The sequence below is a fragment of the Acinetobacter sp. F16 genome (assembly GCF_052712855.1).
This window is the reverse complement of sequence record NZ_JBRATK010000019.1, coordinates 1-48448: the sequence shown is the minus strand read 5'-3', so window position 1 is coordinate 48448 and position 48448 is coordinate 1. Positions and strand designations below refer to the sequence as shown.

Genomic DNA, 48448 nt, shown 5'->3' with positions numbered 1-48448 from the left:
ATTCAGCATTGTACGAGGCATAGCGAGAGTAAAATTGGGTTTGGCGATTTAATTTTACTACCTCGCTATTTTTTTAAGCAACAAATGTCAACAGACCCTAATCCAACTTACTGCTTTTTAAAGATAAGTGCTGTTTTTTAATTGGCTTTGATTCGGTTGAGATCTATCTCCCATTACAGACCTTAGCAAATAAAGAATAAATTACGTGACATCCATGTCACAACATATCTATCCGATTAAAATATTTAATGTTTATAAATACCAGGCTTCAACTTAAACCTTCTGAATAAATAACTCACGATCAAAACGATACTGTGGGAAGAACACGCCGTCTTTAGCACGTTCACCTGCACCAATCACCATGACTGGATACTGTTCGTCATTTAATTTCAGAATTTCACGAACCATCGGCTCATCAAAACCTTCCATCATGCAGCTATCAAAACCATAAGCTCTTAAAGCTAAAACCAGATTTTCACAAGCCAAAGCTGTGGTTTTGCTTGCCCAAAGTCTTGCATCTGCTGGGTTAAAAGCAGTCACTGGCAATTGCTTATCCAGCGTACGTGCAATTTTAAAAGCAACTTTCTTAAAGTTACCCAGCGCATTGAAATAACCCGTTTTATAATTATATGGAATAAACTTGTAATACCTCTGCACGGCAGCAGGCGCTTCAGTAAATGGAAACTCAGAAATATTCATCTTCGCCATTTCATCAATACGGTCGGTACGTGCTACACAAACAATTAATTCCGAAGCTGTTTTTGCTGCCAATTGACTTAAACAAGCTTTTATCAATTGCTTTTTCTTAGTCGGGTTCTGCACCACATAAAAGGTCCAAGGCTGTAAATTGGATGAGTTTGGTGCAAGCAAGGCAAGGTCTAAACAATCATCCAGCACTTCAGCAGGAATAGGTTTTTTAGTAAATTTACGTACCGAACGACGGCTTTGCACGACTTTTTTAAAGTTTTCGACATCAATATCTGTCGGGGCTGGCTCAAAATAACGTTTCTTTTCAGTTTTGGTTTCGTTTGAATCGGTCATCGCTATTCACTCAAATTTTAAAGCTTGAAATTTAGATCTATTAAAAAGTATAAAGCCACAGAATAGTGTCATCATTCAGTGGCTTTTTATTTAACAATAAAAACAATTAATTAAATTGGGCAAAATCTGGTTTACGCTTTTGCATGAATGCAGCCACCGCCTCAGCCATTTCTGGCGAAGACACACGCTTCATAAAGATTTCAGCTTCATCATCTACACAGTCCAGAATTTCCTGCAAGTTATGTTTCATTAAAGCTTTGGTTTGCTTAATTGAAGCCAATGGAAGCGCTGCCAAAGTCTGTGCCTGTTTAAGTGCAGTCGCATAAACATCTTCTTCAATGCTATTGACCAAACCTGCACTCAAGGCTTTTTCACTGTTAAATTTCTGTGCAGTAAACAACAGCTCAGCCGCTTTATGATAACCCGCTTGTTGAATAAGAAGCTTGCTCGAAGCACCTTCCGGAGAAAGACCAAGGCTTACAAACGGAATCTGGAACAGGGCTGTGTGATCACTATAGACAAGGTCAGCATGAAGTAAAAGCGTCACCCCAATACCAATGGCCACACCACGAACCGCTGCAATTAAAGGCTTGGAAAATTTTGCCGCAGATTTTAAAACCACAAATGGAGGAGCATCCCCAGCTTTGCCTGCAAGTGGTGTTTGAATAAACTTCATGAAGTCCTGCATATCGTTACCGGCGCTGAAGTCAGCATCAGCACCACGTAAAATCACTACACGAACATCTTTATTTTGATCAGCTTCATCCAAAGCTTTGGCAATCCAGAGGTATAATTCGCCATATAATGCATTTTTTGCTTTTGGTCGGTTAATGGCTAAGGTCAGTACGCCATTTTCTAAATTCGCATCCAAATGTTCATGAGGTTGTTGAATACAGCTCAGTGTCATCGTACTATCCTTGCTTTAAAATTTAATTTAGTTTTATGGCGTTTATTATGTCGCATATTTATTGGGGCGGCACAACTCACGAGTCATAAAAAATATGATCTGTTATGAACTATACATTTGATTATCTGGTTTTCATTGGTCGCTTTCAGCCTTTTCATCTGGCACATATGCAAACGGTTAAAATCGCTTTAGAGCAAAGCCAGAATGTGATTTTGGCACTCGGTTCTGCGCAGAATGAACGCAATATTAAAAATCCGTTTAGTGCTTCTGAACGTGAACAGATGATTTTGTCCAACTTTTCAGCCGCAGACCAAAAGCGGATCAAGTTTGTTCATGTGATTGATGTCTATGACGATGAAAAATGGCAAAAACTGGTGCAATCCCTGGTGTCAGAAGTGGTAGAGCCAGAAACTAAAGTCGGCTTAATTGGTCATTTTAAGGATGAATCTTCATACTATCTGCAGCTTTTTCCAGAATGGGAGATGGTAGAACTTGCCAGCTTGGTTGGAGCAATTTCAGCGACGCCGCTGCGTGAAGCGTATTATCGTGGCGAAATTATCGAATCTGCTTTTCCACTGGGCACCAGTGAGTTTTTACACAAATTTCGGAATACCTCCACTTATCAACAATTGCAGCACAAATACCTGACACAAGATAAAACCAATCTTGAAAAATCTTAGTAAGCTTTTAAGTCGGAGCAAGAAATTGAAACGACCTAGGAGTGGACAAGATGAATATCACCACCACCATGAAAAGTGTTTTCATTGCGGGAGTAATGAGCCTAAGTATTGCGGTTCAAGCACATGCCCAGGAGTGGACACTGACCCCCCAGACTCATGTTGGTTTTGATATCAGGTCGATGGGTTTTTCTATAGTGAAAGGTACATTTAATCAAGTTCAATCCCGTATGAGCTTTGATCCACAAGTACCACAAAACGCCTCAGCAGAGTTTGTACTGGATATAAATAGCCTAAGCTTAAACAAGCCTTCACTCAGAAACATGATTTTGGATGAAGATTTATTTTATGCAGAGAAATATCCAACTGCGACTTTTAATAGTCATGAATTTATAGCTTTAGGCGATAATCACTATAGTATAAAAGGGGATTTGACCTTGCGCGGTGTAACCCAGCCCGTAACCCTAAATACGGTCTTAAAACCTAATACGACCAATCCACAATTTTTGGATGTTGAATCTAAAGCAGTGGTGAATCGCAGTGATTTTGGGATGAAAAAAGCATTCGGTGGTATAGGTGAACAAGTGAATATTGAGGTGAATGGACAATGGAAAAAACGATAGTTCACATCTTTAAAAAATGACTTAAAGTATTTTTTAGATTTCCGAATTTTTATAGTCTTATAGCATCGTTTTAATTTTTTTAGTGTTATACGCTACTATATTTTTAAGCAATTGATGAGTTTTAAAGGTATCATTGAACTTAAAATAATTAGTTATTTTTTAAAGTTAAAATTTTTAAAAATCAAAATCATATTAACTAAAAATACGATATCGAGCCAATTGTTACACAGAACTTAGGTCGAGTATTTTGTCCATTAGTCATTAATGGTTTTACAAAAACTTCAATAAACTGGTATAAAAATAACTAAAATGAAAATTCGAAAACTTAAGACAAATTTAATCTAAGATTGGACCGTGTGTCTAAATCCGATCAACAGGCAATCAAGAAAAGGTGGATTTAAATTTGAAAACAACAATAAAAAATGGACTTATTATCGTAGCAATGGGTTTGGCGGTAAGCAGCTCGTCCTTTGCCCAATCATGGATTTTAACGCCCCAAAGTAATGTTGGTTTTGAGATCAGGTCGATGGGACTTACGGTGGTCAAAGCCAAATTTAATCAAGTTCAGTCCAGCATGGAATTTGATATTAAAGCACCGCAAAATGCATCGACCCATCTGGTTATGGATGTAGACAGTTTGAGCTTCAATAAACCCTTGCTGAAAAGCATGATTTTGGGTGAAGACTTATTTTATGCAGCAAAATACAAGACTGTAAGATTCAAAAGTACCCAATTTAAAGACTTGGGAAATGGTAAATTTAATGTTTTGGGGCATTTAACCTTGCGTGGTGTGACCAAGCCCGTGACTTTTGTGACGACGTTTAAACCTAATTTGACTAATGTTAATTTACTCGATGTCCAGGCTTCTGCGGTGATTAACCGCAGTGATTTTGGTATGAGAAAAGGGATTGGAGGCGTGGGGGAGAAAGTAAATCTTGAGCTTTCTGGCCAATGTGCAGCTAACTAAGAATATAATGACCAGTGTTTAACAGATTTTTTTATCCATCCTATTGATGGCGATAGAGTACTGCACGCTTATTTTAGTCTAGATTTAAAAGTCCTCAGGGCAGAATAAATACAAGAATTTTGATTGCATAAAAGACTTTAAAAAAGAGGCAAAATAAAAGCCCAAAATTTTTCGGGCTCTTATAAATAAATCCAGTAACAGAGCTATCCAGTAACAGGGCTATTAAGCTGCCTGGAAAGCTTTTAAGTCTTCTAATACTTGTTCTGCATGACCTGCAGCTTTGACCTTACGGTATTCTTTGATTAACTGGCCATTATGGAAAATAAAGGTTGAGCGTTCAATGCCCATCACTTGTTTGCCATACATATTTTTTTCTTTAATTACATCAAAGAGATTGCACAATATTTCTTCTTTATCACTGATGAGATTAATGGTCAGATTCTGCTTTTCGGTGAAGTTTTGGTGTGCTTTAACCGAGTCGCGTGAAATACCCAGAATTGTGGTATTTAAAGCATCAAATTGATCTTTCAAATAAGAAAAGCCAATCGCTTGGGTAGTACAACCGGGGGTTGAATCCTTTGGATAAAAATACACAATCAGCCATTCTGATGGGAGTGTAGACAAGTTAACTTCACCCGTCGTGGTCATAAAGGTCTGGTTTGGCAATTGAATACTTTCAGTCATGCTTTAATCCTTGATTAAATTGAATCGCGATCTCATTTGAGTGCTAAAAAGGCATAATTTTCATGATATAGAATATCACCGTTAGGTACAGTAATTGGTGATTTAAATAACAACATATCTTCCATAAAATACTGAATTTTTTGATTCTTAAAAGCAGATAACGGTTTTTTGAAAGGAGTTTAAGAAACTACAGATTTTAAAGATGGGGTAGGGTTTTCATGGATGGTGTATACATGATCCAGATATAAAAAAGCCTGCATATCTGCAGGCTTTTATTCAATCTAAGTCAGCTTATTTTTTAGCTTGAGCAGATTTCATTGCTTCTTCAGTTAAGCTTTTAAGCTTGCCTGTAAGTTGTGGACCAAAACAAGCTTGAAGATCTTTATTTTGTTTTTGAACAAAAGCTAGAGTTGCAGGGCTTTTCTTTTGGTTGATGGTACTTTGGATTTCCCATTTTTGAGCATTGGTTAATTTACCGTCAGCTTCAACTGCACAAGTACAATATTTACTTACCTCTGCAGATGATAATTTTTTGCTTTTACCTGTTTCATTTTTACAAACATTAATTAAAGCAGATTTTACATTAGTGCTTTTATAAGCTTCTTGGAGCTTGTTTGTTTCTGCAGCATTTGAAGCAGTTGTCATCAATGCTACAGCTGAAACTAATGTAGAAAGAATAATGTTTGATTTCAAATTTTTCATGTACTGTTACCCTGTTATGACGGTATATAACGTGTTGGATCTGCAATACCCGCGTCAGCAAAACCCTGTTTACGTAAACGGCAGCTATCGCATTTGCCACAAGCACGTCCTTGGTCGTCTGCTTGGTAGCAAGACACCGTTTGACTGTAGTCTACGCCATGTTCTATACCTAAGCGAATGATATTTGCTTTGGATAAATGTAACAAAGGTGTTTCAAATTTAAGAGATTTACCTTCCACGCCGACCTTGGTTGCAAGGCGAGCCATGCGTTCAAAAGCATCAATAAATTCAGGTCGACAGTCAGGATATCCTGAATAATCAACGGCATTAATTCCAATGACAATCGCTTCGGCACCAAAAACTTCCGCTGCAGCGAGCGCATAAGACAGAAATATTGTGTTACGTGCTGGAACATAAGTTACAGGAATACCTTCTTGTTCATGTTCTGGTACATCAATGCTGTGGTCGGTTAACGCAGAGCCGCCAAGGTTACCTAAATCAATATTAATGACACGATGTTCTACACCGGCACGTTGCGTGAGTGCACGAGCCGCATCCAGTTCGGTGGTCGAACGTTGACCATACATAAAACTTAAAGCAATACATTCATAACGTGCTTGCGCCCAAGCCAAACAAGTTGTTGAGTCTAAGCCGCCAGATAACAAAACTATGGCACGAGGGCGCATATTCAAATCTCCAAACAAATATAAGTATTCAATAACAGAAATAAATTAACGACCAGTTTCATCGTTCCAGAGCAATTTATGCAATTGTAACTGGAAACGAACAGGGAGATGGTCTTCTAAAATCCATTGCGCTAAATCACGCGCAAGTTGAGGCAAACGAACCACACCTTTTTCGACTGCAAAAGCCGGAGAGAACCAGACGGTGCTGACTTTTTTATTTAATTCGTATTGTTCAACCTGTTGTTTTGACCATTCATAATCTTCACGGTTACAAATCACAAACTTGATTTGATCATGCAAAGTTAAATGGTCAAGATTACTAAGCAAGTTTCGTGCAACTTCACCAGAAGTTGGGGTTTTTAAATCGAGTACTTTCGAAACACGAGGGTCTACTTTAGACACATCTAAAGCACCACTGGTCTCTAGCGATACTTCACAGCCAAGATCGGCTAAACGTTGCATCAAAGGCAGGGCATTGGGTTGAGCAAGCGGCTCACCACCCGTCACGCAAATATAGGGTGTTTTAAAATCGAGTGTTGTTTTAATAATGTCGTCTAGTGATTGACGTTCACCACCTTCAAAGGAATAGGTGGTATCACAATAAGTACAACGTAAAGGACAACCGGTTAAACGAATAAAAACCGTGGGTAAACCTGCAGCATTGGCTTCACCTTGTAATGAATAGAAAATCTCCGTGATGCGTAAACCCGCAGACGGATCAGAAACAGGAATAGCGGAAGATCGAAGAGTATTCATAACAAAAAATTACCACACCAAAAAACATGAGAGTACAAAAACAAAAATCTCTACGATCATGTCTGACCGTAGAGACGAGGAACAGTTAAAGTTCCGTAACAGACTTAAGACATATTAGTCTTCGCGTAATAAATCGTTCAAGCTGGTTTTAGCACGAGTTTTCGCATCAACTTTTTTCACGATGATTGCCGCATAAAGATTACAAGTACCATCTTTAGATGGAAGGCTACCAGACACAACAACTGAACCAGCAGGTACACGGCCGTAATGGATTTCGCCAGTTGCACGATCAAAGATCTTGGTTGATTGACCAATGAATACGCCCATTGAAATCACAGAACCTTCTTCAACGATCACGCCTTCAACGATTTCAGAACGTGCACCGATAAAGCAGTTGTCTTCAATAATCGTTGGGTTCGCTTGTAATGGTTCAAGAACACCACCAATACCTACACCACCAGACAAGTGTACGTTTTTACCAATTTGCGCACATGAACCCACAGTTGCCCATGTGTCAACCATTGTACCTTCGTCAACATATGCACCAATGTTCACATAAGACGGCATCAATACAACATTTTTCGCCTGGAAAGAACCTTTACGAGCTACAGCAGGGGGTACGACACGTACGCCAGCAGCTTTAAACTGTTCTTCAGTCCAACCCTTGAATTTAGTATCTACTTTGTCATAGAAACGAAGGTCACATGACTCAATAGGCTTGTTGTCATTTAATTTAAAAGATAACAAAACTGCTTTTTTAAGCCATTGGTGAACAATCCATTCACCATCAATTTTTTCAGCTACACGAAGTGAGCCGTTATCTAAGCCAGCAATAGCTTCTTCTACAGCACTGCGAACTTCAGCAGGGCAATCAGCCGCTGTGAAATTTGCACGGTCTTCAAAAGCCTGTTCAATGATTGTTGAAAGCTGAGACATGATCTTCCATTTCCAAAAAAAATTTTCCAAGATTTTACACTATATTGAGACAAAAATAGATGAAAAAGTGGCTTTAGATCGGAATTAATTATTAAAGATCTGGGAATGGCGCTGCTAAACAAAATGTGAGCAATATATTCGAGATTTTTGTCAAGCATCAGTGCGTTAACACAACGCAAACAATACAGTGAATAAGGCAATATCTTATTAAGTTAGATGTATCTATTTAAGTAAATATTATAAAAATTTCTATAAAAATAATTACTATTTATCAACGATAAAGATTATTTGTATCAAAATTTAACAAAAACCACGCAAATTTCGAATAAAACCTGCACTCTTTATATTTTATAGTTTAAACACGAAAAAAACATTAATGATGAAATAACCCCTTTTGAGGAGAGACACGATGAAAACTTTAAGTACGATTTTAGCAGCAGCTGTACTGACTGCTATTGCCGGAACAGCGATGGCTGACGACGCAGTAGTACAAGATGGTTATGCATTTGATCGCAATCAACTTATTCCGACAGGTGTTCGTGCTGAAGTAGGTACAACGGGTTATGGTGGTGCGTTACTTTGGACTGCAAACCCATATGTAGGTTTAGCTCTTGGTTATAATGGGGGTGACATTTCTTGGTCGGATGATTTATCTGTAGACGGCGTAAAATATGACGTTGATATGGATAACAAACTTGCATACTTAAATGCAGAAATTCGTCCTTGGGGTGCTAGTGAAAATCGTTGGGCTCAAGCTTTCTATATGGCTGCGGGTGTAGGTTATCTTGATAACGAATACGAGCTAACCTCTAGAACTGGTTCAGGTACGATTGAAATCGATGACAATCCAACAAGTTTTACCTCAGTAAATGGTAAAGTTTCATATGATAATGACATTGCTCCTTATGTAGGTTTAGGTTTTGCTCCAAAAATCAATAAAAACTGGGGTGTTTTCGGTGAAGTCGGTGCTTACTACGCGGGTAATCCAAAAGCGTCTTTAACTGGTGTAGGTGGTACAGTTGGAGATCAACTTTTATTGGAAGAGCATGAACGTAACATTGAACAAGATGATGAATACGAATGGTTGCCAGTCGGTAAAGTAGGTGTAAGCTACCACTGGTAATTTAAAGTTATCATTCTTTAAAAAACGAGCTTCGGCTCGTTTTTTGTTTTTGAAGATGAACATTAAATTTTACAGATTAAACACTTTAGTTAAAAGCGATAACCTACTTTCATCCCATAAGCGAAAGCATCATTATTGTTAACTGAGGATAAAGATCCAAATAAACTGCCTGAACCATTTTGATCTTGCTGAATTTTTGCTTTATTAAATTTTAAGTATCTTATGCCACTGGCAATAAATAAATGAGAGTGAATATTATAAAAACCACCTACACCAAAACTATAAAAACCATCTGAAGGACTCAAGGTAGAAGCCGGATTACCACTACCCGAATCTAGTCCTATATCCAATGTAGAGGTGAATTTGTCATTAAATACATAGGCCAGGCCTAAAGTTGTACTCCACTGATCTGTTTGATAATCCACTAAAGCGACCGGTGTATCACTATCTGAACTGATCAAGGGTGAAGTAATTTTAAAATTTTGCCAATTGACCCAACGCACTGATCCATAGATTAAATGATTGGTTGTTATACCTGTTTGAAACTCAAGGTTAACAGATTGAGGAGTTTTTATGGTTGTGTTCTGGTCGGATGCTAAATTGAGTAAAGCGATGGCGGGAACTGTGCTGATTTGTTCCTGAAAGCGTTGCTTATGTTGGATCTTAGAGCGGTAAGTCAGTGAGCTTTGAAGGGCATATTCAGGCCGTTGATAGCTGACACCTGTAAGCCAACCACTCGCGGAATCTTTCTTTAGATCCCCGATATAATCGACCAGTAATCCCATTGATTGACCTGAAATTTTCAAATGTGTTTTTAAGCTTTGATAACTTAAGCCTGTATAGATGTTCCAAGATTGATTTGGCTGGTAGCCGACAAGAGCTGTAAGATTATTGCTATCCAATTTAAAACGTACAGCGTTGACTAAATCATCCGGACTCATGACAATGGGATTGAGTGCATAACCGATATCTGTAGCAAAAGGCTGCTCATAAATCAGGCCTGCGGACCAATTGGGATCGAGTTGTAATTTAAAGGCCACGTTGGATAGATAAAAGTGATTAACGAAGTCTTGGGTAGAGGTTTCTGTATAGATCGATGGATTACTGGCTTCAGGCCGGTAAGTATTTCCTGAGATATTGGCATTAACAAATACGGTTGAAAATTCGGCATAATTTTTTGGTTGTAAAAATATAGCAACGCTTTGGTTTGAAGTTTCCAGTGCTGCGGAAAATACGTGCGTAGGCAAAAAAATGCACACACTTATACCAAATGCCGTAGCTTTCATAAATAACCCCAAATTAAATAATGAATTCGCTTATATGTTTTGTATGTGAAACCTGATGACACAGCATGTAATTGAATTTTTCTTATTCAGCAGGTGTACTTTATGCTGTTTTATTTAGAATGGGCAAGCCTAATTTAAGATTATTTATACTTTAATTCTTGAACAGGTAAAATATCTTATATTACTGATAAGTAAAACAATAAGATCAGTTAATTAAAATTAAAAAAAAGGGATATTTTATATCCCTGATTTAAATAATTATGTGATCTTTAATCTTCCGGGTAGGCAACTCTTTTTAATGCCTTGATGTCCGCTTCTGGTGAGCAGAGTGAAATAAACTCATAACCGTAGCCACGTAATAAATGGCCTTTACGTACCGCAATCCAGGTGGTGTTCACGCCAAAAATATCGGTTGGAATCTGTTTTAAACGATAGTCACGTTCTGCGTCATAAGCGACATTATTGACAATGCCGACACCCATATTCAGTTCAACATAGGTTTTGATGACATCGGCATCAAGCGCTGACATCACAATATCAACATCGATTCCTGCTTCTTCAAAGGCTTTGTCAATTTTTGAACGACCGGTGAAACCGCCATGATAAGTAATCAAAGGATATTGCGCCAAGTCTTCTAAAGTAATATCTATTTTGCTTGCCAGTGGATGGTTTTGTGGCGTGATAATACTGTGTTGCCAAGTATAAAAAGGGACACTGGCAAGGTTATCTTCAGTGGTTAAAGATTCGGTCGCTATACCGATATCAGCTTCGCCCTGAAGCAACATCTCCGTAATTTCAACTGGACTGGCCTGTTGTAAAATCAGATGTACTTTTGGAAATTCTTTTTTAAATTGATTCACAATTGGCGGTAACACATAACGTGCTTGCGTATGTGTGGTTGCAATCGTAAGCGTACCTTCATCGACGCGGTTAAAGTCATCTGCAAGACGTTTAATATTGTCTGCATCGACCAGCATGCGTTCAACAATACCCAGCAAAGACTGACCCGGCTCAGTTAAACCCAATAAACGTTTCCCTTTACGGATAAACAGTTGCACACCCAGTTCATCTTCTAGATCTTTAATATGTTTACTCACACCCGATTGGGATGTGTAAAGTGCTGCTGAAGCTTCAGTTAAATTAAAGTTTTGTCTAACGGTTTCTCGAATAATTCTTAATTGTTGAAAATTCATGATTCTGTATACCTTAAAAGGGGATGGGGCTTTTTTTGCCCCATCTATTTGTTCTTAAGCGACGTCATTGGCAAATAAATGCAATGCCGTTGGGCTTAACCAAACAGTTTGATTCGGTTTGAATTGATGTAGTTTCGCTTCTTCAGAGTTAAGCGAAATTTCAATCAAATTACCTTGACGATCCTGAAGTTCAGCAAGCACTTTGCCAGCAATCCAGATTTCACGTAAGAACGTGGCTTGAATGGCATTTTCTTGCGGAGTCGCATGAATGCTGAGTTCGTTTGGACGCGCAAATGCAATGATTTCACCTTGTGGTGCATCTTTCACTTGTGGCAATTGAATGCGGTCTTCGCCAAGATGGATGATACCTTGCTGATTTTGACCTTCGAAACGGTTGGCCTGACCCAGAAAGTCGAACACAAATGGCGTTGCCGGTTTTTCATAAACTTCACGAGGTGAACCAATCTGCTCTACATTGCCTTTGTTCATCACGATAATTTGATCCGCTACTTCTAAGGCTTCTTCCTGATCGTGGGTTACAAAAATAGAAGTGATATGCAATTCATCATGTAAGGTACGTAACCAGCGACGCAGTTCTTTACGTACTTTGGCATCGAGTGCACCAAACGGTTCGTCCAGTAACAGTACGCGAGGCTCAACGGCAAGTGCACGAGCCAAGGCAATACGTTGACGCTGACCGCCTGATAACTGAGCCGGGAAACGATCCGCCAAGAAACCGAGTTGAACCAAATCAAGTAAACGGGTGACACGTTTTTTGATTTCTGCTTCAGAAGGACGCGTCGAGCGCGGACGAACACGCAAACCAAAAGCAATATTGTCAAATACGGTCATGTGACGGAATAAAGCATAGTGCTGGAAAACAAAACCGACTTGGCGTTCGCGAACGTGAACATCGGTTGCATCTTCGCCTTCAAGAATCACCTGACCGCCATCAGCTGATTCCAAGCCGGCAATAATGCGGAGCAGGGTGGTTTTACCGCAGCCTGATGGACCGAGCAATGCCACCAGCTGACCATCTGGAAAATCCAGTGAGATATTTTTAAGTGCATGGAATGCACCAAAGTGTTTTTCAATATTTTTAACTTGAATACTCATGATGTCATTCCTTAAGAAACTTGTGAATCTTCATTACGTTTGTTTTGCTTTTCTTGGCGTATTTCAACCCATGTTTTCAAAATCAGGGTCACAATGGCAAGTAAAGCCAACAGCGAGGACACCGCAAACGCAGCACTAAAGGTATATTCGTTATAGAGAATTTCTACATGTAAAGGTAGAGTATTGGTTTCGCCGCGGATATGTCCAGACACCACCGATACCGCACCGAATTCACCCATGGCACGGGCATTACACAGAATCACACCATAAATTAGACCCCACTTAATATTCGGTAAGGTCACTTTATAGAAGGTTTGCCAACCTGAAGCACCCAGTACAATCGCGGCTTCTTCCTCTTCAGTCCCTTGTGCTTCCATTAAAGGAATCAGTTCACGCGCGACAAAAGGAACAGTAATAAAGATGGTCGCAAGCACAATGGCAGGCACGGCATAGAGCACTTTAATGTCGTGATCCATCAGCCAGCTGCCCATCCAACCTTGAGTACCAAAAATCAGCACCAGCATCATACCGGCGATAACAGGCGATACAGAGAAAGGGATGTCAATAATAGTGGTTAAAAGGGATTTACCACGGAAGTTGAATTTCGCAACAGACCAGGCAGCAGCGACACCAAACACCACGTTTAAGGGCACGGCAATGGCAGCGGTCAATAAAGTCAGTTTTACTGCAGATAAAGTGTCTGGATTGATCAAGGCTTGGAAATAAACCGCAACACCCTGTTTAAAGGCTTCAACAAAGACCAGAATTAAAGGCAGAATCAGGCAGCTTAAGAAAAAGATCAGCGCAATGGTGATCAGAACATTACGCACCCATGTTGGTTCACGGGTTGCATCACGGGATTGCAGTTTTTCTGCTAAAGCATTGCTATTGGTAGTTAAGCTCATCGGGCTGTTCTCCCTGTACGGCGGCTTGCCCATGCTTGTAGCAAGTTAATCAGGAATAAAATCGTAAAAGAAATTAACAACATCACCACCGCAATCGTGGTTGCACCTGCGTAATCATATTCTTCTAAACGAGAAATAATCATCAGTGGCGCGATTTCAGTTTCATAAGGCTGGTTACCGGCAATAAAGATCACTGAGCCGTATTCACCCACGCCACGTGCAAATGCCAATGCAAAGCCCGTTAAAAGAGCAGGGAATAAAATCGGTAAAATAATTTTGGTAATAATCTGAAAACGGTTGGCACCGAGTGCAGATGCAGCTTCTTCCAGTTCCGTTTCTAAATCACTCAGCACGGGTTGTACAGTGCGGACTACAAAAGGCAAGCCAATAAAAATCAGCGCAAGCGTGATCCCGATGGGGGTATAAGCCACTTTAATGCCGATCGGTTCCAGGTACTGACCAATCCAGCCTGTAGGTGCGTATAGAGAAGTCAGTGCAATACCGGCAACTGCGGTTGGCAGGGCAAACGGTAAATCCACCAAAGCATCAATAATCCGTTTACCAGGAAAGCTGTAACGTACTAAACACCATGCCAGTAACAAGCCAAATACCACATTGATTAAGGCTGCAATGAGTGCAGCACTAAAACTTAACTGCAAAGATTTTAGAATACGTTCTGAACTTAAAATTTCCCATAAACCGTCCCAGCCAATGCCCAGCGATTTAATAAACACCGCAGAGAGTGGAATAAGAACAATTAATGATAAATACGCTAGGGTAAAGCCTAGAGACAGACCAAATCCTGGCAGCACTCGGGATCGCTGCGACATGATTACTCCTCAAAAGAGAAAATGCTGACCAATAAAGTCAGCAAAAATAAAAATTTAATTCGGCACAAGCATAGTTTGCAGACTTCAAATTGCAAATTTAAAATAACACTTGCTCTCATCAGAAAAATTGATATGTTGCAGTACATTTTCTGAAATCAAATAATCATAAATTTCAGGAAATGGACCAAAACCGGAAGCAACATTAATATGTCCGACTTGACCCAGGTTAATCGGGTTGAGCTTCCATGCCTGGGCTAAGCATTGGGCATCTTCAAAATTTAACCAAGGGTCGTTTTCACTAATCAGTAAAGTCGTCGGAACGGCAATTTTAAGCTGGTGAAAATAACCTTGATAATCTTGCTGGCTATCACGTGCGAAACCCGCTTCACCAAAACGTGCAGGATTCGCTGGTGCAACCAGAATCAAATTTTTAATTTTTTGATTTAATTCCGGATGCTGAGCCAGTGCTGCAACAGTGGTGAGGCAACCAAAGCTATGCGCAACAATCTGGATCTTTCCCTGAATGGGCGCCACGGTATTTACAAATTCGCTGATCCAGGTTTCAAGTACCGGATCATTCCAATCCTTTTGTTGCACACGAGAGCATGACATGAGTTGTCGTTGTAACCAGGATTGCCAGTGAGTATGTTCACTGCCACCTACGCCTGGAACAATTACCGTATGAATCATGTCGATGCTCCTATCTATCGAACGATATTATTTCGCGCTATTGGCTTTTACAATTTGGTCAAAGATGCCACCATTTTCAAAGTGGGCCTTTTGAACTTTATCCCAACCGCCAAATTCCTGGTCAATGGTGACAAGTTTAAGTGGCTTGAAGACATTGCTGTATTTGGCTAACACTTTTGCATTACGTGGACGGTAGAAGTTACGTGCTGAAATTTCTTGACCCAATGGCGAGTACAAGAAGTTCAAGTAACCTTGCGCCAGGTATTTGTTGCCTTTTTTCTCAGCAGTTTTTTCTACGATCGCAACAGGTGGCTCAGCCAGAATGGACAGGCTAGGGGTTACGATTTCAAATTTTCCGGGTTGTTCGCGAAGCGCTAAATGTGCTTCATTTTCCCATGCTAGCAGTACGTCACCAATGCCGCGTTCAGCAAATGTGGTGGTTGCACCACGTGCGCCTGAATCGAGGACTTTGGTATTTTTATAAATTTTACGAACGAATTCTTGTGCAGTTTTGTCATTACCACCTGCCTGATGTTTCGCCCAAGCCCAAGCTGCTAAATAGTTCCAGCGTGCACCACCAGATGTTTTAGGGTTTGGAGTAATGATGCCGACACCCGGTTTAACCAAGTCGCCCCAGTCTTTTAGACCTTTCGGGTTGCCTTTACGCACCAAGAATACGATGGTAGAGGTATAGGGAGTTGAATTTTGCGGAAGTTTCTTTTGCCAGTCTTTCGGTAGAAGTTTGGTTTTTTCTTCAATCACGTCAATGTCAGCAGCAAGAGCAAGCGTCACGACATCAGCATCTAAACCATCAATCACTCCACGTGCTTGTTTACCCGAACCGCCGTGAGATTGCTTGAAATTGATCTTTTGACCGGTGCGGCTTTCCCAGTATTTGCCAAACTGTTTATTAACATCTTCATAAAGTTCACGGGTTGGATCATAAGAGACATTTAGAAAATCTTTTGCCAGAGCGCCCAAAGATGTTGCAGAGATCACTGCGGCCAAAACCCCTAACTTTAATTTTGCTGAAATGCTCATGCCAACCTCAATATTTTTAACTGTTTTGTAACATGAATGCAGAATAGCGCCATTCTTTATGCATAAAAAATAATAAATAATGAATTTTATATGAATAAAAAAGATAAGATAAGCCTATTCTGCATTCAAAGCACTGACCTTATCAATAAAGCCAGTGCTGCTCTTGATTTTCCAAGATTATTTCGTGCTATTCGCCTTCACGATCTGGTCAAAAATGCCGCCATTATCGAAGTGAGCTTTTTGAACTTTAGTCCAGCCACCAAACTCCTTGTCAATCGTCACCAGCTTCAAAGGTTTGAATACCGATTTGTATTTTGCCAGTACAGCTGCATTGCGCGGACGATAGAAATTGTTGGCAGCAACGGTTTGACCTGCAGGTGAATAGAGGTAGTTTAAGTAAGCTTTAGCAACGGTGAGATTGCCATCTTTCTGTGCATTCTTTTCAACAATGGCCACTGGCGGTTCTGCCAAAATAGATAATGATGGGGTGATAATTTCAAACTTGCCCGGCTGTTCACGAATTGCTAAGTGTGCTTCGTTCTCCCATGCAAGCAGTACGTCACCAATGCCGCGTTCAGCAAAGGTGGTGGTTGCACCGCGTGCTCCAGAGTCCAGTACTTTGGTGTTTTTATAGATTTTACGTACAAATTCTTGTGCTTTGGCATCGTTGCCGCCTGCCTGATGTTTCGCCCAAGCCCAAGCTGCCAAATAGTTCCAGCGTGCACCACCAGAGGTTTTAGGGTTTGGTGTAATGATGCCGACATCAGTTTTAACCAAATCACCCCAGTCTTTAATACCTTTCGGGTTGCCTTTATGGACTAAAAATACGATGGTAGATGTATACGGTGTAGAGTTATTAGGGAACTTTTTCTGCCAGTCTTTTGGCAGCAAATTTGAGTTTTCTGCAATGGCATCAATATCTGCAGCAAGTGCTAAAGTCACGACATCTGCATCAAGGCCATCGATGACTGAACGTGCCTGTTTACCCGAACCGCCGTGTGACTGTTTGAAGGTAATATCTTGACCCGTAGACTTCTTCCAATATGCACCAAACTCTTTATTATAGTTTTCATACAATTCACGTGTCGGATCGTATGAAACATTTAAGAAGTCTTTTGCCAGAGCGCCAAAAGATGTTGCCGAAATAAGTGCTGCTAAAACCCCGATTTTTAATGAGCGCATTTTTACTATCCTTTACATTTAAATTATTTATGTTTTGTACAAGGCGGAGAATAGCGTTATCTGTTAGGGTGAAAAAATAAGAAGAAACGAATTTGATATGAATAAAACTGCTATCAATTCAGCGTGGCTATTTTTAAACTAGCTCATCATTTACAGGACATTTGCATATGCCATGTTTTAAAAATGCACAGGAAATAAATGAAATTTCATTATTGGATCGTGCTTTCCATTATGGCGATGGCTGTTTTAGCACGGCGCGTGTGCGGCATGGCAAAATTGAGCTAGAACATTTGCATATGGCACGACTGCATTTGAGTTGTGAACGGCTGCTGTTAAAAGCTGATTTGAGTTTGATTCAAAAAAGCTTAGCTTTACTGCAACAGCAATTTCTAGAAGTGAATGGTACGCTTAAAATCATCATTAGCCGTGGTGAAGGGCAACGTGGATATAGCTTGCCCGATCATCCGTCTGATGTATGGGTATTTTTTTATCCAAAAGTGGTTGATGATTTTCAAGTTGAAAAAATAAAATCGGGTGTGCTGCAACAGGCACTGGGACTAACCATGCCCAGTCTGGTTGGTTTAAAAAGCCTGAATCGTTTGGAACAGGTATTATTAAAAAATGAGGCCGATGGGCGTGGATGGGCTGAAGCGCTGGTGACCGATGTGCAAGGCACTGTTGTTGAAGGAGTAAGCAGTAATTGTTTCATTCGTTTAAACAATACATGGATTACGCCAGAACTTCGTTATAATGGCGTCCATGGCGTGATGCGTGCAGAAATTTTGCTGCGTATGCAACAACATGGCATTCACTGTGAACAGCGCTTTATTGATATGGAAGAAATTTCAAAATTTGAAAGTCTGTTTTTCTGTAATGCCTTAAGTCCAATGAAAGTTGTGACTGAACTTAATCAGCAAGCTTTGAATGTTCAAGCGTGTATTGAACTGTTTAATAACCTTCAATTGAATCAGATTCGTTAATATGTTCACCACCAAGAAAAACTCAAAAAAGAAAGCCACAACAGTATTTCCATTGAAAGGTTTCATCGTTCTATTCATGGGTTTCGTGGTGATGGCTTCAGTCATCTTATGGTCAAGTTTGTTTAAGGCTTATCCTGTCGAAGGCAAAAAGCAGATGCTGGCGATTGGAACAGGGGATACCTATTCAGCTTTTATTAGCCGTTTAGCCAAAGAAGAGAAAGTCAGTTTCCCGATTATATTGAAGCTTTATCAAAAAATTATCATTCATGACACCATGAAAGCCGGTGTCTATGAAGTGCGTCAGGGCATGACGATTCGTCAAGTGATGGATATGGTCGCAAATTCTGAAAATGCACAAATGAACCGTATTCTGGTGATTGAAGGCACCACTTTTAAGCAGTTAATTGAAATTTTAAAGAAAGATGATTTAGTCACCAAGGAAGTGTTGAATCTTCCGCATGATCAAATGCTGCAAGCGTTGAATATTCCGTTTAATCATCCTGAAGGTCTGTTTGCACCGGATACCTATTTCTTTGCCAAAGGCGAAACAGATAAAAAGATTTTGACGGATTTGTATAACCGACAAATGAAATCTTTAGATGCCGCATGGGCAAATCGCGCCTCTGACCTGCCTTATAAAGATAAATATGAAGCCCTGATTATGGCTTCGATTGTTGAAAAAGAAACCAGTCTCGATCGTGAACTTGAACAGGTTTCGGGTGTGTTTGTGCGCCGTTTAAAAATGGGCATGCGCCTGCAAACTGACCCAACCGTGATTTATGGTATGGGCGTAAATTATCAAGGTAATATTACCCGCAATGATTTGCGTACACCGACTGCTTATAACACTTATACCAACAATGGCTTACCGCCAACGCCTATTGCATTACCCAGCCAAAAAGCCATTGAAGCTGCAATGCATCCGGATGCATCAAACAATATTTATTTTGTCGCAACCGGTAATGGCGGACATAAATTTAGCGCAAGTTTAGATGAGCATAATCGTGCAGTGCAGGATTACTTGTCAGTTTTAAAATCGAAGAAGGAGTGAGGGATGTTTATTAGTTTTGAAGGCACTGAAGGTGTCGGGAAAACCACACTCATTCGTAAAATTTATGACTATTTAGAACTGCAAGGCCAGCAAGTGGTGCTTACGCGCGAGCCGGGCGGTACACCCATGGCGGAACAAATCCGTTCGCTGCTTTTATCGGTGAATCATGAAGAAAGTATGGCCCATGATACTGAACTGCTTTTAATGTATGCAGCACGTGCGCAACATTTGCAGCAAGTGATTGTGCCTGCATTGACTGCGGGTAAGACTGTACTTTGTGACCGATTTACCGATGCAAGTTTTGCCTATCAGTGTGCAGGGCGTGGCTTAAGTAAAGAGAAATTGCAGTTATTGAATTCTAATTTTGTTTCGCATATGCCGAATATCACTTTTTGGCTCGATGCACCAACGGAACTGGGCATGTCACGCGCACGTGAACGTGGAGCACTGGATCGTTTTGAACAGGAGAAAGCCACTTTCTTTGAGAAAGTGCGTTCAGGCTATCATGAGCTTTGGGAACAACAGGGCGAACGGATTAAACGTCTGGATGCCACTCAAAGTCCTAAACAGGTGTTTCAGCAAGCCATAGCTTATCTGAACTAATTTCCTGAATTAAAAAAGGTCAAAAAAGTCAGTGCTTAAGCTTGATTGTTCTTCTATATTTGAAATCTTCAGGGAAGAAGGTTGAGGGTAAATGAAAAGTACCAAGGCAGAAATCATTGCTTTTTTACAGGCTGAATTTCCACAAAGTCTGGAAAAATGTGACATAGAAACGGTGACTAAAAAAGGCGCATCCATTATTTATCATATAGATGCAGCTGATTTAAGACCCGGCGGAACGGTATCAGGACCGACCATGATGACTGCTGCCGATTATGCACTCTACATTGCAATTCTGGGCGAGATTGGTATTGTTGCTTTGGCAGTGACCACCAATCTATCCACTAATTTTTTAAGAAAGCCATCTGCAGAACAGGATATTCGTGCAGTTTGCCGATTGATGAAAGTGGGCAAGGCACTGATTGTCGGTGATGTCTGGTTATATTCCCTTGATTCGGATGAACCGATCGCCCATGTGGTGGGGACTTATTCTATTCCACCTCAGCGATGATTCCAGGGTGTTGCCGAGTTAAAAAGCCGAACATTTCTGTTCGGCTTTTTATGGGTTTTGCCTAGGCTTAAATCTGGCTTTCTGTATTCACTAAAGGTGTTTCCACTTTAAAGCTGGGTGGAATCAGTACAGTTTTACGTAATTCATCCGCCAATTCAGGATAGTCCAAGGTGAAGTGCAGACCGCGTGATTCTTTACGCTCCATGGCACAGCGCACAATCATCTCGGACACCAGCACTAAATTACGCAGTTCAATCAGGTTCTTACTAACCTGATAATCGTGATAATACTCGTTAATTTCCTGTTTCAGCATTTCAATCCGGTGGAGCGCACGTTCCAGACGTTTTGTGGTTCGTACAATGCCGACATAGTTCCACATGGTCTGGCGCAGCTCATCCCAGTTTTGCAAAATCACCACATCTTCATCCGGATTCATCACCTGAGAATCATCCCAGGCCGGTACATCTGGAGAGATATAATCTGTGTTGAACTGGCTTTCGATATGTTTTGCAGCACTCATTCCGTAGACGAAACATTCTAAAAGTGAGTTACTGGCCATTCGGTTGGCACCATGCAAACCGGTATAAGAGGTTTCACCAATGGCATAGAGTCCTTCAATGTCGGCCTGGCTATTCTCATCGACCACTACACCGCCACAGGTATAGTGTGCAGCAGGAACCACCGGAATCATTTCCGTGGTGATGTCGATGCCCAGTTCTAACAAACGCGCATACAGGGTCGGGAAGTGTTCTTTCACAAACTCGGCCGGTTTATGGGTGATGTCGAGCCAGACATGACGAATCCCTAAACGCTTGATTTCATAGTCGATGGCACGCGCCACAATATCACGGGGTGCGAGTTCAGCACGTTCGTCAAAACGCAGCATGAAACGCTCACCATCGGGCAAACGTAAATAAGCACCTTCACCACGCATGGCTTCAGTAATTAAAAATGAACGGGCCTGAGGATGGTAAAGACAGGTCGGATGGAACTGGTTAAATTCCATATTGGCTACGCGGCAACCGGCACGATAGGCCATGGCAATGCCATCACCAGTGGCAATGTCCGGGTTAGAGGTATACAGGTAGGCTTTCATTGCTCCGCCACATGCCAGAGCGGTAGAGGGTGCTAAAAAGGTATGTACTTTTTCAGTTTTTTCATCCAGCGCATATAAACCTAAAACGCGATTGCCTTGATCCTTCCGCCCTAATTTGTGCGAAGTAATCAGATCAATCGCAATGTAATTTTCAAAAATAGTGATGTTCTGTTTTTCTTGGGCACGTTCAACCAAAGTTGTTGAAATCGCGCGACCGGTCGCGTCAGCCGCATGAATAATACGGCGCTGTGAATGCCCGCCTTCACGGGTTAAATGGAGTTGTTCTTGTTCATCTAAGGTGAATTGCACACCATGCTTTAAAAGGAAATCAACTGAAGGTTTGCCACCTTCCACCGTCTGTTTTACCGCCTCAATCTCACATAGCTGTGCGCCTGCAATCATGGTGTCATCAATGTGCTGTTCAATTGAATCGGTTTCATCCAGAACAGCTGCGACACCGCCTTGCGCATAAAAAGTACTGGCATCGGTTAAAGTCGATTTTGCCAAAACTGCAATATTGAAATGATCGGGTAGCGATAAAGCCAGACTTAAACCTGCACCGCCACTTCCCACAATGATCACATCAAAATGATGCGTTGTGTTTAAATTAGACATGTCCATCAGCTAATTCGAAAAAAAGTTCGCTAATGACAACGCTTTTTTGATCAAAAAACAAGGGCTAATATGCTAATCTATGATGAGAAAAAGTAATAAACCAGCAAACTTTTAAGAAAACTTTAAGCTGTTGTTTATACAAATATAATCAAACAATATTATTACCCAAGATAGACAAGGTTTGTGCTAGAAACTGTCTATACATATTTATAACGAAATGGAGCGAATGCTTTATATGAAAAATCGCTATGTACAAAAAGGAATTTATGCTGCGGTATTTACCATGGCGGCAGTACAAACCCAGGCAGCTACTCCGGTGGATTTTTCCAATCTGGTAGAACAGGTGAGTCCTGCGGTTGTTAGTGTCAATGTCGTTAAAAAAATGACAGAGCAAGAATTACTGCAGCAGCAAGTTCCTGAAATACTAAAACGTTTCTTTGGTAATCGGGTGATTATTCCTCAGCAACAGGCACCACAAGAAAAAACCGGTTATGGCAGCGCATTCTTTATCAGTAAAGACGGGTATTTGCTGACCAATCACCATGTGGTGGAAGATGCTTCTAAAGTCACGATCATGCTGAACGATCGCCGTGAAATTGATGCGACTGTGGTTGGCAGTGATGAGCGTACCGATGTTGCACTTTTAAAAGTTAATGGCTCGAATTTTCCTGAATTACGTACCGGCAATGTTGATCGACTCAGAGTGGGAGAGCCGGTACTGGCGATTGGTTCACCCTTCGGCTTTGATTATTCTGCATCAGCCGGCATTGTCAGCGCAAAAATGCGTAACATGATGGGTGAAACTTCAGTTCCGTTTATTCAAACCGATGTGGCCTTGAATCCAGGGAATTCGGGTGGTCCACTGTTTAACCAGAACGGTGAAGTGGTTGGAGTGAACTCGCGAATCTTCAGTGGAACTGGCGGATATATGGGCTTGTCATTCTCTATTCCGATTGATGTGGCCATGGATGTTGCTGAGCAGTTGAAAAAGAATGGCAAGGTGACGCGTTCATACTTAGGAATAATGCTACAAGATATTGATCGTACCCTTGCAGAATCTTATCACCTGTCCAAACCTGAAGGCGCACTGGTGACACAGGTGGCACCAAATTCACCCGCAGCCAAAGCCGGCTTTAAATCGGGCGATGTGATCTTGAAATATAATGGCTCAGCCATTTCAAGAACTTCAGACTTGCTTAATTATTTAAACCGCACTACACCGAATCAAAACATTCAATTGCAAGTTTTACGCGATGATAAAATCCGTAATATCTCGGCGACCGTGACGACTGCTCCTGATGACACCCCAGCAAAAGTGGAACAAACTGCTGAGCAAAAAGGTCCGGTTATCGGTGTTAGTATTCGTAATCTCACTGCCGCAGAACAAACCCAGCTGAATATTAAAGGCGGTATTTTGGTCGAGGAAGTGAAGCGAGGGGGGATTGCCGCGCAATCGCGTATGGCTGCAGGCGATATCATTACTCAAATCAACAATAAAACCATTCTGAATAGTAATGATTTTATTAAATCTGTGTCTGAGTTGAAAAAAGGTTCAATTGCACGGGTTTCGGTTATTCGTCAAGATCAACGCGCAATTTTGGGCATGCGGATTGAATAGCCCCCCTAAATGAACAGCAAAACCACTCTGAAAATGAGTGGTTTTTTTATATTTTGCAATTTTACTCGATCCTAAAATTACGTAGACTGTATTTCCTTGAACGAAATTTTTGCAATGAGTATAGGTTTAAAGAAGATATGAGCACAGTTTTTGATTTAGAAATGACCGTTCAAGCCGAGCATATTGACAGTTTGGGACATGTCAATAATGTGGTGTATATGCAGTGGATACAGGAAGTGGCGACTGCACATATTGAAGCCTTGGGTTTGGGAATTAAAGAATATCTTGAACTGAAGCATGCGATGGTGGCAATTGAACATCATGTGCAATATCGAAAAGCGGCGTTTGAAGGCGAGAAAATTATCTTGCGCACCTGGTTAAATGATCTCAATGCACTCTATTCTTTCCGCCAATATGTTTTCTATCGTCCTCAGGACCAAAGCATTTTATTTACAGGAAGTACCAAATGGGCCTGTATCGAAATCGCAACCGGTCGACCAAAACGTATGTCCCCGACATTTACCCAGGCTTATCAACCGATCGCAGCAGATATTAATCCACTGGATTTTACTCATATTCATTTAAAAGATGAAGATTGATAACTGCATTCATGCCGACAAAAGCTGATTAATTGCTGTCATTACATTTATAAATCAATGCTTGGATGAGGCGGATGTATTGCAAAGTTTTGCAGAAGAAACGGACTATTTTTAAAAGCTGACTGTATTTTTAACTATCTACTGCTTATACTGTGCAACATCTTCGGAATATCCTTTTTTGCACGTCATAAATACTTTGTTCATTCAAGTATGTGATTGTGTGTTTTGATTTAGAGTAGTTTATGGCAGTTGCTAAAAAGTTAGTTAATATCAATAATATACGAAATTTTTCGATTATTGCGCATATCGATCATGGTAAATCGACGCTTGCAGATCGGTTTATTCAAACCTGTGGTGGTCTACAAGCGCGTGAAATGCAAGCGCAAGTCCTTGACTCTATGGACATTGAGCGCGAACGCGGAATTACCATTAAAGCTGCGTCCGTTACCTTGTATTACACCCATCCAAATGGTCAAGAGTATCAACTTAACTTTATTGATACTCCAGGACACGTTGACTTTTCCTATGAAGTTTCACGCTCACTAGCAGCCTGTGAAGGTGCCTTACTGGTTGTGGATGCGGCACAAGGTGTAGAAGCGCAATCGGTAGCGAACTGCTATACCGCGATTGAACAAGGTCTTGAAGTTCTTCCTGTTTTAAACAAGATTGATTTACCGCAAGCTGAACCTGAGCGTGTGATTCAAGAAATTGAAGATATCATCGGAATTGAGGCAACTGAAGCACCGACATGTTCTGCAAAAACAGGTTTAGGTGTTGAGGGCGTTTTAGAAACATTAGTCAATGTGATTCCACCGCCAGTGGGTGATCGGGACGCTGCTTTACAAGCCTTGATTGTCGATTCCTGGTTCGATAACTATTTAGGCGTTGTCTCGCTGGTTCGTATCAAACATGGTCGTATCCGTAAAGGCGATAAAATGCTGGTCAAATCGACCGGTCAAACTCATATCGTGACCTCAGTGGGTATTTTTAACCCTAAACACACTGAAACCGGCGAGTTAGAAGCAGGTGAAGTGGGCTTTGTTATTGCAGGGATTAAAGATATTTTTGGTGCGCCAGTGGGCGATACCATTACGTTATCTACGACCCCAGACGTTGCTGTTTTACCTGGTTTTAAAAAGGTTAAGCCGCAGGTTTATGCAGGTCTGTTCCCCATTGATGCCAGTGATTTTGAACCGTTCCGTGAGGCGCTGCATAAATTACAGATTAATGACTCTGCATTATTTTTTGAACCGGAAAGTTCTGATGCTTTAGGTTTTGGTTTCCGTTGTGGCTTCTTGGGCATGCTGCACATGGAGATTGTACAAGAGCGTTTAGAGCGTGAGTATGACTTAGACCTGATCAGCTCTGCACCAACGGTCATTTATGAATCGTTAATGAAAAATGGCCAAACCATTTACATCGACAGTCCATCTAAAATGCCTGATGGTTCAACCGTTGAAGATTTACGCGAGCCAATTGCAGAATGTCATATTCTGGTTCCTCAAGAATACTTGGGTAACGTCATGACTTTATGTGTTGAGCGCCGTGGTGTTCAAAAAGAAATGAAATTCTTGGGTAAACAAGTATCTTTGACCTTTGAAATTCCAATGGCTGAAGTAGTGATGGACTTCTTTGACCGTTTGAAATCATGCTCACGCGGTTTTGCATCCCTCGATTATAACTTTGTACGTTTTGAAAGTTCTGCACTTGTAAAAGTGGATGTGTTGATTAATGGTGACAAAGTGGATGCCTTGGCGATGATTGTTCATCGTAATGATGCACGTCACCGTGGTATTGCACTGGTCGAGAAAATGAAAGAGCTGATTCCTCGTCAAATGTTTGATGTTGCGATTCAGGCTGCGATTGGTGCACAAATTATTGCGCGCTCAACAGTAAAAGCGATGCGTAAAAACGTATTGGCTAAATGTTATGGCGGTGACGTTTCACGTAAGAAGAAACTGTTGTCTAAGCAAAAAGAAGGTAAGAAACGCATGAAGCAAGTGGGTAGTGTTGAGATCCCGCAAGAAGCGTTCCTGGCTGTATTGAAAGTAGAAAGATAATAAGATTGAGGATATAAGCCCATGGATTTTGATTTTAATTTAATCCTTGTACCAGCGACACTAATTTTCTTTTTGGTGTGGTTGTTGGATAAGTTTGTCTTTAAACAAAGACAAACTCTAGGCAAGGATAATGAAAATTTCATTATCACATGGGCGTATGACTTCTGGCCGGTGTTGGCCGTTGTCCTGATCCTGCGTTCATTTTTATATGAGCCTTTTAATATTCCATCAGACTCAATGGTTCCAACTTTAGAAACTGGCGATTTTATTCTGGTCAATAAATTTAACTATGGAATACGCTTACCTATCGTAAATACCAAAGTGATTGACGTGGGCGAACCAGAACGCGGTGATGTGATTGTATTCCGCTATCCACCGCAACCGACGATTAGCTATATTAAACGTGTAGTCGGTTTACCTGGTGATCATATTGTTTATGATCACGGACAGCTTTCAATTAACGGGAATAAGGTTGCTAAAGTTCCAGTTAAATTTAGCCGTGAAAAAGATATTTTAGATACACCCGCGTCGATTTATCATCAAGAAACATTGGGCAAACATAGCTTTAAAATGCGCGAGCTTGAAGATGTAAATGTGGCACGCCAAGCACCATTTATTAATTATGTTGAAAATGGTAAATACTCGGCTGAAAATGGTTTATATTGGGAAGTCAAAGTTCCACAAGGTCATTACTTCGTGATGGGGGATAATCGTGATCAAAGTGCTGACAGTCGTTTTTGGGGCTTTGTACCAGAAGAAAACTTAACGGGTCGTGCGTTCTATATCTGGATGCATAAAGAGCCTGGTTTTAAATTGCCGTCATTTAATCGTAACGGTAAAATTGATTAAGCATGATTGGAAAAATAACAAATGCGTAAAAATCAACAAGGTGCATCATATATTGGGATTTTGATTGCAATTATTGGTTTTGCTTTTTTAGCAAAAATTGCCATTGCAGTGTGGGGACCCTACTGGGATGATCGAGTGGTAGATAGTCAGATTACTGAGTTAATGCAAAACAGTCCGGCAAATACAGCTCCTTCAAAGTTTACAAGTCAGATGAGTCAGCGTTTAGACATGAACAATATTCGCGATCTTAAATTCGATGAAATTGCGCAAGTTACAAATGTTGAGGGTCTGGAAGTGAAAAAAGATTATGAGATAAGAAAGCCGTTCTTACTCAATATAGATTTAGTGTTAAAGTTCGAGAAAAGTTTTGATCAAAGGTCAGTCCAAACTAAGTGATATGCACTTAGTCAGCCGTATCGGTTATCAGTTCAAACAGCCTGAATTATTGCAGCTTGCACTGACACACCGATCGGTGAGTCATAAATCTAACTACGAGCGTCTAGAGTTTCTAGGCGATTCATTGTTAGGGATGATCATTGCCCATTATTTGTATCAAGCCTACCCTCATGAAAATGAAGGGCGTTTAACGCGTATGCGTGCCACATTGGTTCGTCAAGAAGCATTAGGCAAAATTGCAAACGATTTGAAACTTGGTCCGTGTTTAATCTTAAGCACAGGTGAGTTGAAATCGGGTGGACATCATCGAGAATCTATTCTTGCTGATACTGTAGAAGCGATTATTGGTGCAATTTATATCGACTGCAATGATTTAAAAACCTTGCAAGAGATCGTGCTGAAATGGTACGTGCCATATTTAGACCATATTGAGCCTACAGACCAACTCAAAGATCCAAAATCACGCTTACAGGAATATCTACAAGCGCGTAAAAAGCCTCTCCCTATTTACGATGTAGTGGATATTCAAGGTGATGCCCCGAATCAGCATTTCAAAGTGGAATGCATTATCGAGGGCTTGCCTGTATTGTACGGTGAAGGATCCAGTCGTCGCTTTGCTGAGCAAGCAGTAGCGGCAGATATCTTAAAACAATTGGAGCAGTAATCTGCATGACCACACATTCTGATCACATCGATGCTGATCACGAGCCGCAAAGCAACGGCAATGACCTGATTAATGATTTTTTCAGTTCACAAGGCACAACTATCCCTAAAGATTTCAAAAGTGGATTTGTTGCTATTGTTGGGCGTCCAAACGTGGGTAAATCTACGTTAATGAACCATATTTTAGGTCAAAAACTTTCGATTACTTCACGTAAGCCGCAAACCACTCGTCATAAAATTGTTGGTATTGATACGCGTGAAAAATCTCAGGCAGTCTTTGTCGATACGCCGGGGATGCACAAAAAAGAAGTCCGTGCCATCAATAAAATGATGAACCGTGCAGCGAGTTCGGCACTGCGTGATGTCAATCTGGTGTTATTTGTTGTTGATGCCCAAAAGTGGACTCAAAATGATGAGCTGGTTTTGGAAAAACTGAAAAATGCTGAAATGCCGGTAATTTTAGTAATCAATAAAATTGACACTTTTGAAAATAAAAACAGTGCCTTGCCATTGATTCAAGAACGCGCGAAGTTGATGAATTTCGCAGAAATTGTTCCAGTTTCAGCATTGCGTGCTTCAAATCTTGATCATTTGCGTGACACGATTGAAACGTATTTGCCGTTTCAGCCGCCTTTGTATGCATTGGATCAAATTACCGACCGTTCAGAGCGCTTCCTTGCCTCTGAAGTGATTCGTGAAAAGATCATGCGTCAGTTAGGTGAGGAACTGCCGTATGATTTAACGGTGCAGATTGAGTCGTTTAAGACTGAAGAAGCAACGATTAACGAAAAAACAGGTCGTCCAAAACCTGCCTGTACCTATATCGATGCGACGATTTTTGTTGATCGCCAAGGCCAAAAAGCCATTGTGATTGGTGAGAAGGGCGCGAAGCTGAAAAAAATCGGTATGGATGCGCGCGCGGATATGGAAAAAATGTTCGAACAAAAGATCATGCTGACACTTTGGGTTAAAGTGAAAGGTGGCTGGTCTGATGACGAACGTGCATTGAAAAGTTTAGGTTATAGCGATATCTAAACGGTTTAGATAAGTAACGCTTTTATAGGGAATAGTGATGATCAAAGTATTGGCAGTGGTAGTATGTGTTTTATTTCTGCAAGGCTGTGTTCATAAACTTGTCACTGTCCCTGTAAAAGTGGCTTATAAAACCACGAAGGGCGTAGTTAAAGGAACTGCTGCTGTCGTGGGGGCGGTCATTCCTGATGGGGATGATGAAGAAGATTCTAAAAAGAAAAAAGACTAGATTTAATTATTCATGCGAAATGAAGAGTTGCATGGCTATTTAATCCATCACCGTAAATACCGTGAGCGCAGTCATATCGTGCATTTGTTTACGCAGGAGCATGGTCGCGTTGATGGAATATTAAGACAAACTCCACCTCCGCAATATCAACCGATTTGCTTGCAGGCTTCAGGAAAATCCGATCTTAAAAATTTCACCAAACTTGAAATTGTCAATCAGCCGGTTTTTTTCTTTGGTGATGCCTTCTTTTCTGGCTTTTATTTGAATGAACTTATTCTTCGTTTATGTCCAGTTGAAGTCGAAATGCCACAGACCTTTGTGCAATATCATCTGACCTTGCAACAACTGCAGCAATTGGCACAGCACGAAAATCCTCATGTTTTTCTCAGACAAATTTTGCGTCAGTTCGAACATGCACTGCTAGAAGAGCTCGGCTATGCACTCGATTTTAGTATTGATGCCCAGCAGAATGATATTCAAGAAACCCAACACTATATATTTCAGCTCAATGAGGGTTTTATCCCAACCGCACAACAGTCACGCTCAACTTTAGCAGGACAGCAAATTCTGTCGATGCGTGATTATGAAAAGGGTAGGGATTTTAATCCGGAGCAGTTACAATTGTTGGCGCAACTGTATCGGCAGATGATCACCTCTCTTTTGGGAGAACGACCGCTGAAAAGCCGTCAATTGTGGGTTCAAAATACTCAATCTAAATCTTAATTTTTAATCATGGTTAGGAAATTGTTATGGCTGCTTTGCTTGGTGTAAATATTGACCATGTGGCGACATTGCGACAGGCGCGCGGAACCACTTATCCAGATCCAGTCAATGCTGCATTGATTTGTGAACAAGCCGGTGCAGAAGGAATTACCCTGCATTTACGTGAAGACCGTCGTCATATTCAAGATGATGATGTGCGTCGTATGCGTCCGTTATTGAAAACGCATATGAATCTGGAAATGGCAGTGACTCCTGAAATGGTTGAATTCGCCAAAGAAATCCAGCCGCAGCATGTTTGCTTTGTTCCAGAAAAACGTCAGGAAGTCACCACTGAAGGTGGTCTCGATGTTGTAGGTCATTTTGAAGAGGTTAAAGCAGCCACCCAAGCCTTGACTGCAATTGGCTGTGAAGTGTCTTTGTTTATTGATGCCGATATCGCACAAATTGATGCCGCGATTGCCTGTGGTGCACCGACCATTGAAATCCATACCGGTGCTTATGCAGATGCGAAAACAGCAGAAGCACAACAGCACGAACTTGAGCGTATTGTTCAAGGTGCAGAATATGCAGCCTCTAAAGGCTTGCTGGTGAATGCAGGACATGGCTTAAACCTTGAAAATGTCACGCCAATTGCGCAAATTCCACAAATTCATGAACTCAATATTGGTCATTCCATTATTGCCGATGCTGTATTTATCGGTTTGGCTCAAGCCGTTCAACAAATGAAAGCTGTCATTAAATCAGCAAGATAAGTTTTTAGAATTATGTCGTCAATAAATTATGATGATCTCATGAAGCCAGTTCTTGGCTTCTTGGGATGTGAAACGCCGAAAGCATGGTTAGATGAGGCAATGAATAACTTAGAGTTGCTCATGCAGGATCATGCCAATTGTGAAAAGAAAGCAGCAGGTACGGCCATGAACCTGATGTTTCGCTATACCTTCTTTACCGATTTACAGGTCAAACTGGCACAGTTAGTGCGTGAAGAAATGTTGCACTATGAACAAGTGCTTGAACTGATGACCAAACGTGGGCAGGAATGGCAATCGATTAGTGCGGGCCGTTATGCTGGTGGATTGCGTAAAGAAGTACGTACTTATGAGCCTGAAGCTTTAATCGACATTATGGTGATTGGGGCTTTTGTAGAAGCGCGTTCATGTGAGCGTTTCTATGCGCTCGCACCGCTGGTAGATGAAGACTTGGGCAAATACTATCGCTATCTTCTTAAGTCTGAATCGCGTCACTTTGAGGATTATTTGGCATTGGCACTGGATGTTGCTCAAACCTCAAAGTTAAAAAACCCTAAAGAAGATATTCAGCAGCGTATTGCGCACTTTCGTGAAGTGGAAAAAAACCTGATTTTAACTCCAGATAATTTATTCCGCTTTCATAGTGGTGTGCCGAGTAAAGCGGCTTAATCTATAGTTTTTATTTATAGTTCTTTAAAAATCCTCTATTTGAATAGGGGATTTTTTATATCTGGTCATTTTAGAATCTTGAAAATAAAAATGCCAACCTAAGTGGATTAGATTGGCATCATTAAATCAGGCTAATTTTTATTTAGGCTGAATTAAGCTTCAATGGTTTGAACGGCAATTTTCTTGGCAGGATCGACTTTACGGCGTACTGCGGGAACAGGTTCGCCATAATATTGACGGTCAGCAAAGTAGCTTGAACGAACCATCGGTGCAGCCCAGATATTTCTAAAACCAAGCTTTTGACCATGTGCGGTATAGCGTTCAAATTCTTCTGGTGTAACGAAACGGTCAATCGGTGCGTGTTGCTTAGAAGGCTGTAAATACTGACCGATGGTGATGTAGTCCACATCATGTGCACGAAGATCATCAAGTAGAGCCAGCACTTCTTCTTCAGTTTCACCCAGACCGACCATCAAACCACATTTGGTTGGAACGTCAGGGCAGTACTCTTTAAACATTTTAAGCAAGTCTAATGAGTGCTGATAATCAGAACCTGGACGCATCGCTTTATACAAACGTGGCACAGTTTCAATGTTGTGGTTAAATACGTCTGGTGGGCATTCCGTCATAATGCGTAAAGCCACGTCCATACGACCACGGAAATCTGGAACTAGAATTTCAAGTAGCGTTTTTGGGCTTAATTCACGGGCTTCTTTAATGCAGTCTACAAAGTGCTGAGCACCACCATCGCGAAGGTCATCACGGTCAACAGAGGTGATCACGGCATATTTCAGACCCAAGTTAGAAATCGTTTCTGCCATATGACGTGGTTCATCAGGATCAAGTGCATTTGGACGACCATGTGCAACGTCACAGAACGGACAGCGACGGGTACAGATATCACCCATGATCATAAAGGTTGCTGTACCACCGCCAAAACATTCTGGCAGGTTAGGACACGCCGCCTCTTCACACACTGTATGTAATTTTTGTGCGCGTAACGTAGTTTTAATGCGTTGAACTTCATCAGGAGCCGCCATTTTGACGCGAATCCAATCCGGTTTGCGTGGCGTTTCAACCGTAGGAATAACTTTTACAGGAATACGAGCGACTTTCTCTGCGCCACGAAGTTTGACACCCTGTTCTGGTTTACGGTTTTCAGACATATTCAACTTTCCACTGTTTTTGACGGGGGAGATGCGAGACATAATAGCCCTGTTATTATAGCGAACTTGGGCTCAAATAGGGCAAAAACGATATTCATTTAAAAAATGTTGTTATCACTCAATATATGTCAGCTAAATACACCCAATGCACGGGAATTACGTCATAATATAGCTTAGATTGATTAAAGATAGATTTTGATTAAAGGAGCGTTGAATGCCACGTAAAAAAGAGGTCGTTAGTGGAACTTTCGTCAAATATGATGCGGTAGTTCTCGGTTCAGGCCCTGCTGGTGAAGGCGCAGCAATGAAACTTGCTAAATCAGGCAAGCGTGTTGCAATTGTTGATATTCGTGAGCAGTTAGGTGGTAACTGTACGCATGTAGGAACCATTCCAAGTAAAGCATTACGTCAAACAGTATCGAGCATTTTACGTTACCAACGTGACCCAATGTTCCAGAAAGTGGGCGACTGGAAACAGTTCACCATGAAACAGGTATTGCGTAATGCACATAAAGTGATTCAGCAACAGGTTGAAACACACTCTCGTTTCTATGACCGAAATAAGATTGATATTTATCATGGTCGTGCTTATATCCAGGATAAAGATACCGTACTGATTTTCAGTGAAGATGGTATTAAAGAAACCATTATTTTCCAGCAATTGGTGATTGCGACAGGTTCGCGTCCCTACCGTCCAGCGGCGCTTGATTTTAATCATCCACGTGTATTTGATTCAGACAAAATTCTGGATCTGGATTTTTCAATCCAAAAAATCATCATTTACGGTGCAGGTGTGATTGGCTGTGAATATGCATCAATCTTCATTGGTCTAGACCATAAAGTTGATCTGATCAATACCCAGCACAAATTACTCAGCTACCTCGATGACGAAATTTCTGATGCCTTGTCTTACCGTTTACGTGAACAGGGCGTATTGATTCGTCATAATGAACAACTGGATCATCTTGAAACATTTGATGATCACGTAGTGATGCATTTACAAAGCGGCAAGAAAATTAAAGCGGATGCCATTTTGTGGTGTAACGGCCGTTCGGGTAATACCGATGGTTTAGGCCTTGAAAATGTGGGCATTCAACCTAACAGCCGTGGTCAGTTAACGGTCAATGATCAGTACCAGACTGAAGTGGACAACATCTACGCTGCTGGTGACGTGATTGGCTGGCCATCGCTGGCTTCTGCTGCTTATGACCAAGGTCGTTGTGCCGGTTCAAACATGAGCGGTGAACAGAATGTTAAGCCGGTAACAGATATTCCGACCGGTATTTATACCATTCCGGAAATTTCATCGATTGGTAAGACTGAACAGCAGTTAACTGAAGAAAAGATTCCTTATGAAGTCGGGCAGGCGTCTTTCCGTCATTTGGCGCGTGCGCAAATTACTGGCGACACTGTTGGTGAATTGAAGATTCTGTTCCACCGTGACACGCTGGAAATTTTGGGCGTACATTGTTTTGGTAACAATGCTTCCGAGATTATTCACATTGGTCAGGCGGTGATGAATAGTGGCAACAACACGATCAAATATTTTGTTGAGACCACGTTCAACTATCCGACCATGGCGGAAGCGTATCGTGTAGCAACATTAAATGGTATGAACCGTTTATTCTAAGCTGAAGTTTTGACTTAGATAAAAACCCGCAAGTGAAAACTTGCGGGTTTTTTGATTCAGGTCAGTAGAATCAGATCAGTTTAATCAAAGAAAATCACTAAGATGGATATACTGAAAAGTTATCTTTTAACTACGGCTGATCAAAGAGCAATCAGGCTGCCATTTTTCGGCATTCTTCCGCACATTGACGGCAGGCTTCGGCACAGCGCTGACAATGTTCATCCTGATGCTTGCCGCATTCTTCCGCACAGTAATCACAGGCTTTAGCGCATAAAGCACACATCTCCTGCCTAAAAGGTGACTGTTTCTGTTCCATACGGGCGCAGAGTTGACAGATGTCGGCACAATCCAGACAGCGCTGAATACACTCGCGCATCATTTCTAAATGTTCTTCTTTTAGGCAGGCACTGGCACAGGTGGCACAGGCCAGAGAGCAGTGCATACAGGCTTGGGCACAATCTGAAAAATGGCTGTTATTCATATTTTTCTCCTTGATGTGATGCATTTTAATCACTGAATACGCTAATCAGAAAAAGACAAATACACTAGTCCCATTGGGTGAGAAAAAGTAAATAAAGCAGGGATTTTGTTAAATTATCATTTTATAAAAATAGATTCTCTCAATCATTTTAATTTTGCAGATAAGGAGTGTGAGCAGAGCATGATCTATTTCAAAGTCTATTTTAAGAAATCACCATTGAGATAGTCATTCTCAATGGTGAAATATAAAGATCAAAGATTAGAGATCATGAGTTAAATCATTTTAGACAATTTGATTAGAGTTTCTTTTTATCTTTATTTCTTATTAAAAAGGACGACTTCCTGCCAGACTGATTCGTTTCAGTAAACGGCGCTGATCAGCCGGGAAAGGGCGACGTGAGTGTAAAGTCACCTGATTATCCCAAAACACGATATCGCCAATTTCCCATTGATGTTCATAGCGGAATTCAGGCTTAAGGATATGCGCGCGTAATGAAGCGATTAATTCACTGCCTGTTTGATCATCATAATTCACCAGTTCCACTTCACTTCGTGTATTTAGCCAAAGCGCTTTGCGACCACTTTCCGGATGTGTGCGTACTAATGGATGCGGATAAGCATGTCCAATAATCGGTTGATCTTTAAAACGGTATAAAGGACTTGTGCCATAGCCATTGCTATCATGGTCTTGAAGCTGTTGCCTGCGGACAAACGGGTTATAGGTAATCAGTTGCAACTCATCAATATGTTTTTGAGTGTCACGGTCTAAAGCTTCATAAGCCTGAATGGTGTTGAACCATGAGGTCTGGCCGCCATCTTCTGGAAGTTCAATCGCATAGAGCAAGGAACCAAAAGAGGGTTGTGGCGTCCATTGATGATCGGCATGCGGTGAAAGTTCACCATGACCGGTGTAATCGCCTTGACCCACGGCATTCGAGACAGGAATGACATCGGGTGGCGTGCCCGTATCCGATTGCGTTGCAAGTACTGGATTGTCTGCACTAGGGCGGAATATAGAGCCAAAATAACTGGTGAAAGCCAAGTACTGCAAATCATCTAATGTCTGTTTTTTAAAAATTAAAATCAAGTGTTCAGCGAGGGCTTGTTTCAGCCGGTGAATCGTTTCACCGGCTTGTGCTTTACGAGCATCCAAATCAAAAACAACGGCACCTAATGCTTCACCTTGTAAGGGGATAATGCTGATTTCTTCTGGGTTTTGAAATTGTTCTGCCTGATGCCAACGTGGTGCATCATGAATGGCTTGGGATAGTTGGGTAAGGCTGGTCATTGTTTTCTCAAATTATTTTGCTGTGAGAAAAATCTAATCAAGAATGACCCAAAGACCAAATCAAAAGAAGTGCTAAACTTATGAAATAACAATGAAATTTTATTAAATGAATGATTGTTAAACTTTTAATATAAACAGCAAAATAAAGCAGTTTTTTTGCTGTTTATGTGCTGATTTTTAAGCATTAATGTGGACAGAACGCTTGATTGAAGTATTCAAACAGTTGCGGAGTTTTGAACCACAATAAAATGGCTAAACTGATGAATCCAATCACCGCCAAAGCAATCATGGCTTTTAATCCAAATAGAGAATCAGTCATGAATCACAGCCTCCTCATTAACGAAGAAATGCACCACGATACCCAATAGACTCAGCACGATCGAAAACATCCACACCATATTGTAGTTGCCAGTCATGTCGTGATTGACACCACCGAGCCATCCACCAAAAAATGAACCGACTTGATGGGTAAAAAATACGATGCCGCTGAGCATGGAAAGGTATTTAACCCCAAACATATTCGCCACAATACCATTGGTCAAAGGTACGGTAGAGAGCCAGAGTAATCCCATAATGACGCCAAAGGCATAAATTGTCCATGTGGTTAAAGGCAGTGCCAAAAAGCCAATAATGGCGATCCCACGTAAGCCATATAAACCCATCAATAAGCGAGGTTTAGAATATTTTCCGCCCAGCCAGCCTGCAGTATAGGTCCCGACTATATTAAATAAACCGACTAAAGCCAGAAAAATGGTGCCTGTGGTTGCATTAAATCCATGATCAATCAGATAACCCGGTAAATGGATTCCAATAAACACCACTTGAAAGCCACAGACCAAAAAGCCCAAGGCCAGGAACCAAAACGGGGTATGATTTTTGGCAATCACCAAGATTTGCTTAAAGCTTAAAGCGGGCTTGTCGGCAAGCGAAGATGCGTTGGGAGCGACATACATTGGTGCTTTTAACATCCAGGCTAAAGGAATAATCAGGGCAATCAAAATAGCACTGACGATCAGTGCGGCTGACCAGCCAATATTTTGTAAAAGTAGTAAGGTCGATGGCAACATGATGAATTGCCCAAAAGAACCTGCGGCACTGGCAATCCCCATTGCAAGGCTGCGCTTTTCAGGATGTGCAGCACGTCCCACAGCAGAAAGTAACACTGGAAAAGAGGTTGCGGATAGGGCTAAGCCCAAGATTAAACCGACGCTTAAATTTAGCATTAAGCCTGTAGAGCTGAATGCCATAAGCAATAAGCCGATACTGTATAAAGCGCCGCCCACAGCAACCACAATTTTACTGCCATATTTATCTGCAAAAGCACCGGTGATGGGTTGTACCGCACCCCAGATCAGGTTCTGCATTGCAATGGCAAGACTAAAGACATTATGTCCCCAGCCAAATTCATGGCTCATGGGCACCAGATATAAACCGAAAGCATGACGCACGCCGAGGGATAACGCCAGAATTAGCGCACTTCCAATTAACATGTAAATAAGAGGTTTGGAAAAACGTGTATCTGACATAATTCATCCATGCTGCAATTGCGGTGTCGCTATGTTATTAGATTCCGAATAGGGAAGCGATTAAATAAATTTTAAACAAACGATAAAATTAAGTTATAGAAAATTTTATGAAATCAAAAAAAGACGACATAAAGCCGTCCTTTTCTTAAAAAGACTTTTAGAAGCGAATCCCTACACCGGCATAAGCCAATAATGGGTTAATCTCGATATCAGCTTTAGAGCGGATTAATTCACCGTGGGTCGCGTCAGTCACGGTAATGGTGGTCTCATTTTTCATGTGCGCATAGGAAACTGAACCAACCGCAAACCACTTGTCATTAAAGTCATAAGTAAAACCAACAGTGGCGATTGGGGCAATGGCATCCGTTGCCTCTAGTTCAACTTGAGGATTGGCTTTGCTCAGTTTGCCTTCTAGCGAAGCGCCGGCATTGCCTTCTTTAATATTGGCAATCATATGGCCTGCCGCAATTAAGTCCTGTTCGGTACGCGGGTTAATTTCCAGCTCATTGAAATAAGCATACATGACGCCTAAGCCTACATAAGGGCGAAATTTATTGACCCCAGTTTTACCAAAATGGTATTGGAATTCAAAGGCAGGCGTCCAGGCGCGTGCTGTAGCAGCGGGACCATTGCCTTCTAAATCAGTAATAAAAATATCGTTTTGCAGATCAATATTGAGGAATTCCAGCGGTAAATTGCCAATTTGGGGTGTGGCAATGGCAGAAAATGGCGCATAAATTTTACCTTTTCCTTGTAAGTCGACTTTAGGCGGAATGCCCGCTTTCATTTCAAAGGAAACATGATCGGTAAAGAAATAATTGGTCATAATGCCAAGAGTCGTGACATCATCTGCCTCTAAGCCGGTCCCCGGATTGTCCCATTGCTCTAAACCTTGAATCTTTGCACTGCCACTAAGTCCACTGCCGAGTTGACCGCCTGTAAGAAAACCTAATCCCTTTAATACTGTCGCCAGAGCTTTTTGATCCACATCCGGATTCAGGTTGTTTAATACGGTATCGACTTGAATGTCACCATTTTTGGAAACTTCACCATTTTTAACTGCAGTATTGACTTGAAAGGGCTGAGCTTTACCTTGAGGCATGACATGTAGTGCACCAACAGAAACAGAAAAGCGTTTAAATCCATCACCATCTTGTAGACTAAAATAGGGTGAATCGGCATGACTGATTGCAGGTAGGGCAGCAAGAGACGACATAATACAAAGTAGCGACTTTTTCATTCAGGGACTCCATGTCCATTTTACGTTTTTAAGTTTTTTTCTAATTTTTATTATATGGTTGAAAAATCACCTGACTGTTATTTAAAAATATAAATCTAGTTGTGTTCCTGTAATCATTTTGCTTATTTGTTATCAATAACATAGATAAAAATAATTTTTTGTAACTTCTTTTTTTGCTTATTGGTAAATTTATAAGGGTTTAAGATGGAAAATAATGACGCAAATATTTAGATATTTTTAACGCATTTTGACGTGTTTTTTAAGTCCTTTGTAGTGGTATAAACCACTACTCAGCTGCTATTGAGGTGGCTTTGATGCAGTGAATAGAAGCGATGATATAAACCAGCTAAAATCGTATCTCGCACTTGGGGGCATTTTTCCGTACAATATGTCTCAGAAATCCTTGAGTGAATCACATGAGCACCCAAAATACTCCCAAGAAAAAACCATTGGTCAATTTGCCTTTCCCGATTAAAAAAGAGAATGAGCAAAATGCGGATGAAGTGTTGGAAGAACTGCGTCCACGTCCACAGCGTTATGCTGACCGTACCTGGATGCCACCTCGCGGTACACGCCGTTCGATGGGAAAGCGCTAAGCTTTCAAATAAAAAAAGCCATGGTTTTAGCCATGGCTTTTTTTATTATGACTTTTTTATTTAAGTAACGCGATCCACGTTGATTCATTAAAGATCATTCGCTGTTGGTTTTCTTCTATTGTGATTCAGATAATAATTTCTTTTGTCTTGATACATCGCCATGTCAGCACGTTTTAGCATGTCTTCCATGCGTTCATCCGCATAATTGGTCGCATAACCCATCGACAGGCTAATCGGTTGAGTGGAATAAAACTGGTTATCTACAAATAAAAGTTCTTGCAGGCTTTGTAAACAGTTTTGTAGCGCTGCTTCATCAGCACCCGGCAACAGTATGACAAACTCGTCGCCACCAATCCGGCAGGCAGTATATAGGGTTTGCTGCACCACCTGATTCAAGACGTTGCCCATACGTTGTAATAAACTATCGCCGGCATCATGACCTAAACTGTCATTCAGTTCCTTTAATCCATTCATGTCTATAAAAATACAAGATACAGGACGCTGCCTGTTACGTTGTAAACGATTTAATTCAGTCGTATAAAAAGAACGGTTATACAGTTTGGTCAGCACGTCGTGCTTGCCTAAATATTCCAGATATTTTTCAGCTTTTTTACGTGCGGTAATGTCGGTGAGTGCAACCTGAACCATTCCCCAGTTATCCAGATAATCGGGGAATACGGTAAATTGCAGCAGGACGTGGCGCACGCTGCCATCGAGTGCATAATTCACGGCTTCACGCTGATGATGAATATTGCCATTCCACAGTTCAATTAATTGATCACGAAAGGTTTGGGTCATTTCCTGAGCAAAAACTTTATGCATGTTTTGAAATAACACGTCTTTATTTGGTGCGCCAAATAGTTCCAGTGTGGCCTGATTGACATCAATGATCAGAATATCTTTAATGCACTCATAGACAAACTCATTATGCACATCTAAAAAAGTCGGAAAGTCTTCAATACCCAAATCCCGTAATTTATCTAATTTAACCTTGATCCGGCTGAAATCTTCCACCCAAAGCGAGGTAGGAGAATAAATAAAGCGTGCTTCCGCGAGGTGTCGACTTTTTTCTTCAAGACGGCAGGCTTCGGTGTAAGAAGTAATATCTTCAGTGGTAATTAACAGCAGTGATAAATCGTGTTCATGTTGCGGCAGTACAATGCCTTTGAGCTGGATATCCAGACGTTGGCCCGTCAGAGTATAGTTCACTGCGGAATTGGAAAACTGGGTTTCGCCATTCCATAAGGCAAGCAGTTCCTTGACATGGGTTTTACTCATGTCTTGTTTAAAGACCAGATCAAGATTTTGGTGTAAATGCTCAAAGTCCCGGGCTTGATACAGTTCCAGAGTTTTAGAATTTACTTTTAATAATTTAATTTTTCTTGCACATTCAAGTATTCGGGATTCATCTTGTTGTAGAAAATCTAACAGATTTTCGACGCCCTGTTCACGCCAGAGATCAAATTGTTTTTTAACTTCGCTGTAGTCTTCAAGCCACATGGCAATGGGTGATAATTCAAAAAAAGGAGAATCCAACATTTCCATTACACGAGCTCATCATTTTTATTTAAATTTAAGAATGCAGTATAGAATGAAAAAAATGATTTTAAAATAATGTGATAAGTAAATTAATAATTTTTATTAATGACAATTGAATCATAAAATGTTTAATCCCATCATTAAAAAGCCAATTTTATAAATTGGCTTTTGTTAAGCGAGATTAAAAATTAGCGATTTTTTCTGCGTGCTTTATTTTCTGGTTTTGGGGCAGGAATTTCCCGTTCCCCTAGCCAAACATCAATAAAATCTTTTTCATTAATATTGTACAGTTCAAGCAAAGCTAAAATCACGCCACCAAACATCATCGGACCTTCAGAGTTGTTTTGCCATTCAAATATTTTGCCATTTAGAACATGTAAAATATCCGAAATTTCAAAACTACGATCACGGCCATTGCTATCAGTTGGATAGATTTCTGTATTTAAAATGATTCTTGCGGCACTTTTTTCATTTTCAGATAAATCGAGGCTAGTAATCACCTCATCATCACGTGTGGAAAAAATCAGCTCATCATTAAAAACAGTTCTTAAAAAATGCCGGGTCAGCTTTGGTAAGGCTCTTTCTACAAAAGGGCGGAATGAACTTGGCAAAATCACATTATGTGAAATGCCCTTAAACATCGGCGCAATTTCTTCAGTTTTGTAACCTGCAATGCCACAGCCCACTGAGGTGATGAAATAGGTCATCTTGGGATGGTTTTTGGTATAAATCTTGAAATCATCAATATAGTGCTGAATTTGCGACAGCGGCATTTGTTGCAAATGCTCATTCATGGTCGGAATGGCATAACTTTGACCTGACCAGCCGCGACCGACACCTGAAATTGCACCAAAGTGCTCAAGCGCAGTACGTGCAGCTCCACCTGCATGCTGTCCTGCCATATTGCTGCCAAAAACAAACACAGTATCTTCAGGCAAGCTTTTTACAATATTTTCATCGTGATAGTGATATGACATAGGCGAATACAATCGTATGGTCTTTCATTCATGTTGCAATTGAAATAGCGGATGGTCAAGTGAAAGATCAGTATTTTTAAATTTAGCCTACAGATCATAAATGAAGGTCAAATTCTTTACCTATTTCAACCCTATCTACTCAGAAACGCTCATTTAATAATTCCGTTGTATGCTCGTGATTTAAGCTAGTTAAGACATAAAAAACAATAGAGCGATAGAAGAGATTTAAAATATTCTAAATACACAAATATAAATATCCCGATATTGCATGTTGAGCTTTAGCCCTCATATTATTGGAATTGTATTATTGTATAGAAGCTGAAAAATATGTCGGATAGTCAACAACCTTTTGAGTTAGTGACCAGCTATCAACCTGCGGGTGATCAGCCGCAAGCCATTGAGAAACTGGTCAGTGGTATTGAAAAAGGCTATCACGACCAGTTGCTATTGGGGGTGACGGGTTCGGGTAAAACTTATACCATGGCCAATGTCATTGCCCGGACCCAACGTCCAACCATTGTCATGGCGCACAACAAGACCTTGGCTGCACAGTTATACGGCGAATTTAAGTCATTTTTCCCGAATAATGCGGTTGAATATTTTGTCAGTTATTATGACTACTATCAGCCGGAAGCCTATGTCCCATCTTCCGATACCTTTATCGAAAAAGATTCTGCCATTAATGATCATATTGATCAGATGCGCCTTTCAGCAACGCGTGCATTATTAGAACGTCGCGATGCCATTATTGTGGCATCTGTCTCTGCGATTTATGGTTTGGGTGATCCAAACGCCTATATGAGCATGTTGCTGCATATTGTTCAGGGTGACCGAATCAGCCGTGATGACATTATTCGTCGTCTGGTCGAGATGCAATATACCCGCAATGAACTTGAATTTTTACGCGGTACTTACCGTATTCGCGGTGAAATTATGGATATTTTCCCGGCCGAATCCGATCAGGATGCGATTCGTATTGAACTGTTTGATGATGAAGTCGATTCCATCCGCTGGTTTGATCCATTAACCGGGAAAATGGTGCGTAAAGTACCGCGGGTGACAATTTATCCAAAAAGTCATTATGTGACCCCGAAAGATAACTTGCAGCGCGCCATTGGTACCATTCGTGAAGAGCTGAAAGAGCGTTTGGTCTTCTTTCGCGAAAATGACAAATTACTTGAAGCACAGCGGATTGAACAGCGTACCCGTTATGATCTGGAAATGATGCAGCAGTTGGGCTATACCAACGGTATCGAAAACTATTCGCGTCATTTGTCAGGTCGTCCATCGGGTGAAGCACCACCGACCTTATTCGACTATATTCCTGACGATGCTTTACTGATTATTGATGAATCGCATGTCACGGTTCCGCAAATTGGCGCGATGTATAAAGGTGACCGTTCACGTAAAGAAAACCTGGTCAATTATGGTTTTCGTTTACCGAGTGCTTTGGATAACCGCCCAATGCAGTTTGAAGAATGGCAGCGCATAGTTCCGACCACCATTTATGTCAGCGCAACCCCGGCAAAATATGAACTGGAAAGATCTGAGCAAATTGCAGAGCAGGTGGTTCGTCCAACCGGTCTGGTCGATCCTGAAATTGAAATTCGTCCAGTACTGACCCAAGTCGATGACGTGCTTTCAGAAATCAATCTGCGTAAAGATATCGATGAGCGTGTTTTGATCACCACACTCACCAAGCGTATGGCGGAAGATTTAACTTCATATTTAAAGGAATATGGGATAAAAGTCGCTTATTTACATTCAGATATCGATACCGTAGAACGGGTGAAGATTATTCATGAATTACGTTCGGGTGTGCATGATGTGCTGGTCGGCATTAACCTGTTACGTGAAGGTCTGGATATGCCAGAAGTATCTTTGGTGGCGATTCTGGATGCCGATAAAGAGGGTTTCTTGCGTTCTGAGCGCTCACTGATTCAGACTATCGGTCGTGCCGCGCGTAATGTGAAGGGTAAAGCAATTTTGTATGCTGATCGTATTACCGATTCCATGCGAAAAGCGATTGATGAAACCGACCGACGTCGTGCCAAGCAGATCGAATTTAATGAATTGCATGGTATTACGCCACGCAGTACCAAACGCCAAAACAATAAGGATATTGATACCGGTGAAGTGCTGACTGATGATCAGATTGATGAAAATATCTCGGACCAGGCACGTGCTTTAAGTGCGGATGAGCGCCATATTCTGGCCGATCCTAAGTTGCTGGCGAAACACATGTCCAAACTGGAAAAAGAGATGCTGAAAGCATCGAAAGAATTGCAGTTTGAACAGGCAGCGCGACTGCGTGATGAGATTGTTCGCTTAAAAGCACAGATGTTAAGTTAGGTGTAAATTCGTTGAAAAAGTAATTTTTTACTGCAAAATCATTACATAACTCTACAGTATCAATAAGTTGGAATGGGTTATTTTGAAGTGGCGACTCACTATAACTTTGAAATAATTCTTAAATTTTGACTAAAAAGGTAGCTTTATGACAACGAATGATCTTTCTAAAGCCGGCTTTAAACTGGCTAAAATTGCGTTGGGTGGCGCGGTGCTGATTGGTTTGGGTATGGCAACCATGGCTTATGCACAAACCAAGTCCTTAGCCACCGTTGAAAAAGTCGAATTAGATAAATATTTAGGTGTTTGGTATGAAGTTGCCCGTAAGCCAATGTACTTCCAAAATAAATGTGACCGTGATGTATCTGCGACCTATACGCTCAATGAAAATGGCAATATTGGCGTAGATAACCGTTGCTATAGTAAAGATGGAAAATTAAACCATTCTGTCGGTGAGGCATTCATTCAAAATGCACCCTTTAACACTAAGCTGAAAGTCAGTTTCTTGCCAGAATCTGTTCGCTGGTTGCCGGTAGGACGTGGGGATTACTGGGTGCTAAAAATTGATGATGCTTATCAAACCGTGTTGGTGGGTGAGCCACGCCGTAGATATCTGTGGGTGTTGTCCCGTTCAGCACACCCGGATCAAGCAGTGGTCAAGGAATATCTGGATTATGCCCAATCTATAGGCTATGACATTGGTGATGTGATTTACACCAAGCAGACCTAGAAATAAGCTTAAAAGATTGAGTGATCAAACCATGCTTCGGCATGGTTTTTTATTGGATGGTCAATTTGAAGGATGAATTATCAAGTTTTCTTGGTGTGTCATGTTTATAATGCAGGCGAGATAAATCCAGAGATACAAAATGTATAAAGGCGTAGCTTTGTCTGTATTGGCATCGGTCACTTTTGGGGTTTTGTATTTCTACACCCAATTCTTAAAGCCTTTAGATAGCGAGCAGACTTTTGCTTGGCGTATGTTGGCCACACTGCCATTTTTAACTTTATTTATGTGGTGGACCGGTGATTTAAAACATATCACGGAAATTTTTAAACGGATTTTCAAGCAACCGACTTTTTTAATCTGGCTGATCATCAGTTCACTTTTATGCACTACCCAGCTTTGGTTGTTCTTATGGGGACCGATTAACGGGCGTGGTCTGGAAGTCTCTTTGGGGTATTTTTTATTACCCTTGGTGATGGTACTGATTGGTTGTGTACTTTACAAAGAAAAACTGTCCAAGTGGCAGATTGCTGCGGTGATTTTTGCCAGTATTGGGGTGGGGCATGAGCTATGGCGCATTGGCAGTATTGCCTGGGAAACGGCCTATGTTGCCGTTGCCTATCCGGTTTATTTCTTTTTAAGACGTGCTTTTAAAACTGACCACTTGGGTGGTTTCTGGTGGGACTTGTTTTTAATCCTTCCCGTCGCTATTTATTTGGCGGTTGTATATAGCGACTCTTTTGCTTTAATTGGACAATTTCCCCACTTAATCTGGGCGGTTTTAGGATTGGGCTTTTTAAGTGCCTTGGGATTGGGAAGTTATATTCTGGCGAGCCGGTATCTGCCTTTTGTTATATTTGGATTGTTAAGCTATCTAGAACCGGTATTGCTGGCTTTTGCCTCCATTGCCTTGGGTGAAAGGGTAGAAGCAGCAGAGTGGTTTACTTACATTCCCATCTGGCTTGCTGTTTTATTGCTGGTGCTAGAGGGGATTTTACATGTCATTAAGCAGCAGCAGAACAAGCAACATTTGCTTAAAAATGCAGAAGGGTTTGAGCAGCGCCGTAATGATAATAATGATAATAATGATATAATATAGATTGTTAGACAAAGTGAAGCTTCGCAATGAGCTTCATTGGGTTAAATATAAAATCTCAAAATCACACGATTCACTTGGAGAGGGGACAGCATGCAAACTGCGACGATACCATATCATCTGCGTGCACGATTATTACAAATTGAGCCCAGTTTAGATTTAGAGTGGGAGCGCGAGTTAAAGCTGATCCTTGCTGATACTTCAACGGATATTCAAAATACCATTGATCATCAAGTGCTACGACCTAAAAAGATCAAATGGGATCGTGAACTCAATCAGTTTAGCTATCAGGGTCAACCTTCTGTTGAATTGCTTTGTCAAAAATTGACGCAGGAAAAAATTAAATATTTTGCGAATACATTACATTTTTCCTTAAGTAGCCTGAAAACTTTAACTGATGCACTACAGATTGCAGATTATTTAGAAAATGCGATTGCTCAAATTGATCAGATTGAAGTGGAAGAAAACTTCCATATGCAGCGTGAAAAGTTAGAGTTGCGCCGTACTTTTTTACTAAATGCCGCAGAAATTATTCGTGAACTGGATATTCCAGCTCTGGATGGTATTCGTCAGCTGACAACAGCGCAAATTAAGTGTTTTATTTTAGAAGTTTTTATTAAGCAACAATTGTTAGGATATTGGTTCAAACCGCTGTTAAAAAAACAAGCGGAAGAGATGAAGCATCCTATTTTTCGTTACTTCCTTCTTCAAGAACAAAAAATTCGACATTTCGATATAGTGCGAACTTCAAAATTTTTATTCATTGTCGCACCGGTCATGGACCTAGAGCAAAACCCATATTCAATTCGTCGTTTTATCGTGGAAGAACAGGGCGCTTTGCCTAATCAGGTATATCTGAATATTTTGGTCCTTGAATTGCACAATGATATGGAAAGCGATGTAATTGATGTGATTAAAGCCCAAATGCAACGTATGGTGACGCTACAAAGCCAGATTCATCTGGATGTCATGGACATTGTGCATCAGCTTGAACAGGTATGTGAACAAAAATTGCTACCTTTATTGGTAGAGCCTATTCAAGTTGTTGAGAAAAATGCCGATGTGGTGGCACAACGACATTTGAAAAATTTTGAAAGCGTGCTCACTAAGGCATATTTATTGCCAATTCGTGATGCGATTAAAGATCATCTTTCGCATATTGAAGAGTTTGATTACTTGTATTTACATGTGCATAAGAATTTTTCTGAAATTTTGGCTTACTACAGAGAATTCAAGTCTCAACCTGCTTTTATGTTTAATGATTACATTCAAAATTTTGAATACAAATTATTGGGCTTTTTAAAACTTCTTGAGAAACGTAAGCCTGAAACATTTATCCCGATGAATCGATATGAATGGGAAGTGATGCATACGCGATCAGAGCAACCGATTAAAGACATCCAAAGTGCAATTACAGACCCTCTTCAGGAATACCGTGAACTGAAGATGTATTTGAAGAAACAAAGCCGTTTACAGCAAGAAGATCAGAAAAAATCATTTTTTAAAAAATTATGGGCAAAAAATACAGTTAGCCAAGAATTAGAGCTGGCAACAGCAAAAGCACAAAAAATGAAGCGGGATATATTTTTAACCATTCTTCAGGTGCCGCGAACACATGCCAACAACAGCGTCTTTATTGAGTTTGAAACCTTACAACATCTGCAGGAGGTTGCACGTCATTATGCTTTCCCTTGTGGTGATAATGGCTTAACGCGTTTACCCATGCTCATTCATCTTCCTGAAACCTATGATACTTTTGAGATCGAAGACTTTAATGCATCAATGAGTTTAGATCTGAATTTTTCAGCAGGCAGTAAAGCGCAGAAGCCGATCGAGGATGTAATCACTTTCGAATAAATGGGATTGAGTGATTAAACAACATTTAACAAAAAACTTTTTAAAGCCGCTAAAATAGCGGTTTTAAAATTTTAAAAAGCAAAATCATTATAGGGTCTGTTGACATTTCAAGTATAGAATTTACCCGATAAAGGTAGCCAAATAAATACACAAGCTAATGCAACTGCACCCTCATAGCTACACTTTAGCTTA

At 40.9% G+C, this 48448-nt stretch carries 49 protein-coding genes and 1 pseudogene; 25 read left to right on the top strand and 25 right to left on the bottom strand.

Annotation, left to right across the window (positions count from 1 at the left end; genetic code table 11):
- Window positions 1–273 precede the first annotated feature (273 nt).
- Complete coding sequence (locus ACU0NF_RS11060) at window positions 274–1041, bottom strand: nitroreductase family protein (RefSeq protein ID WP_445661153.1); 768 nt, start codon at window positions 1039–1041, stop codon at window positions 274–276.
- 106 nt (window positions 1042–1147) lie between these two features.
- Window positions 1148–1948 (bottom strand): enoyl-CoA hydratase-related protein, encoded by an 801-nt coding sequence (locus tag ACU0NF_RS11055; RefSeq protein WP_445661152.1) that lies wholly within the window; start codon window positions 1946–1948, stop codon window positions 1148–1150.
- 104 nt (window positions 1949–2052) lie between these two features.
- Here ACU0NF_RS11055 and ACU0NF_RS11050 point away from each other — a divergent pair, with 104 nt between their 5' ends.
- From ACU0NF_RS11050 to ACU0NF_RS11040, 3 genes are all read left to right on the top strand, one after another.
- Window positions 2053–2628: a nicotinate-nicotinamide nucleotide adenylyltransferase gene (locus ACU0NF_RS11050; protein WP_445661151.1), complete on the top strand. Its 576-nt coding sequence runs from the start codon at window positions 2053–2055 to the stop codon at window positions 2626–2628.
- A gap of 50 nt (window positions 2629–2678) precedes the next feature.
- Window positions 2679–3248, top strand: a complete 570-nt coding sequence (locus ACU0NF_RS11045; RefSeq protein ID WP_445661150.1) for a YceI family protein — start codon at window positions 2679–2681, stop codon at window positions 3246–3248.
- A 442-nt stretch (window positions 3249–3690) separates the two neighbouring features.
- A complete protein-coding gene (locus ACU0NF_RS11040; protein WP_445661154.1) occupies window positions 3691–4215 on the top strand; it encodes a YceI family protein in 525 nt (174 codons plus the stop codon).
- Between the two features lie 222 nt (window positions 4216–4437).
- Here the strand turns inward: ACU0NF_RS11040 and ACU0NF_RS11035 are convergent, their stop codons facing one another.
- The 5 genes from ACU0NF_RS11035 to dapD form a co-directional block, all read right to left on the bottom strand.
- Window positions 4438–4899, bottom strand: a complete 462-nt coding sequence (locus tag ACU0NF_RS11035) for a peroxiredoxin (RefSeq protein ID WP_445661149.1) — start codon at window positions 4897–4899, stop codon at window positions 4438–4440.
- A 291-nt stretch (window positions 4900–5190) separates the two neighbouring features.
- Window positions 5191–5601, bottom strand: coding sequence for a hypothetical protein (locus ACU0NF_RS11030; protein WP_131268841.1), 411 nt, complete (start codon window positions 5599–5601; stop codon window positions 5191–5193).
- Between the two features lie 14 nt (window positions 5602–5615).
- On the bottom strand, window positions 5616–6287 hold the full coding sequence (gene queC / locus ACU0NF_RS11025; protein ID WP_445661148.1) for a 7-cyano-7-deazaguanine synthase QueC: 672 nt from the start codon (window positions 6285–6287) through the stop codon (window positions 5616–5618).
- 45 nt (window positions 6288–6332) lie between these two features.
- The gene (gene queE / locus ACU0NF_RS11020; RefSeq protein ID WP_445661147.1) at window positions 6333–7043 is read right to left on the bottom strand and encodes a 7-carboxy-7-deazaguanine synthase QueE; all 711 of its coding nucleotides are present in this window, start codon (window positions 7041–7043) and stop codon (window positions 6333–6335) included.
- Window positions 7044–7157: 114 nt separating this feature from the next.
- Window positions 7158–7979, bottom strand: a complete 822-nt coding sequence (dapD, locus tag ACU0NF_RS11015; protein ID WP_131268847.1) for a 2,3,4,5-tetrahydropyridine-2,6-dicarboxylate N-succinyltransferase — start codon at window positions 7977–7979, stop codon at window positions 7158–7160.
- A gap of 409 nt (window positions 7980–8388) precedes the next feature.
- Here dapD and carO point away from each other — a divergent pair, with 409 nt between their 5' ends.
- On the top strand, window positions 8389–9102 hold the full coding sequence (gene carO, locus ACU0NF_RS11010; protein ID WP_445661146.1) for an ornithine uptake porin CarO: 714 nt from the start codon (window positions 8389–8391) through the stop codon (window positions 9100–9102).
- 89 nt (window positions 9103–9191) lie between these two features.
- On the opposite strand, the gene ACU0NF_RS11005 is transcribed toward carO, so the two are convergent.
- The 8 genes from ACU0NF_RS11005 to ACU0NF_RS10970 form a co-directional block, all read right to left on the bottom strand.
- Complete coding sequence (locus ACU0NF_RS11005; RefSeq protein ID WP_445661145.1) at window positions 9192–10388, bottom strand: outer membrane protein transport protein; 1197 nt, start codon at window positions 10386–10388, stop codon at window positions 9192–9194.
- Between the two features lie 269 nt (window positions 10389–10657).
- Complete coding sequence (locus tag ACU0NF_RS11000) at window positions 10658–11581, bottom strand: CysB family HTH-type transcriptional regulator (RefSeq protein WP_445661144.1); 924 nt, start codon at window positions 11579–11581, stop codon at window positions 10658–10660.
- 54 nt (window positions 11582–11635) lie between these two features.
- The gene (locus ACU0NF_RS10995) at window positions 11636–12697 is read right to left on the bottom strand and encodes a sulfate/molybdate ABC transporter ATP-binding protein (protein WP_131382901.1); all 1062 of its coding nucleotides are present in this window, start codon (window positions 12695–12697) and stop codon (window positions 11636–11638) included.
- Window positions 12698–12708: 11 nt separating this feature from the next.
- Window positions 12709–13602, bottom strand: a complete 894-nt coding sequence (gene cysW, locus ACU0NF_RS10990) for a sulfate ABC transporter permease subunit CysW (protein WP_445661143.1) — start codon at window positions 13600–13602, stop codon at window positions 12709–12711.
- Window positions 13599–14432, bottom strand: a complete 834-nt coding sequence (gene cysT / locus ACU0NF_RS10985; RefSeq protein ID WP_131268853.1) for a sulfate ABC transporter permease subunit CysT — start codon at window positions 14430–14432, stop codon at window positions 13599–13601. Before cysT ends, cysW begins: the two co-directional genes overlap by 4 nt.
- A gap of 84 nt (window positions 14433–14516) precedes the next feature.
- On the bottom strand, window positions 14517–15122 hold the full coding sequence (locus ACU0NF_RS10980) for an alpha/beta hydrolase (RefSeq protein ID WP_445661142.1): 606 nt from the start codon (window positions 15120–15122) through the stop codon (window positions 14517–14519).
- 27 nt (window positions 15123–15149) lie between these two features.
- Window positions 15150–16163 carry a sulfate ABC transporter substrate-binding protein gene (locus tag ACU0NF_RS10975; RefSeq protein WP_445661141.1) on the bottom strand — a complete coding sequence of 338 codons (1014 nt, stop codon included), beginning with the start codon at window positions 16161–16163 and terminating at the stop codon, window positions 15150–15152.
- A 177-nt stretch (window positions 16164–16340) separates the two neighbouring features.
- Window positions 16341–17345 carry a sulfate ABC transporter substrate-binding protein gene (locus ACU0NF_RS10970; protein ID WP_131268856.1) on the bottom strand — a complete coding sequence of 335 codons (1005 nt, stop codon included), beginning with the start codon at window positions 17343–17345 and terminating at the stop codon, window positions 16341–16343.
- Between the two features lie 167 nt (window positions 17346–17512).
- Between ACU0NF_RS10970 and pabC the strand changes: the two genes are divergently transcribed.
- From pabC to ACU0NF_RS10950, 4 genes are all read left to right on the top strand, one after another.
- Window positions 17513–18325 carry an aminodeoxychorismate lyase gene (gene pabC, locus ACU0NF_RS10965; RefSeq protein WP_445661140.1) on the top strand — a complete coding sequence of 271 codons (813 nt, stop codon included), beginning with the start codon at window positions 17513–17515 and terminating at the stop codon, window positions 18323–18325.
- Window position 18326: 1 nt separating this feature from the next.
- On the top strand, window positions 18327–19376 hold the full coding sequence (gene mltG, locus ACU0NF_RS10960; RefSeq protein WP_445661139.1) for an endolytic transglycosylase MltG: 1050 nt from the start codon (window positions 18327–18329) through the stop codon (window positions 19374–19376).
- A gap of 3 nt (window positions 19377–19379) precedes the next feature.
- Window positions 19380–19979, top strand: coding sequence for a dTMP kinase (gene tmk / locus ACU0NF_RS10955; RefSeq protein ID WP_445661138.1), 600 nt, complete (start codon window positions 19380–19382; stop codon window positions 19977–19979).
- Between the two features lie 91 nt (window positions 19980–20070).
- Window positions 20071–20487 (top strand): PaaI family thioesterase, encoded by a 417-nt coding sequence (locus ACU0NF_RS10950; RefSeq protein ID WP_370983504.1) that lies wholly within the window; start codon window positions 20071–20073, stop codon window positions 20485–20487.
- Between the two features lie 67 nt (window positions 20488–20554).
- Here the strand turns inward: ACU0NF_RS10950 and nadB are convergent, their stop codons facing one another.
- Window positions 20555–22204: an L-aspartate oxidase gene (nadB, locus tag ACU0NF_RS10945; protein WP_445661137.1), complete on the bottom strand. Its 1650-nt coding sequence runs from the start codon at window positions 22202–22204 to the stop codon at window positions 20555–20557.
- A 229-nt stretch (window positions 22205–22433) separates the two neighbouring features.
- On the opposite strand from nadB, the gene ACU0NF_RS10940 reads away from it, so the two are divergent.
- The 11 genes from ACU0NF_RS10940 to ACU0NF_RS10890 all read left to right on the top strand — a co-directional run bounded on the left by ACU0NF_RS10940 (window position 22434) and on the right by ACU0NF_RS10890 (window position 31785).
- The gene (locus ACU0NF_RS10940) at window positions 22434–23816 is read left to right on the top strand and encodes a Do family serine endopeptidase (protein WP_131268862.1); all 1383 of its coding nucleotides are present in this window, start codon (window positions 22434–22436) and stop codon (window positions 23814–23816) included.
- A gap of 137 nt (window positions 23817–23953) precedes the next feature.
- On the top strand, window positions 23954–24415 hold the full coding sequence (locus ACU0NF_RS10935; protein WP_284066999.1) for an acyl-CoA thioesterase: 462 nt from the start codon (window positions 23954–23956) through the stop codon (window positions 24413–24415).
- 242 nt (window positions 24416–24657) lie between these two features.
- A complete protein-coding gene (lepA, locus tag ACU0NF_RS10930) occupies window positions 24658–26475 on the top strand; it encodes a translation elongation factor 4 (RefSeq protein WP_131382889.1) in 1818 nt (605 codons plus the stop codon).
- Window positions 26476–26496: 21 nt separating this feature from the next.
- Window positions 26497–27324: a signal peptidase I gene (gene lepB, locus ACU0NF_RS10925; protein WP_445661136.1), complete on the top strand. Its 828-nt coding sequence runs from the start codon at window positions 26497–26499 to the stop codon at window positions 27322–27324.
- A 21-nt stretch (window positions 27325–27345) separates the two neighbouring features.
- Window positions 27346–27720 (top strand): DUF4845 domain-containing protein, encoded by a 375-nt coding sequence (locus ACU0NF_RS10920; RefSeq protein WP_131268866.1) that lies wholly within the window; start codon window positions 27346–27348, stop codon window positions 27718–27720.
- Complete coding sequence (rnc, locus tag ACU0NF_RS10915) at window positions 27692–28384, top strand: ribonuclease III (protein ID WP_131315670.1); 693 nt, start codon at window positions 27692–27694, stop codon at window positions 28382–28384. Before ACU0NF_RS10920 ends, rnc begins: the two co-directional genes overlap by 29 nt.
- Window positions 28385–28389: 5 nt before the next feature.
- Window positions 28390–29418, top strand: coding sequence for a GTPase Era (gene era, locus ACU0NF_RS10910; protein ID WP_131382886.1), 1029 nt, complete (start codon window positions 28390–28392; stop codon window positions 29416–29418).
- A gap of 37 nt (window positions 29419–29455) precedes the next feature.
- Window positions 29456–29644, top strand: coding sequence for an NF038104 family lipoprotein (locus tag ACU0NF_RS10905; RefSeq protein ID WP_131382885.1), 189 nt, complete (start codon window positions 29456–29458; stop codon window positions 29642–29644).
- A 12-nt stretch (window positions 29645–29656) separates the two neighbouring features.
- Entirely contained in the window at window positions 29657–30367 is a 711-nt protein-coding gene (gene recO / locus ACU0NF_RS10900) for a DNA repair protein RecO (RefSeq protein ID WP_445661135.1), read from the top strand.
- A gap of 26 nt (window positions 30368–30393) precedes the next feature.
- Window positions 30394–31119: a pyridoxine 5'-phosphate synthase gene (gene pdxJ / locus ACU0NF_RS10895; protein WP_445661134.1), complete on the top strand. Its 726-nt coding sequence runs from the start codon at window positions 30394–30396 to the stop codon at window positions 31117–31119.
- 12 nt (window positions 31120–31131) lie between these two features.
- Window positions 31132–31785 (top strand): tRNA-(ms[2]io[6]A)-hydroxylase, encoded by a 654-nt coding sequence (locus ACU0NF_RS10890; protein ID WP_131268870.1) that lies wholly within the window; start codon window positions 31132–31134, stop codon window positions 31783–31785.
- 152 nt (window positions 31786–31937) lie between these two features.
- Here the strand turns inward: ACU0NF_RS10890 and lipA are convergent, their stop codons facing one another.
- Window positions 31938–32951: a lipoyl synthase gene (lipA, locus tag ACU0NF_RS10885; protein ID WP_445661133.1), complete on the bottom strand. Its 1014-nt coding sequence runs from the start codon at window positions 32949–32951 to the stop codon at window positions 31938–31940.
- A 214-nt stretch (window positions 32952–33165) separates the two neighbouring features.
- On the opposite strand from lipA, the gene sthA reads away from it, so the two are divergent.
- Window positions 33166–34581, top strand: a complete 1416-nt coding sequence (gene sthA, locus ACU0NF_RS10880; RefSeq protein ID WP_445661132.1) for a Si-specific NAD(P)(+) transhydrogenase — start codon at window positions 33166–33168, stop codon at window positions 34579–34581.
- Between the two features lie 151 nt (window positions 34582–34732).
- Here the strand turns inward: sthA and ACU0NF_RS10875 are convergent, their stop codons facing one another.
- The 5 genes from ACU0NF_RS10875 to ACU0NF_RS10855 all read right to left on the bottom strand — a co-directional run bounded on the left by ACU0NF_RS10875 (window position 34733) and on the right by ACU0NF_RS10855 (window position 39115).
- Entirely contained in the window at window positions 34733–35062 is a 330-nt protein-coding gene (locus ACU0NF_RS10875; RefSeq protein WP_445661131.1) for a four-helix bundle copper-binding protein, read from the bottom strand.
- A gap of 324 nt (window positions 35063–35386) precedes the next feature.
- Entirely contained in the window at window positions 35387–36349 is a 963-nt protein-coding gene (locus ACU0NF_RS10870; protein WP_445661130.1) for a TauD/TfdA dioxygenase family protein, read from the bottom strand.
- 184 nt (window positions 36350–36533) lie between these two features.
- Complete coding sequence (locus tag ACU0NF_RS10865) at window positions 36534–36668, bottom strand: hypothetical protein (RefSeq protein ID WP_268916188.1); 135 nt, start codon at window positions 36666–36668, stop codon at window positions 36534–36536.
- Complete coding sequence (locus tag ACU0NF_RS10860; RefSeq protein WP_445661129.1) at window positions 36661–37875, bottom strand: MFS transporter; 1215 nt, start codon at window positions 37873–37875, stop codon at window positions 36661–36663. The genes ACU0NF_RS10865 and ACU0NF_RS10860 overlap by 8 nt, the downstream gene beginning before the upstream one ends.
- Window positions 37876–38032: 157 nt before the next feature.
- Window positions 38033–39115, bottom strand: coding sequence for an OmpW/AlkL family protein (locus ACU0NF_RS10855; RefSeq protein ID WP_445661128.1), 1083 nt, complete (start codon window positions 39113–39115; stop codon window positions 38033–38035).
- A gap of 416 nt (window positions 39116–39531) precedes the next feature.
- Here ACU0NF_RS10855 and ACU0NF_RS10850 point away from each other — a divergent pair, with 416 nt between their 5' ends.
- Complete coding sequence (locus ACU0NF_RS10850) at window positions 39532–39711, top strand: hypothetical protein (RefSeq protein WP_067725036.1); 180 nt, start codon at window positions 39532–39534, stop codon at window positions 39709–39711.
- 87 nt (window positions 39712–39798) lie between these two features.
- Here the strand turns inward: ACU0NF_RS10850 and ACU0NF_RS10845 are convergent, their stop codons facing one another.
- On the bottom strand, window positions 39799–41256 hold the full coding sequence (locus ACU0NF_RS10845) for a diguanylate cyclase domain-containing protein (RefSeq protein WP_445661127.1): 1458 nt from the start codon (window positions 41254–41256) through the stop codon (window positions 39799–39801).
- Window positions 41257–41438: 182 nt separating this feature from the next.
- Window positions 41439–42227 (bottom strand): A1S_2505 family phage non-structural protein, encoded by a 789-nt coding sequence (locus tag ACU0NF_RS10840; protein WP_445661126.1) that lies wholly within the window; start codon window positions 42225–42227, stop codon window positions 41439–41441.
- Window positions 42228–42554: 327 nt separating this feature from the next.
- Between ACU0NF_RS10840 and uvrB the strand changes: the two genes are divergently transcribed.
- The 4 genes from uvrB to ACU0NF_RS10820 all read left to right on the top strand — a co-directional run bounded on the left by uvrB (window position 42555) and on the right by ACU0NF_RS10820 (window position 48256).
- Window positions 42555–44579 carry an excinuclease ABC subunit UvrB gene (uvrB, locus tag ACU0NF_RS10835; protein WP_370983490.1) on the top strand — a complete coding sequence of 675 codons (2025 nt, stop codon included), beginning with the start codon at window positions 42555–42557 and terminating at the stop codon, window positions 44577–44579.
- Window positions 44580–44724: 145 nt separating this feature from the next.
- Entirely contained in the window at window positions 44725–45306 is a 582-nt protein-coding gene (locus ACU0NF_RS10830) for a lipocalin family protein (RefSeq protein WP_445661125.1), read from the top strand.
- Window positions 45307–45445: 139 nt separating this feature from the next.
- Entirely contained in the window at window positions 45446–46402 is a 957-nt protein-coding gene (gene rarD / locus ACU0NF_RS10825) for an EamA family transporter RarD (RefSeq protein ID WP_445661124.1), read from the top strand.
- 90 nt (window positions 46403–46492) lie between these two features.
- Window positions 46493–48256, top strand: a complete 1764-nt coding sequence (locus ACU0NF_RS10820) for a hypothetical protein (RefSeq protein WP_445661123.1) — start codon at window positions 46493–46495, stop codon at window positions 48254–48256.
- Between the two features lie 107 nt (window positions 48257–48363).
- Here ACU0NF_RS10820 and ACU0NF_RS10815 read toward each other — a convergent pair.
- Window positions 48364–48448 (bottom strand): annotated as a pseudogene (locus ACU0NF_RS10815) (IS5/IS1182 family transposase); the annotation flags it as partial.

Bases quoted from the DNA above. Each gene is read 5' to 3' on its own strand.
- ACU0NF_RS11030 (WP_131268841.1), bottom strand. From the start codon at position 5,601: ATGAAAAATTTGAAATCAAACATTATTCTTTCTACATTAGTTTCAGCT.
- lepB (WP_445661136.1), top strand. From the start codon at position 26,497: ATGGATTTTGATTTTAATTTAATCCTTGTACCAGCGACACTAATTTTC.
- ACU0NF_RS11005 (WP_445661145.1), bottom strand. From the start codon at position 10,388: ATGAAAGCTACGGCATTTGGTATAAGTGTGTGCATTTTTTTGCCTACG.
- era (WP_131382886.1), top strand. From the start codon at position 28,390: ATGACCACACATTCTGATCACATCGATGCTGATCACGAGCCGCAAAGC.
- dapD (WP_131268847.1), bottom strand. From the start codon at position 7,979: ATGTCTCAGCTTTCAACAATCATTGAACAGGCTTTTGAAGACCGTGCA.
- ACU0NF_RS11035 (WP_445661149.1), bottom strand. From the start codon at position 4,899: ATGACTGAAAGTATTCAATTGCCAAACCAGACCTTTATGACCACGACG.
- ACU0NF_RS10905 (WP_131382885.1), top strand. From the start codon at position 29,456: ATGATCAAAGTATTGGCAGTGGTAGTATGTGTTTTATTTCTGCAAGGC.
- mltG (WP_445661139.1), top strand. From the start codon at position 18,327: ATGTTCACCACCAAGAAAAACTCAAAAAAGAAAGCCACAACAGTATTT.
- ACU0NF_RS10995 (WP_131382901.1), bottom strand. From the start codon at position 12,697: ATGAGTATTCAAGTTAAAAATATTGAAAAACACTTTGGTGCATTCCAT.
- ACU0NF_RS10870 (WP_445661130.1), bottom strand. From the start codon at position 36,349: ATGACCAGCCTTACCCAACTATCCCAAGCCATTCATGATGCACCACGT.
- pabC (WP_445661140.1), top strand. From the start codon at position 17,513: ATGCCATGTTTTAAAAATGCACAGGAAATAAATGAAATTTCATTATTG.
- tmk (WP_445661138.1), top strand. From the start codon at position 19,380: ATGTTTATTAGTTTTGAAGGCACTGAAGGTGTCGGGAAAACCACACTC.
- ACU0NF_RS10830 (WP_445661125.1), top strand. From the start codon at position 44,725: ATGACAACGAATGATCTTTCTAAAGCCGGCTTTAAACTGGCTAAAATT.
- ACU0NF_RS11000 (WP_445661144.1), bottom strand. From the start codon at position 11,581: ATGAATTTTCAACAATTAAGAATTATTCGAGAAACCGTTAGACAAAAC.
- ACU0NF_RS10935 (WP_284066999.1), top strand. From the start codon at position 23,954: ATGAGCACAGTTTTTGATTTAGAAATGACCGTTCAAGCCGAGCATATT.
- ACU0NF_RS10970 (WP_131268856.1), bottom strand. From the start codon at position 17,345: ATGCGCTCATTAAAAATCGGGGTTTTAGCAGCACTTATTTCGGCAACA.
- cysT (WP_131268853.1), bottom strand. From the start codon at position 14,432: ATGTCGCAGCGATCCCGAGTGCTGCCAGGATTTGGTCTGTCTCTAGGC.
- carO (WP_445661146.1), top strand. From the start codon at position 8,389: ATGAAAACTTTAAGTACGATTTTAGCAGCAGCTGTACTGACTGCTATT.
- pdxJ (WP_445661134.1), top strand. From the start codon at position 30,394: ATGGCTGCTTTGCTTGGTGTAAATATTGACCATGTGGCGACATTGCGA.
- ACU0NF_RS10820 (WP_445661123.1), top strand. From the start codon at position 46,493: ATGCAAACTGCGACGATACCATATCATCTGCGTGCACGATTATTACAA.
- ACU0NF_RS11060 (WP_445661153.1), bottom strand. From the start codon at position 1,041: ATGACCGATTCAAACGAAACCAAAACTGAAAAGAAACGTTATTTTGAG.
- rarD (WP_445661124.1), top strand. From the start codon at position 45,446: ATGTATAAAGGCGTAGCTTTGTCTGTATTGGCATCGGTCACTTTTGGG.
- ACU0NF_RS11040 (WP_445661154.1), top strand. From the start codon at position 3,691: ATGGGTTTGGCGGTAAGCAGCTCGTCCTTTGCCCAATCATGGATTTTA.
- ACU0NF_RS10860 (WP_445661129.1), bottom strand. From the start codon at position 37,875: ATGTCAGATACACGTTTTTCCAAACCTCTTATTTACATGTTAATTGGA.
- sthA (WP_445661132.1), top strand. From the start codon at position 33,166: ATGCCACGTAAAAAAGAGGTCGTTAGTGGAACTTTCGTCAAATATGAT.
- ACU0NF_RS10845 (WP_445661127.1), bottom strand. From the start codon at position 41,256: ATGGAAATGTTGGATTCTCCTTTTTTTGAATTATCACCCATTGCCATG.
- ACU0NF_RS10975 (WP_445661141.1), bottom strand. From the start codon at position 16,163: ATGAGCATTTCAGCAAAATTAAAGTTAGGGGTTTTGGCCGCAGTGATC.
- ACU0NF_RS11045 (WP_445661150.1), top strand. From the start codon at position 2,679: ATGAATATCACCACCACCATGAAAAGTGTTTTCATTGCGGGAGTAATG.
- queE (WP_445661147.1), bottom strand. From the start codon at position 7,043: ATGAATACTCTTCGATCTTCCGCTATTCCTGTTTCTGATCCGTCTGCG.
- recO (WP_445661135.1), top strand. From the start codon at position 29,657: ATGCGAAATGAAGAGTTGCATGGCTATTTAATCCATCACCGTAAATAC.
- ACU0NF_RS11050 (WP_445661151.1), top strand. From the start codon at position 2,053: ATGAACTATACATTTGATTATCTGGTTTTCATTGGTCGCTTTCAGCCT.
- ACU0NF_RS10940 (WP_131268862.1), top strand. From the start codon at position 22,434: ATGAAAAATCGCTATGTACAAAAAGGAATTTATGCTGCGGTATTTACC.
- ACU0NF_RS10920 (WP_131268866.1), top strand. From the start codon at position 27,346: ATGCGTAAAAATCAACAAGGTGCATCATATATTGGGATTTTGATTGCA.
- ACU0NF_RS10855 (WP_445661128.1), bottom strand. From the start codon at position 39,115: ATGAAAAAGTCGCTACTTTGTATTATGTCGTCTCTTGCTGCCCTACCT.
- nadB (WP_445661137.1), bottom strand. From the start codon at position 22,204: ATGGACATGTCTAATTTAAACACAACGCATCATTTTGATGTGATCATT.
- uvrB (WP_370983490.1), top strand. From the start codon at position 42,555: ATGTCGGATAGTCAACAACCTTTTGAGTTAGTGACCAGCTATCAACCT.
- ACU0NF_RS11055 (WP_445661152.1), bottom strand. From the start codon at position 1,948: ATGACACTGAGCTGTATTCAACAACCTCATGAACATTTGGATGCGAAT.
- lipA (WP_445661133.1), bottom strand. From the start codon at position 32,951: ATGTCTGAAAACCGTAAACCAGAACAGGGTGTCAAACTTCGTGGCGCA.
- ACU0NF_RS10840 (WP_445661126.1), bottom strand. From the start codon at position 42,227: ATGTCATATCACTATCACGATGAAAATATTGTAAAAAGCTTGCCTGAA.
- cysW (WP_445661143.1), bottom strand. From the start codon at position 13,602: ATGAGCTTAACTACCAATAGCAATGCTTTAGCAGAAAAACTGCAATCC.
- ACU0NF_RS10890 (WP_131268870.1), top strand. From the start codon at position 31,132: ATGTCGTCAATAAATTATGATGATCTCATGAAGCCAGTTCTTGGCTTC.
- lepA (WP_131382889.1), top strand. From the start codon at position 24,658: ATGGCAGTTGCTAAAAAGTTAGTTAATATCAATAATATACGAAATTTT.
- ACU0NF_RS10865 (WP_268916188.1), bottom strand. From the start codon at position 36,668: ATGACTGATTCTCTATTTGGATTAAAAGCCATGATTGCTTTGGCGGTG.
- ACU0NF_RS10875 (WP_445661131.1), bottom strand. From the start codon at position 35,062: ATGAATAACAGCCATTTTTCAGATTGTGCCCAAGCCTGTATGCACTGC.
- ACU0NF_RS10850 (WP_067725036.1), top strand. From the start codon at position 39,532: ATGAGCACCCAAAATACTCCCAAGAAAAAACCATTGGTCAATTTGCCT.
- ACU0NF_RS10950 (WP_370983504.1), top strand. From the start codon at position 20,071: ATGAAAAGTACCAAGGCAGAAATCATTGCTTTTTTACAGGCTGAATTT.
- ACU0NF_RS10980 (WP_445661142.1), bottom strand. From the start codon at position 15,122: ATGATTCATACGGTAATTGTTCCAGGCGTAGGTGGCAGTGAACATACT.
- queC (WP_445661148.1), bottom strand. From the start codon at position 6,287: ATGCGCCCTCGTGCCATAGTTTTGTTATCTGGCGGCTTAGACTCAACA.